This window comes from Ruegeria sp. BE9 (assembly GCF_056538765.1).
Window position 1 is genome coordinate 1 of the sequence record NZ_JBQFTS010000002.1, and the last position, 53,795, is coordinate 53,795.

Annotated in this window: 69 protein-coding genes and 1 tRNA gene (1 of these 70 running past the window's edge); 56 read left to right on the forward strand and 14 right to left on the reverse strand. The window is 56.4% G+C overall.

All coding sequences use genetic code 11. The features are described from left to right. The 48 genes from ACR0EO_RS06645 to ACR0EO_RS06880 all read left to right on the forward strand — a co-directional run. Positions 1–113: EF-Tu C-terminal domain-related protein (locus ACR0EO_RS06645; protein WP_480428719.1), on the forward strand; the 113-nt coding region annotated here is incomplete at its 5' end. Positions 114–394: 281 nt separating this feature from the next. After that, the gene (locus ACR0EO_RS06650; RefSeq protein WP_480688260.1) at positions 395–574 is read left to right on the forward strand and encodes a hypothetical protein; all 180 of its coding nucleotides are present in this window, start codon (positions 395–397) and stop codon (positions 572–574) included. A gap of 359 nt (positions 575–933) precedes the next feature. Next, on the forward strand, positions 934–1,248 hold the full coding sequence (rpsJ, locus tag ACR0EO_RS06655; RefSeq protein WP_008756422.1) for a 30S ribosomal protein S10: 315 nt from the start codon (positions 934–936) through the stop codon (positions 1,246–1,248). A gap of 18 nt (positions 1,249–1,266) precedes the next feature. Then, the gene (gene rplC, locus ACR0EO_RS06660) at positions 1,267–1,992 is read left to right on the forward strand and encodes a 50S ribosomal protein L3 (RefSeq protein ID WP_170334115.1); all 726 of its coding nucleotides are present in this window, start codon (positions 1,267–1,269) and stop codon (positions 1,990–1,992) included. Then, on the forward strand, positions 1,989–2,606 hold the full coding sequence (rplD, locus tag ACR0EO_RS06665; RefSeq protein WP_480688262.1) for a 50S ribosomal protein L4: 618 nt from the start codon (positions 1,989–1,991) through the stop codon (positions 2,604–2,606). Before rplC ends, rplD begins: the two co-directional genes overlap by 4 nt. Then, positions 2,603–2,899: a 50S ribosomal protein L23 gene (locus ACR0EO_RS06670; RefSeq protein WP_008757532.1), complete on the forward strand. Its 297-nt coding sequence runs from the start codon at positions 2,603–2,605 to the stop codon at positions 2,897–2,899. The genes rplD and ACR0EO_RS06670 overlap by 4 nt, the downstream gene beginning before the upstream one ends. Beyond that, on the forward strand, positions 2,896–3,528 hold the full coding sequence (locus ACR0EO_RS06675) for a hypothetical protein (protein WP_480688264.1): 633 nt from the start codon (positions 2,896–2,898) through the stop codon (positions 3,526–3,528). The genes ACR0EO_RS06670 and ACR0EO_RS06675 overlap by 4 nt, the downstream gene beginning before the upstream one ends. A 253-nt stretch (positions 3,529–3,781) precedes the next feature. Continuing rightward, the gene (locus ACR0EO_RS06680) at positions 3,782–4,816 is read left to right on the forward strand and encodes a fatty acid desaturase (RefSeq protein WP_480688266.1); all 1,035 of its coding nucleotides are present in this window, start codon (positions 3,782–3,784) and stop codon (positions 4,814–4,816) included. Between the two features lie 309 nt (positions 4,817–5,125). After that, positions 5,126–5,968: a 50S ribosomal protein L2 gene (rplB, locus tag ACR0EO_RS06685; protein ID WP_008757664.1), complete on the forward strand. Its 843-nt coding sequence runs from the start codon at positions 5,126–5,128 to the stop codon at positions 5,966–5,968. A gap of 3 nt (positions 5,969–5,971) precedes the next feature. After that, positions 5,972–6,250: a 30S ribosomal protein S19 gene (rpsS, locus tag ACR0EO_RS06690; RefSeq protein ID WP_005980699.1), complete on the forward strand. Its 279-nt coding sequence runs from the start codon at positions 5,972–5,974 to the stop codon at positions 6,248–6,250. Between the two features lie 3 nt (positions 6,251–6,253). After that, on the forward strand, positions 6,254–6,634 hold the full coding sequence (gene rplV / locus ACR0EO_RS06695; protein ID WP_039538267.1) for a 50S ribosomal protein L22: 381 nt from the start codon (positions 6,254–6,256) through the stop codon (positions 6,632–6,634). After that, complete coding sequence (rpsC, locus tag ACR0EO_RS06700; protein WP_008758042.1) at positions 6,634–7,344, forward strand: 30S ribosomal protein S3; 711 nt, start codon at positions 6,634–6,636, stop codon at positions 7,342–7,344. Before rplV ends, rpsC begins: the two co-directional genes overlap by 1 nt. A gap of 12 nt (positions 7,345–7,356) precedes the next feature. Further along, complete coding sequence (gene rplP, locus ACR0EO_RS06705) at positions 7,357–7,770, forward strand: 50S ribosomal protein L16 (RefSeq protein WP_058283513.1); 414 nt, start codon at positions 7,357–7,359, stop codon at positions 7,768–7,770. Positions 7,771–7,929: 159 nt separating this feature from the next. Continuing rightward, positions 7,930–8,478 carry an amino acid synthesis family protein gene (locus ACR0EO_RS06710; protein WP_480688268.1) on the forward strand — a complete coding sequence of 183 codons (549 nt, stop codon included), beginning with the start codon at positions 7,930–7,932 and terminating at the stop codon, positions 8,476–8,478. Between the two features lie 40 nt (positions 8,479–8,518). Continuing rightward, positions 8,519–9,139: a 2OG-Fe(II) oxygenase family protein gene (locus ACR0EO_RS06715; RefSeq protein ID WP_480688270.1), complete on the forward strand. Its 621-nt coding sequence runs from the start codon at positions 8,519–8,521 to the stop codon at positions 9,137–9,139. 203 nt (positions 9,140–9,342) lie between these two features. Continuing rightward, the gene (locus ACR0EO_RS06720) at positions 9,343–9,549 is read left to right on the forward strand and encodes a cold-shock protein (protein ID WP_480688272.1); all 207 of its coding nucleotides are present in this window, start codon (positions 9,343–9,345) and stop codon (positions 9,547–9,549) included. A 291-nt stretch (positions 9,550–9,840) separates the two neighbouring features. Beyond that, complete coding sequence (gene rpmC, locus ACR0EO_RS06725) at positions 9,841–10,047, forward strand: 50S ribosomal protein L29 (protein WP_010437082.1); 207 nt, start codon at positions 9,841–9,843, stop codon at positions 10,045–10,047. A gap of 4 nt (positions 10,048–10,051) precedes the next feature. Beyond that, entirely contained in the window at positions 10,052–10,282 is a 231-nt protein-coding gene (rpsQ, locus tag ACR0EO_RS06730; protein ID WP_039538279.1) for a 30S ribosomal protein S17, read from the forward strand. Between the two features lie 76 nt (positions 10,283–10,358). Next, complete coding sequence (rplN, locus tag ACR0EO_RS06735; protein ID WP_008757934.1) at positions 10,359–10,727, forward strand: 50S ribosomal protein L14; 369 nt, start codon at positions 10,359–10,361, stop codon at positions 10,725–10,727. 2 nt (positions 10,728–10,729) lie between these two features. Further along, positions 10,730–11,041: a 50S ribosomal protein L24 gene (rplX, locus tag ACR0EO_RS06740; RefSeq protein WP_010437096.1), complete on the forward strand. Its 312-nt coding sequence runs from the start codon at positions 10,730–10,732 to the stop codon at positions 11,039–11,041. Next, positions 11,034–11,594 carry a 50S ribosomal protein L5 gene (rplE, locus tag ACR0EO_RS06745; protein WP_480688274.1) on the forward strand — a complete coding sequence of 187 codons (561 nt, stop codon included), beginning with the start codon at positions 11,034–11,036 and terminating at the stop codon, positions 11,592–11,594. Before rplX ends, rplE begins: the two co-directional genes overlap by 8 nt. A gap of 19 nt (positions 11,595–11,613) precedes the next feature. Beyond that, a complete protein-coding gene (gene rpsN, locus ACR0EO_RS06750) occupies positions 11,614–11,919 on the forward strand; it encodes a 30S ribosomal protein S14 (protein ID WP_068340744.1) in 306 nt (101 codons plus the stop codon). Positions 11,920–11,932: 13 nt separating this feature from the next. Next, positions 11,933–12,325 carry a 30S ribosomal protein S8 gene (gene rpsH / locus ACR0EO_RS06755; protein WP_155148687.1) on the forward strand — a complete coding sequence of 131 codons (393 nt, stop codon included), beginning with the start codon at positions 11,933–11,935 and terminating at the stop codon, positions 12,323–12,325. Positions 12,326–12,336: 11 nt separating this feature from the next. After that, complete coding sequence (gene rplF, locus ACR0EO_RS06760; RefSeq protein WP_170334096.1) at positions 12,337–12,870, forward strand: 50S ribosomal protein L6; 534 nt, start codon at positions 12,337–12,339, stop codon at positions 12,868–12,870. Between the two features lie 11 nt (positions 12,871–12,881). Continuing rightward, complete coding sequence (gene rplR, locus ACR0EO_RS06765) at positions 12,882–13,241, forward strand: 50S ribosomal protein L18 (RefSeq protein WP_058283506.1); 360 nt, start codon at positions 12,882–12,884, stop codon at positions 13,239–13,241. Positions 13,242–13,358: 117 nt separating this feature from the next. Continuing rightward, positions 13,359–13,925, forward strand: a complete 567-nt coding sequence (gene rpsE / locus ACR0EO_RS06770) for a 30S ribosomal protein S5 (protein ID WP_170328768.1) — start codon at positions 13,359–13,361, stop codon at positions 13,923–13,925. Between the two features lie 12 nt (positions 13,926–13,937). Beyond that, a complete protein-coding gene (gene rpmD / locus ACR0EO_RS06775; protein WP_005621828.1) occupies positions 13,938–14,126 on the forward strand; it encodes a 50S ribosomal protein L30 in 189 nt (62 codons plus the stop codon). Between the two features lie 236 nt (positions 14,127–14,362). Next, on the forward strand, positions 14,363–14,794 hold the full coding sequence (locus ACR0EO_RS06780) for a GFA family protein (RefSeq protein WP_480688277.1): 432 nt from the start codon (positions 14,363–14,365) through the stop codon (positions 14,792–14,794). A 185-nt stretch (positions 14,795–14,979) separates the two neighbouring features. Then, positions 14,980–15,195, forward strand: coding sequence for a DUF1127 domain-containing protein (locus ACR0EO_RS06785; protein WP_480688279.1), 216 nt, complete (start codon positions 14,980–14,982; stop codon positions 15,193–15,195). Positions 15,196–15,376: 181 nt separating this feature from the next. Continuing rightward, positions 15,377–16,201: a hypothetical protein gene (locus ACR0EO_RS06790; protein ID WP_480688281.1), complete on the forward strand. Its 825-nt coding sequence runs from the start codon at positions 15,377–15,379 to the stop codon at positions 16,199–16,201. A gap of 158 nt (positions 16,202–16,359) precedes the next feature. Beyond that, the gene (rplO, locus tag ACR0EO_RS06795; RefSeq protein WP_480532622.1) at positions 16,360–16,833 is read left to right on the forward strand and encodes a 50S ribosomal protein L15; all 474 of its coding nucleotides are present in this window, start codon (positions 16,360–16,362) and stop codon (positions 16,831–16,833) included. Positions 16,834–16,942: 109 nt separating this feature from the next. Continuing rightward, positions 16,943–18,307: a preprotein translocase subunit SecY gene (gene secY / locus ACR0EO_RS06800; RefSeq protein ID WP_480688283.1), complete on the forward strand. Its 1,365-nt coding sequence runs from the start codon at positions 16,943–16,945 to the stop codon at positions 18,305–18,307. Beyond that, complete coding sequence (locus ACR0EO_RS06805; RefSeq protein ID WP_170351670.1) at positions 18,304–18,948, forward strand: adenylate kinase; 645 nt, start codon at positions 18,304–18,306, stop codon at positions 18,946–18,948. Before secY ends, ACR0EO_RS06805 begins: the two co-directional genes overlap by 4 nt. 201 nt (positions 18,949–19,149) lie before the next feature. Next, on the forward strand, positions 19,150–19,518 hold the full coding sequence (gene rpsM / locus ACR0EO_RS06810; protein WP_170334082.1) for a 30S ribosomal protein S13: 369 nt from the start codon (positions 19,150–19,152) through the stop codon (positions 19,516–19,518). A 15-nt stretch (positions 19,519–19,533) separates the two neighbouring features. Then, complete coding sequence (rpsK, locus tag ACR0EO_RS06815; protein ID WP_008757289.1) at positions 19,534–19,923, forward strand: 30S ribosomal protein S11; 390 nt, start codon at positions 19,534–19,536, stop codon at positions 19,921–19,923. Positions 19,924–20,038: 115 nt separating this feature from the next. After that, positions 20,039–21,055 (forward strand): DNA-directed RNA polymerase subunit alpha, encoded by a 1,017-nt coding sequence (locus ACR0EO_RS06820; RefSeq protein WP_058276312.1) that lies wholly within the window; start codon positions 20,039–20,041, stop codon positions 21,053–21,055. Between the two features lie 117 nt (positions 21,056–21,172). Next, entirely contained in the window at positions 21,173–21,595 is a 423-nt protein-coding gene (gene rplQ / locus ACR0EO_RS06825) for a 50S ribosomal protein L17 (protein WP_039538314.1), read from the forward strand. Between the two features lie 307 nt (positions 21,596–21,902). After that, positions 21,903–23,222 (forward strand): DUF3300 domain-containing protein, encoded by a 1,320-nt coding sequence (locus ACR0EO_RS06830; protein WP_480688285.1) that lies wholly within the window; start codon positions 21,903–21,905, stop codon positions 23,220–23,222. Between the two features lies 1 nt (position 23,223). Beyond that, positions 23,224–24,114 carry a DUF2950 family protein gene (locus ACR0EO_RS06835; protein WP_480688287.1) on the forward strand — a complete coding sequence of 297 codons (891 nt, stop codon included), beginning with the start codon at positions 23,224–23,226 and terminating at the stop codon, positions 24,112–24,114. Positions 24,115–24,226: 112 nt separating this feature from the next. Beyond that, positions 24,227–25,612 carry a trypsin-like peptidase domain-containing protein gene (locus ACR0EO_RS06840; RefSeq protein ID WP_480688289.1) on the forward strand — a complete coding sequence of 462 codons (1,386 nt, stop codon included), beginning with the start codon at positions 24,227–24,229 and terminating at the stop codon, positions 25,610–25,612. A gap of 1 nt (position 25,613) precedes the next feature. After that, positions 25,614–26,927, forward strand: a complete 1,314-nt coding sequence (locus ACR0EO_RS06845; RefSeq protein WP_480688291.1) for a replication-associated recombination protein A — start codon at positions 25,614–25,616, stop codon at positions 26,925–26,927. A gap of 106 nt (positions 26,928–27,033) precedes the next feature. Further along, positions 27,034–28,077, forward strand: coding sequence for an RluA family pseudouridine synthase (locus tag ACR0EO_RS06850; RefSeq protein ID WP_480688293.1), 1,044 nt, complete (start codon positions 27,034–27,036; stop codon positions 28,075–28,077). Next, positions 28,074–28,745, forward strand: a complete 672-nt coding sequence (locus ACR0EO_RS06855; protein ID WP_480688294.1) for an HAD-IA family hydrolase — start codon at positions 28,074–28,076, stop codon at positions 28,743–28,745. The genes ACR0EO_RS06850 and ACR0EO_RS06855 overlap by 4 nt, the downstream gene beginning before the upstream one ends. A 4-nt stretch (positions 28,746–28,749) precedes the next feature. Further along, positions 28,750–29,457: an ATP12 family chaperone protein gene (locus tag ACR0EO_RS06860; RefSeq protein ID WP_480688296.1), complete on the forward strand. Its 708-nt coding sequence runs from the start codon at positions 28,750–28,752 to the stop codon at positions 29,455–29,457. Between the two features lie 208 nt (positions 29,458–29,665). Further along, the gene (locus ACR0EO_RS06865) at positions 29,666–30,682 is read left to right on the forward strand and encodes an amino acid ABC transporter substrate-binding protein (RefSeq protein ID WP_480688298.1); all 1,017 of its coding nucleotides are present in this window, start codon (positions 29,666–29,668) and stop codon (positions 30,680–30,682) included. Positions 30,683–30,811: 129 nt separating this feature from the next. Then, positions 30,812–32,080 (forward strand): amino acid ABC transporter permease, encoded by a 1,269-nt coding sequence (locus ACR0EO_RS06870; RefSeq protein ID WP_480688300.1) that lies wholly within the window; start codon positions 30,812–30,814, stop codon positions 32,078–32,080. 1 nt (position 32,081) lies between these two features. After that, entirely contained in the window at positions 32,082–33,437 is a 1,356-nt protein-coding gene (locus tag ACR0EO_RS06875) for an amino acid ABC transporter permease (RefSeq protein ID WP_480688302.1), read from the forward strand. 12 nt (positions 33,438–33,449) lie between these two features. Next, positions 33,450–34,241 (forward strand): amino acid ABC transporter ATP-binding protein, encoded by a 792-nt coding sequence (locus ACR0EO_RS06880; protein WP_480688304.1) that lies wholly within the window; start codon positions 33,450–33,452, stop codon positions 34,239–34,241. A 46-nt stretch (positions 34,242–34,287) separates the two neighbouring features. Here ACR0EO_RS06880 and ACR0EO_RS06885 read toward each other — a convergent pair whose 3' ends face one another. The 10 genes from ACR0EO_RS06885 to ttcA form a co-directional block, all read right to left on the reverse strand. Next, the gene (locus tag ACR0EO_RS06885; RefSeq protein WP_480688306.1) at positions 34,288–34,785 is read right to left on the reverse strand and encodes a SixA phosphatase family protein; all 498 of its coding nucleotides are present in this window, start codon (positions 34,783–34,785) and stop codon (positions 34,288–34,290) included. Then, complete coding sequence (locus ACR0EO_RS06890; RefSeq protein WP_480688308.1) at positions 34,782–35,468, reverse strand: ferredoxin; 687 nt, start codon at positions 35,466–35,468, stop codon at positions 34,782–34,784. Before ACR0EO_RS06890 ends, ACR0EO_RS06885 begins: the two co-directional genes overlap by 4 nt. Before the next feature lie 19 nt (positions 35,469–35,487). Then, positions 35,488–36,351: an acetylglutamate kinase gene (gene argB, locus ACR0EO_RS06895; protein WP_480688310.1), complete on the reverse strand. Its 864-nt coding sequence runs from the start codon at positions 36,349–36,351 to the stop codon at positions 35,488–35,490. Between the two features lie 103 nt (positions 36,352–36,454). Next, positions 36,455–37,858 carry a PepSY-associated TM helix domain-containing protein gene (locus ACR0EO_RS06900; protein WP_480688312.1) on the reverse strand — a complete coding sequence of 468 codons (1,404 nt, stop codon included), beginning with the start codon at positions 37,856–37,858 and terminating at the stop codon, positions 36,455–36,457. 67 nt (positions 37,859–37,925) lie between these two features. Continuing rightward, positions 37,926–38,294 carry a DUF2946 domain-containing protein gene (locus ACR0EO_RS06905; RefSeq protein WP_480688314.1) on the reverse strand — a complete coding sequence of 123 codons (369 nt, stop codon included), beginning with the start codon at positions 38,292–38,294 and terminating at the stop codon, positions 37,926–37,928. Further along, entirely contained in the window at positions 38,291–38,944 is a 654-nt protein-coding gene (yihA, locus tag ACR0EO_RS06910; protein ID WP_480688316.1) for a ribosome biogenesis GTP-binding protein YihA/YsxC, read from the reverse strand. The genes ACR0EO_RS06905 and yihA overlap by 4 nt, the downstream gene beginning before the upstream one ends. Next, positions 38,941–39,678: an MOSC domain-containing protein gene (locus ACR0EO_RS06915; protein ID WP_480688318.1), complete on the reverse strand. Its 738-nt coding sequence runs from the start codon at positions 39,676–39,678 to the stop codon at positions 38,941–38,943. Before ACR0EO_RS06915 ends, yihA begins: the two co-directional genes overlap by 4 nt. After that, positions 39,675–41,504, reverse strand: coding sequence for a membrane protein insertase YidC (yidC, locus tag ACR0EO_RS06920; RefSeq protein ID WP_480688320.1), 1,830 nt, complete (start codon positions 41,502–41,504; stop codon positions 39,675–39,677). Before yidC ends, ACR0EO_RS06915 begins: the two co-directional genes overlap by 4 nt. A 123-nt stretch (positions 41,505–41,627) precedes the next feature. Next, the gene (locus ACR0EO_RS06925) at positions 41,628–43,163 is read right to left on the reverse strand and encodes a putative bifunctional diguanylate cyclase/phosphodiesterase (RefSeq protein WP_480688322.1); all 1,536 of its coding nucleotides are present in this window, start codon (positions 43,161–43,163) and stop codon (positions 41,628–41,630) included. Between the two features lie 71 nt (positions 43,164–43,234). Beyond that, positions 43,235–44,128 (reverse strand): tRNA 2-thiocytidine(32) synthetase TtcA, encoded by an 894-nt coding sequence (gene ttcA, locus ACR0EO_RS06930; RefSeq protein ID WP_480688324.1) that lies wholly within the window; start codon positions 44,126–44,128, stop codon positions 43,235–43,237. Positions 44,129–44,241: 113 nt separating this feature from the next. Between ttcA and ACR0EO_RS06935 the strand changes: the two genes are divergently transcribed. Further along, positions 44,242–45,189 carry an alpha/beta hydrolase gene (locus ACR0EO_RS06935; RefSeq protein ID WP_480688326.1) on the forward strand — a complete coding sequence of 316 codons (948 nt, stop codon included), beginning with the start codon at positions 44,242–44,244 and terminating at the stop codon, positions 45,187–45,189. 57 nt (positions 45,190–45,246) lie between these two features. Here the strand turns inward: ACR0EO_RS06935 and yidD are convergent, their stop codons facing one another. Genes yidD through rpmH form a run of 3 tightly spaced genes read right to left on the reverse strand, consistent with a single transcriptional unit; the run spans position 45,247 to position 46,071 of the window. Then, positions 45,247–45,489 carry a membrane protein insertion efficiency factor YidD gene (gene yidD / locus ACR0EO_RS06940; protein WP_480688328.1) on the reverse strand — a complete coding sequence of 81 codons (243 nt, stop codon included), beginning with the start codon at positions 45,487–45,489 and terminating at the stop codon, positions 45,247–45,249. Further along, positions 45,486–45,911: a ribonuclease P protein component gene (rnpA, locus tag ACR0EO_RS06945; protein WP_480688330.1), complete on the reverse strand. Its 426-nt coding sequence runs from the start codon at positions 45,909–45,911 to the stop codon at positions 45,486–45,488. Before rnpA ends, yidD begins: the two co-directional genes overlap by 4 nt. A 25-nt stretch (positions 45,912–45,936) precedes the next feature. Continuing rightward, positions 45,937–46,071, reverse strand: a complete 135-nt coding sequence (gene rpmH / locus ACR0EO_RS06950) for a 50S ribosomal protein L34 (protein ID WP_005980833.1) — start codon at positions 46,069–46,071, stop codon at positions 45,937–45,939. Positions 46,072–46,366: 295 nt separating this feature from the next. Here rpmH and ACR0EO_RS06955 point away from each other — a divergent pair, with 295 nt between their 5' ends. The 4 genes from ACR0EO_RS06955 to ACR0EO_RS06970 all read left to right on the forward strand — a co-directional run bounded on the left by ACR0EO_RS06955 (position 46,367) and on the right by ACR0EO_RS06970 (position 50,063). After that, a complete protein-coding gene (locus tag ACR0EO_RS06955; protein ID WP_480688332.1) occupies positions 46,367–47,098 on the forward strand; it encodes a TVP38/TMEM64 family protein in 732 nt (243 codons plus the stop codon). 4 nt (positions 47,099–47,102) lie between these two features. Continuing rightward, the gene (locus ACR0EO_RS06960) at positions 47,103–48,521 is read left to right on the forward strand and encodes a dihydrolipoyl dehydrogenase family protein (protein ID WP_480688334.1); all 1,419 of its coding nucleotides are present in this window, start codon (positions 47,103–47,105) and stop codon (positions 48,519–48,521) included. Between the two features lie 18 nt (positions 48,522–48,539). After that, entirely contained in the window at positions 48,540–49,922 is a 1,383-nt protein-coding gene (locus ACR0EO_RS06965; protein ID WP_480688336.1) for an ATP-binding protein, read from the forward strand. Between the two features lie 64 nt (positions 49,923–49,986). After that, a tRNA-Arg gene (locus ACR0EO_RS06970) sits at positions 49,987–50,063 on the forward strand. 413 nt (positions 50,064–50,476) lie between these two features. Here the strand turns inward: ACR0EO_RS06970 and ACR0EO_RS06975 are convergent. Beyond that, positions 50,477–51,118, reverse strand: coding sequence for a TetR family transcriptional regulator C-terminal domain-containing protein (locus tag ACR0EO_RS06975; protein WP_480688338.1), 642 nt, complete (start codon positions 51,116–51,118; stop codon positions 50,477–50,479). Positions 51,119–51,308: 190 nt separating this feature from the next. On the opposite strand from ACR0EO_RS06975, the gene ACR0EO_RS06980 reads away from it, so the two are divergent. The 3 genes in view from ACR0EO_RS06980 to ACR0EO_RS06990 are tightly spaced (at most 20 nt apart) and all read left to right on the forward strand, a layout consistent with a single transcriptional unit that may run on beyond the window. Further along, a complete protein-coding gene (locus tag ACR0EO_RS06980) occupies positions 51,309–52,172 on the forward strand; it encodes an ABC transporter permease (protein ID WP_480468892.1) in 864 nt (287 codons plus the stop codon). Then, positions 52,169–52,963 (forward strand): ABC transporter permease, encoded by a 795-nt coding sequence (locus tag ACR0EO_RS06985; protein WP_480688340.1) that lies wholly within the window; start codon positions 52,169–52,171, stop codon positions 52,961–52,963. The genes ACR0EO_RS06980 and ACR0EO_RS06985 overlap by 4 nt, the downstream gene beginning before the upstream one ends. A 20-nt stretch (positions 52,964–52,983) precedes the next feature. Beyond that, positions 52,984–53,795, forward strand: the 5' portion of a protein-coding gene (locus tag ACR0EO_RS06990) for an ABC transporter ATP-binding protein (protein ID WP_480688342.1). It continues 304 nt past the right edge of the window; 812 of the gene's 1,116 nt are visible here — the first part of the coding sequence; its start codon is at positions 52,984–52,986; its stop codon lies beyond the right edge, outside the window.

A 53,795-nucleotide genomic window follows, 5' to 3' on the forward strand; every position in this document is an offset into this window, starting at 1 on the left:
CGTTCGGCGTTGAGCTGATCGCGCCTATCGCGATGGAAAACGGTCTGCGCTTCGCGATCCGCGAAGGTGGCCGCACCGTCGGCGCCGGCGTTGTGTCGAAAATCATCGAGTAATAACGGTAGGTCGAGCGTCTGCCCGACAAATCGTTGGAACTAAAGAAGGCCGTCCCAAAAGGGGCGGCCTTTATTCTTTGAGTAACACCTTTCCGAGGCGGGCCCAAAGGTCTTCGAACCGAAGTAACTCTTAGAAAGCTCGTCGCCGCTCAGGGGCAAAGACAGATTGAACTTTCTTAACCTCACGTCCACCTCACCCAAACACAGGAAGCCCAGATGTAATCTGAAACAAAAAGCGGGGCGTCTGCCGGGCAAACCGCTGACGTAAGCGGGAGGAAATTATGTTTGGTTTCGAATTCTTGAACTATGGAGCGCAAATCCTTCACAGCAAGGATCTGGATGACATGCGTGCCGCCATACTTAGTGATGACGATCAGGAAATCGACTGTGATATCAGTGACTTTTGCCGCGAGCGTAGACGCTTCGACGTCAGGCTTTCTGGGAAGCCTAACAGAGCCTGAGGCGTTAACGCGCGCCCAAAACTACTGTCTTCAACTAGCGTTGTCTTGGTCGCGTGGGGTGAAAACCTGCAAGCGCCATTCCGACTTTCTCTGACTGCCTAATTGATGTGCGCAGGCTGTCAGCGTTTTCTCGCTGCGAAGTTAGTTTTCCAGATCGGTTCTTAGTGTTGAGTTGAGTGACTCCTTGAGGTCGAGCAAATCCAACAAACCCCTTGCCAAACCTCACCAACCCCACTAATACGCGCGAGTTCTCAATAAGAACGTCAAGGCGGGGTGATTCCCGCCTTTTGGGTTCGAAGAGGGTTGGCGATGCGCGTCTGTCCTCCTCTCAACCTCAACGCCTAAAAAAGGCTGTTAATATGCAAAGCCAAAACATCCGTATTCGGCTGAAGGCATTTGACTATCGCGTTCTGGATGCCAGCACGCAAGAGATCGTCAACACTGCCAAGCGGACCGGCGCGAACGTGCGCGGCCCGATCCCACTGCCGAACAAGATTGAGAAGTTCACGGTTCTCCGTGGCCCTCACGTTGACAAGAAATCCCGCGACCAGTTCGAGATCCGCACGCACAAGCGTCTGCTCGACATCGTTGATCCGACCCCCCAGACCGTTGACGCGCTGATGAAGCTCGACCTCGCTGCTGGTGTGGACGTCGAGATCAAGCTGCAGTCGTAAGATCGGAGGGTATAGATTATGCGCTCTGGTATTATCGCAAAAAAAGTTGGCATGACCCGCCTGTTCATGGAAGACGGCAAACAGATTCCTGTGACCGTTCTTCACCTGGACAACCTGCAGGTTGTTGCGCAGCGTACCGCTGACAAAGACGGTTACACCGCCGTTCAGCTGGGCGCTGGTGCTGCCAAAGCAAAACGCACCTCGAAAGCCATGCGCGGTCACTACGCCGCTGCAAAGGTTGAGCCCAAGCGTAAGCTGGCCGAGTTCCGCGTCTCCGAAGATGGCCTGATCGATGTGGGCGCCGAGATTTCGGCAGAACACTTCCTGGAAGGTCAGAAAGTAGACGTTTCGGGTACCTCGATCGGTAAAGGCTTTGCTGGTGCGATGAAGCGCCACAACTTCGGTGGTCTGCGCGCTTCGCACGGTGTTTCGATCAGCCACCGTTCGCACGGTTCGACCGGTCAGTGTCAGGACCCGGGCAAGGTTTTCAAAGGCAAGAAGATGGCCGGTCACATGGGTGCTGCCCGTGTAACCACCCAGAACCTGGAAGTCGTCAAAACCGACGCCGACCGTGGTCTGGTCTTCATCAAAGGCGCCGTTCCCGGACCGAAATCGGGTTGGGTTACTGTTAAGGACGCCGTGAAGAAGAAAGCACCGGAAGGCCTGCCTTTCCCGGCTGCTGTGAAATCGGCTGCAACCGAAGCACCTGCGGAAGAAGCTCCCGCGGAAGGTGGTGAAGCATGAAACTTGATGTAATCAAACTGGACGGCGGCAAAGCCGGCGACATCGAGCTGAACGCCGATCTGTTCGGTCTCGAGCCTCGCGCGGACATCCTGCACCGTGTGGTCCGTTGGCAGCGCAACAACGCGCAGGCTGGCACCCACAAGGTAAAGACCCGCTCGGAAACCAGCTACTCGACCAAGAAGATCTATCGCCAAAAGGGCACCGGTGGCGCACGCCATGGTGACCGTAACGCGCCGATCTTCCGTGGTGGTGGGATCTACAAAGGTCCGGTCGTGCGTTCGCATGGTCATGACCTGCCGAAGAAGTTCCGCAAGCTTGGCCTGCGCCACGCTCTGTCGGCCAAAGCCAAGGCAGGTGAACTGGTTGTGATCGAGAACGCCGAAGCTGAAGGCAAGACCGCTGTTCTGGCCAAACAGGTTGCAAACCTGGGCTGGAAACGCGCGCTGGTCATCGACGGTGCGACCGTGAACGAAGGGTTCCTGAAAGCGTCCAAAAACATCGAAGGTCTGGATATCCTGCCGTCGATGGGCGCAAACGTCTATGACATCCTCAAGCGTGACACCTTGGTGCTCACCAAAGCGGCTGTCGAAGCACTGGAGGCTCGTCTGAAATGAGCGCGAAGGCAGAACACTACGACGTGATCCGCAAGCCGATCATCACCGAAAAGTCGACCATGGCGTCCGAAAACGGCGCGGTTGTCTTTGAAGTGGCGATCGACAGCAACAAGCCACAGATCAAAGAGGCCGTTGAGGCGCTGTTTGGTGTGAAGGTCAAAGCGGTGAACACCACCGTGACCAAAGGCAAGGTCAAGCGGTTCCGCGGCCAGCTGGGTCGTCGGAAAGACGTCAAAAAAGCATATGTTACCCTGGAAGAGGGCAACACAATCGACGTGAGCACTGGTCTTTGATCCGACGCTTACTGCGACTATTCACGGCCTCGGCGGATAAACCCGCCGGGGCCGATTTCGTTTCGGACCCTGAAACTGCGCGGGCACAGGTACTGGAGAAGATGCGCGCTTTCAGCGCCGAGCCCTATTTTCAGATCGCCGATGAAAAGTTGGGGCTGCTGTCGGTGTTCGATGATCTGAAATACGATCGGGCGGATGTAGACATGATCTCTCCGGCGATGCGCAAGCATGTGGTCAGCAAGCTTGGTCCGCTGGGGTTTCGACAGACCTCTGGCACGGTGCTAGAGCACGCCGAAGCCGATATGCGCGTACACATTCCCAAGTTCCATGCCCTTGGCGCGTCGCCTTTCGACATTGCGCGATACACCGAGAAACGCCCGCAGGATTATTGTTTGATGACCCCGACACAGGTGGCCTGCCAGTACGTGGATCACTATGAACTGGACGACGCAGTGCAACGGATTGAGGTGTTGATCGCGAAGCACCCCATCAACTTGCTCAAACTGGCGGACTATCTGGAAGGCAAACCCAGACACCGCGCGTTTCGCGCGGTGCTGGGTCATATCAAGCTCAAGCAACGGATCGCAGTGGAGTCCGAGCCGCTGTGCCGCAGGCGGTCGTTAGGGTGAGAGTTTTGTTGACCCATCAGAAACGCGTCAAAAGCAAATGTGGCCGTGAAAGAGCTAGGACACTAAGACGTGTCCAGTGATCCGTGATCAGACACGTCTTTGGGGAGAGATAAAGTTTCGTCGCACGTGAAGGTTGTACATTAGTACCGACACAGAAATTTGAGCGCTAAACACTCTTATTTTGCACAATTCGCTTGCTATGTCGGGCCGGTAGTCTATCCGGCTTCCAACAAACAAATGACGTGGCAGGCACATGACCGAAACCTCTCTCTCGACTCGGGAATACCCGGATAAAACTGCCGCGCGGGATTGGGTTTCGACGCTGGCCAAATACCGTGAACCCAATCAATGGCGCAGTTCCTTTGAGCTGGGTGTCAGTATTATCCCATTCTTTGTGCTTTGGGCGCTGTCTTGGATGGCTCTATCCATCAGCTACTGGCTGGCATTTGCGATTGCGGTCCTGAATGCGGCCTTCCTGCTGCGCCTCTTTGCGATCCAGCATGATTGCGGGCACGGAGCGTTCTTCAAGAACCGGACAGTCAGCGACTGGGTTGGACGGGTCATCGGGGTGCTGACCCTGACACCCTATGATGTCTGGCGCCGCACGCATTCTTACCATCACAATAGCTCGGGCAACTTGGACAAACGGGGAATGGGCGATATCCACACGCTGACAGTGGCCGAGTACCAATCCATGAGCCCCATGAACCGGTTCTGGTATCGCGTCTATCGAAACCCCATCACTCTGTTCGTTCTTGGCCCAGGATATTTGTTCCTGTTCCAAAACCGCCTGCCGTTGGGGTTGACGGACAGCGCGCGGTTCTGGGTCAGCGCGATGGGCACCAATGTCGCTATTCTGGCCGCACTTCTTGCCGTCTTCTATTTTGGCGGCGTAATGCCGGTCTTGCTGATCTTTTTACCCTCAACCCTGATTGCGGCAACTGCCGGAGTATGGCTGTTTTACGTGCAACACCAGTTCGAAGACACGCATTGGGATTCGGAAGAGGAATGGCAACTGCACGAGGCAGCTCTGCACGGTAGCTCGCATTATATTCTGCCGCCCGTGCTGCAGTGGTTCAGCGCCAATATCGGCATCCACCACGTGCACCATCTGTACAGCCGCATTCCATTCTACCGCCTGACCGAGGTGCTGCGAGATCACGACGAGTTGGCGAACAGCAACCGAATGACCATCCGTGAGAGCCTTGCCAACGCACGGCTGCACCTATGGGATGAGAACAACCGTCGTTTGTTGTCCTTCGCTGAGGCGCGCGCGTTGTATCTGTGAAGTGGCTGATTACTTGGGTTCTTCTGGCTGGCTACGGAAAACACACTGATCGAGCGGCTTGAGGAAATGAAACTTAGGGCAAATGTTGCGGTACCATTTTCTTTGGGCTCCAAAAGAATCTTGGGCCGCACCCTATAGACACCCACCCCCAACACTGCTAAACGCAGCCAATCTTACGGCCTCGGATTCGTTCCGGGGCCTCTGATATTTGTAACCGGGGACCTTCGGGGCCCTATACCCTTGGCACCTACGGGGGCCTATCACATAGCAGGGAAACTCCCTGCACTTGCTAAACGGAAGACAGAAAGCATGGCACTTAAGTCGTACAAGCCGACGACGCCGGGCCAGCGCGGGCTGGTGCTGATCGACCGTTCGGAGCTTTGGAAAGGACGTCCGGTCAAGTCTCTCACTGAGGGTTTGACCAAATCGGGCGGCCGGAACAACACCGGACGGATCACTTCACGCCGCCGCGGCGGTGGCGCAAAGCGTCTCTACCGGATCGTTGACTTCAAACGTAATAAATTTGATGTCGCGGCAACCGTCGAGCGGATCGAATATGACCCGAACCGGACCGCATTCATCGCACTGGTAAAATACGAAGACGGCGAGCAGGCATACATCCTGGCTCCGCAGCGTCTGGCTGTTGGTGACAAAGTCGTGGCATCCGCCAAGGCCGACATCAAGCCGGGCAACGCAATGCCGTTCTCGGGCATGCCAATCGGTACCATCGTCCACAACATCGAGATGAAGCCTGGTAAAGGCGGTCAGATCGCACGTGCGGCCGGTACATACGCTCAGTTTGTTGGTCGCGATGGCGGCTACGCTCAGATCCGTCTGAGCTCGGGCGAGCTTCGCATGGTCCGTCAGGAATGCATGGCCACCGTTGGTGCCGTGTCCAACCCCGACAACTCGAACCAGAACCTCGGTAAAGCCGGTCGTATGCGCCACAAAGGCGTTCGTCCGTCGGTTCGTGGTGTTGCAATGAACCCGATCGATCACCCGCACGGTGGTGGTGAAGGTCGTACCTCGGGTGGCCGTACGCCGGTTACTCCGTGGGGTAAGGACACCAAGGGTAAGCGTACCCGCAACAAGAACAAAGCGTCCCAGAAGCTGATCATCCGCTCGCGGCACGCCAAGAAGAAGGGACGTTAATCTATGTCTCGCTCTGTTTGGAAGGGTCCTTTCGTCGATGCTTACGTGCTGAAAAAAGCCGAAGCAGCGCGCGAGTCGGGCCGCAACGAAGTCATCAAAATCTGGTCGCGTCGTTCCACCATTCTGCCCCAGTTCGTGGGTCTGACCTTTGGTGTTTACAACGGCCAGAAGCACATTCCCGTAAACGTCTCGGAAGACATGATCGGTCAGAAGTTCGGTGAATATTCGCCAACTCGTACCTATTATGGCCACGCCGCAGACAAAAAAGCGAAGCGGAAGTAAGTCATGGGCAAGGAAAAGAACCCCCGCCGCGTGGCTGAAAACGAAGCAATGGCGAAAACTCGCATGCTTCGCACCAGCCCGCAGAAACTGAACCTGGTTGCGCAAATGATCCGCGGCAAGAAAGTTGAGAAGGCTCTGACCGACCTGACTTTCTCGAACAAGCGTGTCGCGCAGGACGTCAAGAAGTGCCTGCAGTCCGCAATCGCGAATGCCGAAAACAACCACAACCTGGACGTTGACGAACTGATCGTCGCCGAAGCATGGGTTGGCAAGAACCTGGTCATGAAGCGCGGTCGCCCGCGTGCACGTGGCCGTTTCGGCAAGATCATGAAGCCGTTCTCGGAGATCACCATCAAGGTGCGTCAAGTTGAGGAGCAAGCCTAATGGGTCATAAAGTAAATCCGATCGGCATGCGCCTGCAGGTCAACCGCACCTGGGATAGCCGCTGGTACGCCGACACCAAGGACTACGGTGATCTTCTGCTGGAAGACCTCAAGATCCGTGAGTTCATCAACAAAGAGTGCAAGCAGGCCGGTGTTGCCCGTGTGATCATCGAACGTCCGCACAAGAAGTGCCGCGTTACGATCCACACAGCACGTCCCGGTGTCATCATCGGCAAGAAAGGTGCAGACATCGAAGTTCTGCGCAAAAAGCTTGCTCGTATGACCGACAGCGAACTGCACCTGAACATCGTCGAAGTGCGCAAGCCCGAGCTTGACGCGCAGCTGGTTGCCGAGTCCATCGCTCAGCAGCTGGAACGTCGTGTTTCGTTCCGTCGCGCCATGAAGCGCTCGGTTCAGAACGCCATGCGCATGGGCGCCCTGGGTATCCGGGTGAACGTCGCGGGTCGTCTGGGCGGCGCCGAAATCGCACGGACCGAGTGGTACCGCGAAGGCCGCGTGCCTCTGCACACACTGCGTGCCGACATCGATTACGCACATGCCGAAGCGATGACTCCTTACGGGATCATCGGGATCAAGGTCTGGATCTTCAAAGGTGAGATCATGGAGCACGACCCGCAGGCACGTGACCGTAAAGCACAGGAACTCCAGGACGGCCCTGCACCTCGTGGTGCTGGTGGCGGTCGTCGCTAAGGAGGGAAAGATATGCTTCAACCAAAGCGTACTAAATTCCGCAAGATGCACAAAGGCCGGATCAAGGGTCTCGCCAAAGGCGGCTCTGATCTGAACTTTGGCACCTACGGCCTGAAAGCTCTTGAGCCTGAGCGTGTAACCGCACGCCAGATCGAAGCTGCACGTCGTGCCATGACGCGTCACATGAAGCGTCAAGGTCGTGTTTGGATCCGCATCTTCCCCGACACTCCGGTCACTGCAAAGCCGATCGAAGTTCGTATGGGTAAAGGTAAAGGTTCGGTCGACCGCTGGGCATGCAAAGTCAAGCCTGGCCGCGTGATGTTCGAGATCGACGGCGTCAATGACGACATCGCCCGCGAGGCCCTGCGCCTGGCCGCGATGAAGCTGCCGATCAAGACTCGCGTCGTGGTTCGCGAAGACTGGTAAGCGATTGGGGGAAACTCCGTTCGTGACAAGATTGACCCCCGTCGGGAAACCGGCGGGGGTTCTCTGTTGGCTCTACGGTTTGTGAAACAGCGGGTTGTGAAAAACGTCGACCTCCACCCGTGACGCTCCTAGTCTACCAGATAGGAATGGGAGGGCTTTATGGTTCAACTGCGTAAAAAGATGTTCGTCAAAGAAGTCATCGTAACTGACCAATTGGGCCATCCCTGTAATCCGATTTGCCGTGTCGCTGCGCTGGCGGTGGTGCAGAATCCTCTGGCCGGACGGTTCTCGGATGACCTCTCAGAGCTGTTTGAGATCGGTGCAATACTGGGCCCAGAGCTTGCGGCTGCAGCGATTTCGCAACTAGACGGGGCGCCAGTCTCTTACGGGAAGGCGGCGATTATCGGAGTGAACGGCGACCTGGAGCAGGGCGGGGCCTTGATCCACCCAAAGCTCGGTGCACCAATGCGCGCGGCTGTTGGCGGAGGAGAGGCGGTGATCCCATCGAATGCCAAGCTGGGCGCGCCGGGTTGTGCGATTGACCTGCCGCTGGGGCATAAGGACAACCCCTGGTCGTTCGACCATTTCGATACGATGACGTTGAACATCCCTGACGCGCCAAAGCCTGATGAGATCGTGCTGTGCCTTGCCTATGCCGATGGTGGCCGCCCGATCCCGCGCAGTGGCAAAGGGCCCGTCTCGACCTAATCGGCTGGTCTAGCCGAAAACACTGAGGTATGCCCGCCCCATGGCACAGATTGAATCACTCTTCGTTACCCGTCTCTACCGCGCGTCCCTTTCCGAGTTCGATCCCAAGATCGACGCGGAGGAATTGGAAAGCTCCTGCCTTGTCATCGCCGAGGATGACGAGGCCGGGCAAGAATGGTGTGAAGAGAACGGCTATCCCGGTTACACCAGCTATGCCTCGTTGACTGATCTGCCTTGGCGGTTTCCGATCTTCGCTGATCTGGTTTCCGTGCTGGATCAGCACGTGGCAGCTTTTGCCAAGGATCTGGAGTTCGACCTGGGAGAAGATGAGTTAAAGTTGGAAGATCTTTGGATCAACATCCTGCCAGAAGGCGGAATGCATTCCAGCCACCTGCACCCGCACAGCGTCATTTCAGGTACGACCTATGTGGCAATGCCCCAGGGGGCGAGCGCATTGAAACTGGAAGACCCCCGATCAGGACGCATGATGGCCGCGCCGACTCGGATAAAAGGCGGACGGCGCGATTTGCAACCTTTCATCTATATGAAGCCTCAGGTGGGTGACGTTCTGTTGTGGGAAAGCTGGCTGCGCCACGAAGTCCCGATGAACATGGCCGAGGAAGAGCGGATCAGTGTCAGCTTTAACTATAAGTGGGAATGATTCATGCCTGTGAACGTAGTTCCTTCCGTGTATTTTAGGCCAAAGGTCTTGTAATCTGTCTCTTCATGCACGATGTGGCAGGTGCTAACGTTTTTCTTTTTCGACCACTGTCTCCCGTTCTTCGGCGTTCAGTCTATCGATCCAGACCGACTACGCCGCGTTGTCGCAATTCCGCGGGCAACAAATTTAAGGAGACTACGGATATGGCTACTGGCACCGTAAAATGGTTCAACACAACTAAAGGTTTTGGCTTCATCGCACCCGAGACAGGTGGCAAGGATGTGTTTGTGCACATCTCTGCTGTCGAGCGTTCGGGCCTGACCGGTCTGGCCGACAACCAGAAAGTAACCTTTGACATTCAGCCCGGCCGCGATGGTCGCGAAGCAGCGGTTAACATCGCTCTGGCGTAAGTCAAACGGACTTGTAAAGTTGTAAACGCGGTTCCGTTCACTCGGGGCCGCGTTTTGCATTCTCTTCCAGCGCTCCGCAGGGTATACGTTTGAGGAGTGAAGTAGCAGAGCCTGACCGCTTTTACGGGCTGTCAAACTTTCCCTTGCCACCCCTCTTTTAAACCCTTATACGGCGGCATCCTGCAAGTCCCCCGGCCGAGTCGGGGGATTCGCATGTCTATCATTCATCCACCAGGTCCAAGGTGACCCTGTCAGGGGGCCTTCTGGTGTTTTGAGCAAAGGAAAAAGGCGATGAACGCCCAAGAACTGCGTGACAAGACCCCGGACCAGCTCCGCGAGGAACTGGCCAACCTGAAGAAAGAAAGCTTTAACCTGCGCTTTCAACAGGCAACCGGTCAGCTGGAAAACACTGCTGGCATCAAAGCGGCTCGCCGCAACGCTGCCCGCGTTAAAACCATTCTGAACGAAAAGGCCGCTGCTGCGGCATCGGAGGAGTAATCCTATGCCCAAGCGTATCCTGTCCGGAATCGTAACCAGCGACGCCAACGAGCAAACCGTGACTGTTTCGGTTGAACGCCGTTTCAAGCACCCGCTGCTGCACAAAACCGTTCGTAAGTCCAAAAAATACCGGGCTCACGACGAAAAGAACGCCTTCAAAGTCGGTGACACCGTACGCATCATCGAATGCGCGCCGAAATCGAAGACGAAACGTTGGGAAGTTCTGGAAGCGTAAGTTTCCGGGATTTTCCCATTTGTCGAAACCCTGGGGGATCTAACTAGACCAGCCCCCACAGGTCGGGAGAAACCACATGATCCAGATGCAGACCAATCTGGATGTCGCTGACAACTCCGGCGCACGCCGAGTTCAGTGCATCAAGGTCCTGGGTGGTTCCAAGCGTAAATACGCCTCCGTTGGCGACATCATTGTCGTCTCGGTGAAGGAAGCCATCCCGCGCGGCCGCGTAAAGAAAGGTGACGTCCGTAAGGCCGTCGTCGTACGCACCGCCAAGGAAGTCCGCCGCGAAGACGGTACCGCGATCCGCTTCGATCGCAACGCTGCCGTAATCCTGAACAACAACAACGAGCCCGTAGGTACCCGTATCTTTGGCCCAGTTGTTCGTGAACTGCGTGGCAAGAACTTCATGAAAATCATCTCGCTGGCTCCGGAGGTGCTGTAATCATGGCTGCTAAACTCCGCAAAGGCGACAAGGTCGTCGTGCTAGCCGGCAAGGATAAGGGCAAAGAGGGAACTATCACCTCGGTTGACCCCAAAGCCGGTAAAGCTGTTGTCGACGGCATCAACATCGCCATCCGCCACACCCGCCAGTCGCAAACCTCGCAAGGTGGTCGCCTGCCTCAGGCAAACCCGATCGAGCTGTCGAACCTGGCTCTGCTGGACAAAAACGGCAAAGCAACTCGCGTTGGCTTCCGCATGGAAGGTGACAAGAAAGTGCGCTTCGCCAAGACCACAGGGGACGTAATCGATGCTTGATAACGCAACCTACACCCCGCGTCTGAAAGCTCAGTACGCCGAAACCATCCGTGCCGCTCTGAAAGAAGAGTTTGGCTACAAGAACGACATGCAGCTGCCCAAGCTGGAAAAAATCGTTCTGAACATCGGTTGCGGCGCTGAGGCGGTCAAAGACTCGAAGAAAGCCAAAGCGGCTGTCGAGGATCTGACTGCAATTGCTGGTCAGCAGGCCATTGCAACCAAGGCGAAGAAGTCGATCGCTGGTTTCCGCGTCCGTGAAGATATGCCGTTGGGTGCGAAAGTAACCCTGCGCGGCGACCGGATGTACGAATTCCTGGATCGTCTGATCACCATCGCGCTGCCGCGCGTTCGTGACTTCCGCGGTGTTAAGCCTTCTTTCGACGGTCAGGGCAACTTTGCCATGGGCATGAAAGAGCACATCGTGTTCCCGGAAATCGACTTCGACAAAGTCGACGAAGTCTGGGGCCTGGATATCGTAATTGCCACCACAGCGAAAACCGACGCTGAAGCGAAAAGCCTGTTGAAAGCATTCAACATGCCGTTCAACGCGTAAGCGCCGGGAGGATTGAGACATGGCTAAAAAAGCAATGATCGAACGCGAAAAGAAGCGCGAACGCCTGGTGGCCAAATATGCCGCAAAGCGTGCCGAGCTGAAAGAAATCGCGAATGACGAGAGCCGCCCGATGGAAGAGCGTTTCAAAGCGCGTCTGAAACTGGCGAAACTGCCGCGCAATAGCTCGGCTACCCGTCTGCACAACCGTTGTCAGCTGACCGGTCGTCCTCACGCTTACTACCGTAAGCTGAAGGTCAGCCGTATCGCGCTGCGCGAGCTGGGTTCTGCTGGTCAGATCCCCGGCATGGTGAAATCGAGCTGGTAAGGGAGACATAGATATGAATGATCCTATCGGCGATATGCTCACCCGTATCCGCAACGCGCAAATGCGCGGCAAGTCCACCGTTTCCACCCCGGCTTCCAAGCTGCGCGGTTGGGTTCTGGACGTGCTGGCGGACGAAGGTTACATCCGTGGCTACGAAAACACGACCGGTGAAAACGGTCATCCGGCCATCGAAATCAGCCTGAAATACTACGAAGGCACCCCTGTTATTCGCGAACTGAAGCGGGTCTCGAAACCCGGTCGTCGCGTGTACATGGGCGTCAATGACATCCCGCAGGTCCGTCAGGGTCTGGGTGTGTCGATTGTCAGCACTCCGAAAGGTGTGATGTCGGACGCAAACGCTCGCTCCAACAATGTTGGCGGCGAAGTGCTCTGCACCGTCTTCTAAGGAGGTCTGCAATGTCTCGTATTGGTAAAAAACCGGTCGAGCTGCCCAGCGGCGTTTCCGCCTCTGTGTCGGGTCAGACCATCGAAGTCAAAGGTCCGAAAGGCACCCGTAGCTTCACCGCAACTGACGATGTGACTCTGTCGGTCGAAGACAACGTGGTCAAAATTGATCCGCGTGGTACGTCCAAGCGTGCGCGTCAGCAGTGGGGCATGAGCCGCACCATGGTTGCCAACCTGGTTACCGGTGTGACCCAGGGCTTCAAGAAAGAGCTGGAGATCCAAGGTGTTGGTTACCGGGCTCAGATGCAGGGCAACACCCTGAAGCTGAACTTGGGTTACAGCCACGACGTTGATTTCACCGCTCCGGAAGGTGTGACTATCACCGCACCGAAGCAGACCGAGATCGTTGTGGAAGGTATCGACCAGCAGCAGGTGGGCGAAGTTGCGGCCAAAATCCGCGAATGGCGCCGTCCCGAGCCTTACAAAGGCAAAGGCATCCGCTACAAGGGCGAGTTCATCTTCCGCAAGGAAGGCAAGAAGAAGTAAGGACGCAAACAATGGCAAACAGCAAAAGAACCCTGTTTCTGAAGCGCCGCCTGCGCGTTCGGAACAAACTTCGCAAGGTCAACGCGGGTCGTCCGCGTCTGTCCGTACACCGTTCGAACAAGAACATCTCTGTTCAGCTGATCGACGACGTACGTGGCGTGACCCTGGCCTCGGCCTCGACCCTGGAAAAAGATCTGGGTGTTGTTGGCAAGAACAACGTCGAAGCGGCCACAAAAGTGGGCGCGGCCATCGCCGAGCGTGCCAAGAAGGCAGGCGTCGAAGAGGCCTATTTCGATCGTGGCGGCTTCCTGTTCCACGGCAAAGTGAAGGCTCTGGCCGACGCTGCGCGTGAAGGTGGTCTGAAGATCTAAGACCTGCGGGCGGGTTTCGATCCGCCCCGATGATCCGGGGGCCTCGGCAATTGTCGAGGCTCACTTGGATTGAATAAAACGGCGCCGAGAGCGCCTCTAGAGAAAAGGGATGCCAAGATGGCAGAACGTGAAAACCGTCGGGGCCGTGGCCGCGACCGTGAAGAAGCACCGGAATTTGCAGATCGTCTGGTCGCAATCAACCGCGTGTCGAAAACCGTAAAAGGTGGTAAGCGCTTTGGCTTCGCCGCTCTGGTGGTTGTCGGCGATCAGAAAGGCCGCGTCGGCTTTGGTAAAGGTAAAGCGAAAGAAGTACCTGAAGCCATCCGTAAGGCGACTGAACAAGCCAAGCGTCAGATGATCCGCGTGCAACTGCGCGAAGGTCGTACCCTGCACCACGACATCGAAGGCCGTCACGGCGCCGGTAAAGTGGTTATGCGTACCGCACCTGAAGGTACTGGTATCATCGCCGGTGGTCCGATGCGTGCTGTGTTCGAAATGCTGGGCGTTAAGGACGTTGTTTCCAAGTCGCTGGGCTCGCAGAACCCGTACAACATGATCCGCGCCACCATCAACGGCCTGCAGAAAGAGCAGAGCCCGCGTTCGGTTGCCGCACGTCGTGGTAAAAAAGTTGCTGACATCCTGCCCAAGCGGGACGAAGCACCGGCTGCTGAAGCCGAAGCGTAAGGAGAGCGACCCATGGCAAAAACCATCGTCGTCAAGCAGATCGGTTCCCCGATCCGCCGCCCCGCCGAACAGCGCGCAACCCTGATCGGCCTGGGCCTGAACAAGATGCACAAAACCCGTGAGCTGGAAGATACTCCTTCGGTTCGCGGCATGATCAACAAGATCCCGCATCTGGTAGAGATCGTCGAAGAGCGCGGCTAAGCGCGAATTCTTCGAAGTCAAAGAAACGCCTCCGATTTTTCGGGGGCGTTTTGCTTTTGCGGCGCATTAACTCGGGATACGGGCTTTACGGCGTTCTTTTACGTGAGCTGTCGCGTTTAGAATGGCGCTTTGATGTAGAGTGGGCAGATTTCCTGCAGTTAGTGGCTCTCGAATAATCGGTTTCTATGAAATGCAGGGCCTCACCAAGCGCGTCGCTGTCTATGCAGGAGGAACACATGACGACTAGAGGGCATTGTCTGTGCAGTCAGACCCGGTGGGAGTACGAGGGCGAGGTCAACTGGGCCTGCTATTGTCATTGTGACGATTGTCGCCGCAACTGTGCCGCACCGGTTGTCGCCTGGCTTGGCGTTACTTTAACGAATTTCCAGTGGCAGGGGCTTGTGCCCAAGACACTGGAAAGTTCAAAAGGGGTGAAGCGTCATTTCTGTCAGGTATGCGGTTCGCCAGTTGGCTTTGAGGCGGATCATTACCCTGGAGGAATGCACCTATATGCGGCCTCAATGGAGAACCCGGCTGATTTTGAGCCTACTTTCCATGTCAATTACGAGAGCAAGCTTCCCTGGCTTCAAATGAATGACGACCTTCCAAAATATGAAGGCACGCTATTGAACGCCCCAAGCGACCTTAGGGATTATGAAGTGAGCTAACCGGAAAAGCTATTCGAGACCACTCACCTATTCTCTTCTTGGCGTGGCATTCCTGGCATGCATACCGGCTAGACCGAAACTTCGGTTGTTAGCGTTATCTGACGAGCCTATCTGCACTCTGTCTCCAAAAGGACCAGAACAGAAATCATCGGGGAATTCGCCCCGATCAGGAAAGGAATTCAGATATGGCTTACACAGCAACCACCACACATAGCGGCACCAACCTGTTCGCACGCATCGCAGATTTTGCCACAAAGGTGAAAGAAACCTATGCCCTACGTGCCGAGTACAACCGCACCTATTCGGAATTGCAGGGTCTGACCGACCGCGAATTGGACGATATCGGCGTGCGCCGCTGCGATATCAAAGATATTGCACACAACCACGTTTATTGCTCGTAACTTCGCAGATCCACCACTCACCAAGAGGCGCCGTTTTGGCGCCTCTTTTGATTCAGGTGGTGTGAGAGACACAGGTATCTGGAAAGTCGGCCTCAGACGTTGCGATTGAGCTAGAGTTCGGCCTAGTGCTGACGTGTGCGCGGATTACGCACAAGAAAGTCAATTTCAGGGGTGAACCTTCATGCATGACTACCAAATCGGAATGCTCTGGGTGGATGGCCCTCTGAGCTTTCTTGAACAGCTATGCATGAAATCGTTCCTGGACGCCGGTCAGCATGTCCGTCTTTATACTTATGGTGACGTGACCAATATCCCAGATGGCGTTGAGCAACGCGATGCCCGTGAAATCCTTCCGGATACAGAGTTTGTAGTTCACGGTAGGACAGGCAGCCCCGCCCCACACGCAGATAAGTTTCGCTACAGAATGCTGGCAGCAGAGCCAGATATTATCTGGGCGGATACAGATGCTTACTGCGTGAAACCATTTACGACGCAGAGCGGACACCTCTACGGGTATTTGGAGAGCGAAGTAGCAAACGGTGTGCTTTGCCTACCGCAAGATAGTGAAACTCTGCGATTGCTGAACGAATTCACTCAGGATCCCTATCGCATTCCGCCTTGGATGCCGAAGCGAATAAAGCTGCCGCTGCTCGAGGCGCTGGAATCCGGTGAAAAGGTCAATGTGCCAGAGGTCTACTGGGGTGCCTGGGGGCCCAAAGCGCTGACTTGGGCGCTCAAAAAAACTAAAGAAATCCGGTTCGCTCTGGATGAGCGCATACTCTATCCTGTTAATTTTACCCGCAGAAGGGCACTGGCGCGCCCGGGTGTCAGCCTGTCTCGGTTCTTGAAAGAAGATACAGTCTCTGTCCACTTTTACGGTCGGAGGATGCGATCGATCCTGCAATATAAGTTTGACGGAACGCCCCATCCCGACAGCGTGGTCGGCCAACTGATCGCAAAACATGGAATTGACGTCGAAGCTGCGCCCATCAAAGCCCACAAATAATAGGTTCTGGTGCCAGAGTCGGACATCAAAACTTGCATCCTGATGCGCAACGCTGTATCGGGCTGCGGTGGCGTCTTGCGTCATGAGAATCAAAACCAAGAAATGCCGTGTTTGGCCCATCACGCTTCGGGGGTCATATCCGGCTTAGGAGAAGCGAAATGAAACTGAATGAATTGCGCGACAACCCTGGCGCAGCACCGAAACGCACTCGCGTTGGCCGTGGCCCCGGTTCCGGTAAAGGTAAAATGGGTGGCCGTGGTATCAAAGGCCAGAAATCCCGTTCGGGTGTGGCCATCAATGGCTACGAAGGCGGCCAGATGCCGTTGTACCAGCGTCTGCCTAAGCGTGGCTTCAACAAGCCGAACCGCAAGGCATTTGCTGTTATCAACCTGGGCCTGATCCAGAAATTCGTCGACGCCGGCAAGCTGGACGCCAAAGCGGCGATCACCGAGGACGCACTGGTTGCCTCCGGTCTGGTCCGTCGCAAGCTGGACGGTGTTCGCGTTCTTGCCAAAGGCGAAATCAGCGCCAAAGTGAACCTGGAAGTAACTGGTGCTTCGAAAGCTGCCGTTGAGGCAGTTGAAAAAGCGGGCGGTTCACTGACGGTCACAAAAGCCGCTGCGGCAGAGTAAGCGCTTGTGAGCGGGCGAAGACCCGCTTACATAGACCACAGAGTTTTCCCAGACGCCGCCCGAGCCGGAAAACGGTTCCGGGCGGTGTTTTCATAAGAGAGACCGATTTATGGTATCAGCAGCAGAACAAATGGCAGCCAACACAAGCTGGTCTGCCCTTGGCAAAGCCACCGATCTGCGCAACCGCATCCTGTTCACACTGGGTTTGTTGATCGTTTATCGCCTGGGCACCTTCATTCCGGTGCCGGGAATCGACGGACAAGCGCTGCGTGAATTCATGGAACAAGCGGGGCAAGGCATCGGCGGCATGGTTTCGATGTTCACCGGCGGGGCGCTGGGGCGGATGGGTATCTTTGCCCTCGGCATCATGCCCTATATCTCGGCCTCGATCATCGTACAGCTGCTGACATCGATGGTCCCTGCGCTTGAACAGCTCAAGAAAGAGGGCGAACAGGGCCGCAAGAAGATCAACCAGTACACCCGTTTCGGCACCGTGGCGCTGGCCACTGTTCAGGCTTATGGTCTGGCTGTTTCGCTTGAATCCGGGGATTTGGCGACTGATCCGGGCATGTTCTTCCGTATGTCGACCATGATCACTTTGGTTGGCGGTACCATGTTCCTGATGTGGCTGGGTGAACAAATCACAGCACGCGGCATCGGCAACGGTATCTCTCTGATCATTTTCGTCGGTATCATCGCCGAAGTTCCGGCTGCCCTGGCACAGTTCTTCGCCTCGGGCCGTTCAGGCGCGATCAGCCCTGCAGTGATCGTTGGTGTCATCGTGATGGTAATTGCAGTGATTACCTTTGTGGTGTTCATGGAACGCGCGCTGCGTAAGATTCACATTCAATACCCGCGCCGTCAGGCTGGTATGAAGATCTACGAAGGTGGTTCCAGCCACCTCCCGGTCAAAGTGAACCCAGCAGGTGTTATTCCTGCGATCTTTGCAAGCTCGCTGCTGCTGTTGCCGGTCACGATCTCGACCTTCTCGTCGGGCGCGACCAGCGGGCCGATCATGTCTTGGCTGCTGGCCAACTTTGGCCCTGGGCAGCCTCTGTATCTGCTGTTCTTCGCAGCCATGATCGTGTTCTTCGCTTATTTCTACACGTTCAACGTATCGTTCAAGCCAGACGATGTTGCGGACAACCTGAAAAAGCAGAACGGTTTTGTGCCGGGTATCCGCCCGGGTAAGAAAACTGCCGAGTATCTGGAATACGTGGTGAACCGCGTTCTGGTTCTGGGTTCGGCCTATCTGGCGGCGGTCTGTCTGTTGCCTGAAATTCTGCGGAACCAATTTGCCATCCCGTTCTATTTCGGCGGCACCTCGGTTCTGATTATCGTCTCTGTGACCATGGATACGATCCAACAGGTTCAGAGCCACTTGCTGGCGCATCAATACGAAGGGCTGATCGAAAAGTCCCAGCTGCGCGGCAAAGGTAAGAAACGCGGCAGGAAGGGACCCGCTCGTCGATGAACATCATTCTTCTTGGCCCCCCGGGCGCAGGTAAAGGGACGCAGGCGCGTCACTTGGTCGAAACACGCGGCATGGTTCAGCTGAGCACTGGCGACATGCTGCGCGAAGCCAAGACCTCGGGCACCGAGATGGGCCAGAAGGTTGCGGCGATCATGGATGCGGGCAAGTTGGTCACGGATGAGATCGTGATTGGCCTGATCGAAGAGAAGCTGACCACGGAAACCGGCGCCGGCTTCATCTTTGATGGTTTCCCCCGCACGCTGGCACAGGCCGATGCGCTGGCTGCGTTGCTGACCAAGCTGGGTCAATCGCTGCATACGGTGATCGAGATGCGCGTCGACGATGATGCCCTGGTGGGTCGCATTACCGCGCGTTCGACCTGCGGTGGTTGTGGTGAAGTCTACAATGACATCACCAAGCCGATCCCGGCAGATGGCAAATGCACCAATTGCGGCAAGGAAAATGACTTCCAGCGCCGCGCGGACGACAACGAAGACAGCCTGCGCACGCGCTTGATGGAATACTACAAGAAGACCTCGCCGCTGATTGGTTACTACTATGCCAAAGGCGATTTGCGCCCGGTAAACGGCCTGGCGGACATCAAGGAAGTGACTGCTTCGATCGAGGCGATTCTCGGCTGACCTCAGGTTGGGGCTTGACGGCCCCAGCAAAACCCCATATCGACCCCCATCCCTTTAGGGAATCAAGACCGCAGGCGGGATTCGTCCCAATTGCCCCGACCACCTCGAATAATGCTGAACCCTCTGGCGGCACTGCCACGGTTAGGCGTTGTGAAAAAAGGTTCTGGAGCTACGGAACCGCAACGAAAAGGAAAGTGAAACGTGGCACGTATTGCCGGCGTAAACATCCCGACTGCAAAGCGGGTACCTATCGCCCTCACATATATCACCGGTATCGGCAACACTTCGGCTAAAGCAATCTGCGAAGCCGTTGGCATTGAAGCGACCCGTCGCGTCAATGAACTGTCCGACTCCGAAGTTCTGGCCATTCGTGAACATATCGACGCGAACTACACCGTTGAAGGTGACCTGCGTCGTGAAGTTCAGATGAACGTCAAGCGCCTGATGGACCTGGGCTGCTATCGCGGTCTGCGTCACCGCCGCAACCTGCCGGTTCGCGGTCAGCGCACCCACACCAACGCTCGTACCCGCAAAGGCCCCGCAAAGGCCATCGCTGGTAAGAAGAAATAAGGGAGGGTCTGACTGATGGCACGTGATAAGACTCGCGTTAAGCGCAAAGAGCGTAAGAACATCGCATCGGGCGTCGCCCATGTGAATTCGACCTTCAACAACACCAAGATCCTTATCTCGGACGTACAGGGCAACGCCATTTCGTGGTCGTCTGCCGGTACCATGGGCTTCAAAGGATCGCGGAAATCGACACCTTACGCCGCTCAGATGGCTGCAGAAGACGCAGGCAAGAAGGCGCAGGAACATGGCGTCAAGACGCTGGAAGTCGAAGTTCAGGGCCCCGGTTCGGGTCGTGAATCGGCTCTGCGTGCGCTGGCTGCAGTGGGCTTCAACATCACATCGATCCGCGACGTGACTCCGATCGCTCACAACGGCTGCCGTCCGCCGAAGCGTCGTCGCGTCTAAGCGATTTTGAATTGAGCTGGGGCTGTGTTTTTTGCACGGCCCCAGCACGTCATTTTGAACCTCGGGCGTCTGCACCTTGTTGGTCATGGGGCGCGGACAGGAATGGAGGGATTACATGATCCATAAGAATTGGGCAGAATTGATCAAGCCGACCCAGCTGGAAGGTAAGCCGGGCAACGATCCTGCGCGTCAGGCGACTCTGGTTGCCGAACCGCTGGAGCGTGGTTTTGGTCTGACTCTGGGCAACGCGCTGCGCCGCGTTTTGATGAGCTCGCTGCAAGGCGCGGCCATCACCAGCGTTCAAATCGACAACGTCCTGCACGAGTTCTCCTCGGTTGCGGGCGTGCGTGAAGACGTTACCGACATCATCCTGAACCTCAAGCAGGTTGCCTTGCGCATGGAAGTCGAAGGCCCTAAGCGCCTGTCGATCAATGCTAAAGGCCCCGCAGTTGTTACCGCAGGCGACATCAGCGAAAGCGCCGGCATCGAGGTTCTGAACCGCGATCACGTCATCTGTCACTTGGACGATGGCGCGGACCTGTTCATGGAACTGACCGTCAACACCGGCAAAGGCTACGTCTCGGCTGAGAAGAACAAGCCGGAAGATGCGCCTATCGGCCTGATCCCGATCGACGCGATCTATTCGCCGGTCAAGAAGGTTGCCTATGACGTTCAGCCGACCCGCGAAGGTCAGGTTCTGGACTATGACAAGCTGACCCTTAAGATCGAAACCGATGGTTCGATCACTCCGGAAGATGCGTTGGCCTTTGCTGCACGCATTCTGCAGGACCAACTGTCGATCTTCGTCAACTTCGACGAGCCGGAATCGGCTGGCCGCCAGGACGAAGACGATGGTCTGGAGTTCAACCCGCTGCTGCTGAAGAAAGTGGACGAGCTGGAACTGTCGGTCCGTTCGGCAAACTGCCTGAAGAACGACAACATCGTTTACATCGGCGACCTGATCCAAAAAACCGAAGCCGAGATGCTGCGCACCCCGAACTTCGGTCGCAAGTCGCTGAACGAGATCAAAGAAGTGCTGTCCGGCATGGGTCTGCACCTCGGCATGGATGTCGAGGACTGGCCGCCCGACAACATCGAAGATCTGGCTAAGAAATTCGAAGACGCGTTCTAAACGCGTCTTCCTCAATGCCCGGGCTACCGGGGAATGTATGGGCACTTCCGCCCCAAGGAGAGCCGGTGACACGCATCGCCGGCCAGACAAAGCAAAACGCAAGATAGGAACTGAAAAATGCGTCACGCACGTGGTTATCGCCGCCTGAACCGTACTCATGAGCACCGTAAAGCTCTGTTTGCAAACATGGCTGGCTCGCTCATCGAACATGAGCAAATCAAAACAACTCTGCCTAAGGCAAAAGAACTGCGCCCGATCATCGAAAAGCTGGTCACTCTGGGCAAGCGCGGCGACCTGCACGCCCGTCGTCAGGCCGCAGCACAGCTGAAAGAAGACAAAGACGTCGCAAAGCTGTTCGAAGTTCTGGGCCCCCGCTACGCCGAGCGTCAGGGCGGTTATGTCCGCATCCTGAAAGCTGGCTTCCGCTATGGTGACATGGCGCCGATGGCGATCATCGAGTTCGTTGATCGTGACGTCGATGCCAAAGGCGCTGCTGACAAAGCCCGCGTTGCCGCCGAAGAGGCAGCAGACGAAGAATAAGAAAGCCCAGCTTTCTGAAGTCTACCCCCGCGTCCCAGACGTGGGGGTTTTTTGTTGGCGAAACTACTCGGTCAAATTGTCAGGTTAATGGTTTCGGTAGCGTGTACACCCCGTGTTTCTGTTTGGGGAAGTTGTCAGACCGAAGGCTCGTCGGTCCCATTAAGTCGGACATAGCACCTCGTTTTTCTGTTGTGATTGCGCGAATAATCTAGGGATTGCAGGCAGGTAATAGGACCAGACGAAATTGCGGTCTTATTGCCAGAATCACAAACTTGGGTGATCCTCAAAGAAATTGAAGGATCGAAATATGTTTAGATTACTATTTATCGTGGTCGGTCTGGGCGCATCTACTGCGCTTTTTGCGCAAGAAGCTTCTGAAGAAACAGCAGCAGCGGAAGAAGCTGCGGCGGTCTCGTCCGAGCTATTGACCGATGCTGAGCTTCAAACATTGGTTGCTCCGGTTGCTCTTTACCCAGACACGCTGTTGATCCAGATTTTCGTCGCAGCAACTCAGCCCTTAGAGATTGTAAAGGCGGAGCGTTTCCTTTTGGACAATGCAGACCGGGAACCCGCTGAGCTTGAGCCGGAAATTGATGCGATGGGCTGGGATCCATCCGTGAGCGTGCTGGCGACTGCATTTCCAGAAGTCGTTGGTCAGATGGCGACCCATATTGACTGGACCGAGACAATGGGCACAGCGATGCTCGCTCAGTCGGATGATGTAATGGATGCGGTTCAGGTAATGCGGGACCAAGCGATCGACAGTGGCGCGTTGGTTTCAGGCCCTGAACAAACGGTCGAAGTATCAGACGACGATACTATCGTCGTTACGCCGACGAACACTGAAACTGTCTATGTCCCACAGTATGACCCGGCCACGGTTTACACTGGTCCGTCTACCGGTGATGTTGTTGGTACGGCACTGTTGACGTTCGGAGCGGTGGCACTGATCGACGAGATTTTTGACGACGATGACGATTGGTATGATTATTGGGGTTGCCGAAACTGCGGCGGTTGGGGCGGAGGTCCGATCTACAGGAACCCGAACATCGACATAGACGTGGATGGCAATGTCAATATTGGCAACGAAATCGACCGTGGCGATCGGACAGAAATCGGCTGGAAGCCTGACCCTGAGCGCAAGGAAAAGGCTCAGGATAGAATTGCCAACCACAAGCGGCCAGAAGGCGGCAGGGGAGACCTGCCCGTCAATCGCCCGGATGGCCGCACGGATGAACTACGGGAAAAACTGAGTCGCGAGTCGGGTGCTACGGATATCAGCCGTGATCGCGCGGCAGCTGTGGCCGCTGGGGCAGGGGCCGGTGCTCTGGCAGGAAGTGCCCTTTCCAACCGAGGAAGCGGGAACAAAAAACTACCTGAAGTCAACCGGGGTAACGTGGACAGAGACAAGGCTGCTGCTAAGCAAAAGGCCGTTGAGCGAACAAAGCAACGTCCGGATGCCGCAAAAAAAGCGGTAAAGAAAAAACCGCAGACTGCCAAGAAACCGGCGGCGCAGCGCAAACCAGCAGCCTCCAAAGGGACGGCGATGAAAAAGAAAGCCTCGGGGAACAGAACTCGCAGCGCATCGCAACGCGGGCGCGCCTCCAAAGGAAAGCGGAGACGATAAGATGCGCACATCAATTATTTCTCTTGTACTGGCAGCGGTGACCGCCGGACCGGCCTTTTCAGACGGAAAAGTGTTTGAAACACCTCAAGTGGCGCTGGAAACGTTTGTCGAGGCACTTCGGGCAGATGATCAGAGTCTCATGCTGGAGATCTTTGGACCCGAGGCAGAAGACTTGATTGGAACCGGAGACCCGGATGTCGATCGGGAGAGGCGGCAAGAAGTGCTTGGTATGTATACCGACGGTTACCGTTTCCAGCCCGGAGATGATGGTGTCACCATTTTGTTGGGTGAAGACAGTTGGCCTTTCCCAATTCCCATTTCGAAAAGTGAAGAAGGTTGGCATTTTGACCTCGAGGCGGGGATCGAAGAGCTATCCGCCCGCGAGATCGGCCTGAACGAACTGGACGTGATTGAGTTGCTTGAAGCGTATGTTGATCTTCAAGCAGCGTTCAGGCTGGTTGATCACAATGATGATGGGGTCATGGAATTTGCCCAGAACATAATCTCGGACCCGGAATCACGGAATGGCCTGTTCTGGCCGGAAGAAGAGAGCTTTGTTGGGGCAGCGCTTGCGCGAGCGTCCGCCACAGGTTGGAGTGACGGGGAAACCGATTACGAAGCCGAGCCTTTCCTTGGATACTACTTCACGATCCTTCAGGCACAGGGCCCAAATGCGCCAGGCGGCGCGTATTCGTACTACGTGGGTGATCACTTTGTGGCCGGGCATGCTCTGCTGGCTGTGCCGGCAGAATATGGTGAAACCGGCATCCATTCGTTTCTAGTGGGCGAAAACGGGGTCGTGTACGAAGCAGATTTTGGCCCGGAAACGCTGGAACGCTCAGATGAAATTATGGCGTATGACCCGGGAAGTGACTGGGTGCCAGTCGAATAACCCCAATTGCGCCGTTTGTATTGACCCTAACCCGGTGGTTCACGCCACCGGGAGCTTGCATTACGGTCCGCGCAGACGCATATCCAAGCCAACTCTGAAGGTTGAGGTCTGAATGTTCCGCGCGACCCTTATCGCACTTTCGTTTGCCTGCGCGTCAGTTGCTATGGCTGAAACCCGTGTCCCGCAATCCCAGGCCGAAATATCGGTAGGGTTTGCGCCTGTGGTCAAAGAGGCATCTCCGGCGGTCGTCAATATCTACGCTAAAATCGTGCGGCAGGGGCGGGCTAATCCGTTTTTCTCGGACCCGTTCTTTCGTGACTTTTTCGGCCGCGGTTTTGACGAGCCCCGTCCCCGTGTTCAGAACTCTTTGGGGTCAGGCGTGATCCTGTCCGAAGACGGCTATGTGGTCTCCAATTACCACGTTGTGGGCACGGCGACTGAAATCCGAGTTGTCACTACAGACCGTCGCGAGTTTTCGGCGCAAGTGGTGTTGGGCGATAAAGAGAGTGACATCGCCATTCTGCGGTTAGAAGAGGCCGAAGACCTGCCACATTTGCGACTACGCGACTCTGACCATGTCGAAGTTGGGGAGTTGGCGCTAGCGATTGGCAACCCATTTGGTGTGGGCCAAACCGTTTCATCAGGCATTATTTCAGGGCTCGCACGGACTGGAGCGGCCACTGGGAATGCACGTGGATACTTTATTCAGACAGACGCGGCTATCAATCCCGGTAACTCGGGCGGGGCGTTGATCGACGTGAACGGAGACCTGATCGGAATTAACACTGCGATTCTGACCCGTTCCGGAGGATCCAACGGGATCGGTTTTGCCATCCCGGCCAATTTGGTGGCGGAATTCTTGCGGCAGGCGCAAGAAGGCAACGATAGCTTTGTCAGCCCCTGGGCAGGGATGGCTGGTCAGCACATGAGCGCCGACATCGCCGAGTCTTTGGGCCTGGTTATCCCGCAAGGTGTGGTGATTTCCGACCTGCATCCCCTTAGCCCACTGGCCGAGGCTGGCTTGCGCGTAGGTGATGTTGTGACCCACGTGGACGGTGACGAAGTGAACTCACCCGCCGAGATGAAATTCCGCATGTCCGTTGCAGGTGTCGGCGGCACCTCTATGGTGACCCGATTAAGAGGAGACGAGCGGTCCGAGGTGAAAATAGCGCTGATCAAAGCGCCAGAAACTCCTCCGGCCGAGGAAACCAAGCTTGACGACGAGACCGTTATGCCTGGCCTCGTGGTGTCGCGGGTCAATCCGGCCATCATAACCAAGTTTGAGTTGGTCTTGTCTCAGACAGGCGTCGTCGTTTTGGATGCGGGGCGTTATGGTGGAAGGTCCGGTTTGCGTGTTGGGGATGTGATCAACACCGTAAATGGCACGCTGATCGAGCGCCCTGCAGATGTGGTGGATGCGCTGACAGATCCCGGCCGTCGGATTAATTTCGATGTTCTCAGAGGGGGGCGCTCAGTCTCTCTTCGATTCCGGTTGTAACGTGAGCGACTTGTTCGATACCGGGGCCGCCGCGCCCGCGCCACCCGCGCACCGTCCGTTGGCTGATCGGTTGCGTCCGCAGTCGTTGGCCGAAGTAATCGGGCAAGAGCAGGTTCTGGGACCAGATGCGCCACTGGGCGTTATGCTGGCCTCGGGTAGCTTATCCAGTTTGGTGTTCTGGGGGCCTCCGGGTGTTGGTAAGACGACCATTGCGCGGCTCTTGGCGCAGAAAACCGATCTACATTTCGTTCAGATCAGTGCGATCTTCACCGGCGTTCCGGATCTTAAAAAAGTGTTCGAGGCCGCAAAAATCCGTCGCCAGAACGGGCAGGGCACGCTGTTGTTCGTGGATGAAATCCACCGCTTCAACAAAGCTCAGCAGGATGGTTTCCTGCCCCACATGGAAGATGGCACCATTCTTCTGGTGGGGGCAACGACCGAGAACCCTTCTTTTGAGCTGAACGCTGCTGTTCTCAGTCGGGCACAGGTGCTTGTGCTGGAGCGCCTCAGCCTTGCTGATCTGGAGCGCCTCACCCAAAGGGCCGAGAAGGAACTAAATCGCGCGTTGCCTCTGACCGGGCCTGCTCGCGAAGCGCTGCAAGAGATGGCGGATGGCGACGGGCGGGCGTTGTTGAACCTGATTGAGCAGGTTGCAGCGTGGAAAGTCGATGCGCCGCTTGATCCCGATGCGCTGGCGACGCGACTAATGCGCCGTGCAGCGAAGTACGACAAGTCGGGCGATGAGCATTACAACCTGATTTCAGCCTTGCATAAGTCGGTGCGTGGGTCTGACCCGGACGCGGCGCTTTACTGGTTTGCGCGGATGCTGACGGGCGGAGAGGACCCGCGCTATTTGGCCCGTCGCATTACCCGTATGGCGGTCGAAGATATCGGACTTGCCGATCCGCAGGCGCAGGCGATTTGTCTTCAATCGTGGCAGACCTTCGAGCGGTTGGGCAGCCCCGAGGGTGAGTTGGCTCTGGCACAGGCGCTGGTGTATTTGGCACTGGCTCCCAAATCGAACGGTGCTTACGTCGGCTACAAGGCAGCGATGCGTTTGGCTAAGCAGTCAGGTAGTGAGCCGCCGCCCAAACACATCCTGAACGCGCCGACCTCTTTGATGAAGGATCAGGGCTATGGTGCTGGCTATGCCTATGACCACGACGCCGAAGATGGTTTTTCGGGTCAGAACTACTTTCCCGACGGGATGGATCGGCCCGAGCTGTATCAGCCGGTTGAGCGCGGATTCGAACGGGAACTCAAAAAGCGGCTGGATTACTTCGCGAAACTGCGGGCGCAGCGGAACAGGCCCTAGCGCTGGCTTGACTCTTGCGGTGCGGCGCGCCACAGACGCGCATGTTTTCTAAGGCACCTATGGATACACAATCCGCGCGGAACCGCCGCGTGAAGGGGATATCGGCATGAGCGGCGTACAAATGATCATCGTGGCAGAGGGTGATGGCGACCAGCGGATCGACCGTTGGCTGCGCCGTCTGTTCCCGCATGTCAGCCAGGGGCGCATCGAAAAGATGTGCCGCAAGGGCGAGCTGCGTGTCGAAGGTGGCCGTGTTAAGGCCTCGACTCGGCTTGAAGTCGGGCAGGTCGTTCGCGTGCCTCCTCTGCCTGACGCCGATCACAAGCCTGCTGAGGTCAAGCGGCGCATCTCTGATTCTGACGCCAAGATGATTCAGTCCTGCGTGATCTATCGGGACGACCACGTACTGGCGCTGAACAAGCCTCATGGATTGCCGGTTCAAGGCGGCAGTGGTCAGACGCGCCACGTAGATAGCCTGTCCGAGGCGCTGCGGTTCGGCTACGACGAGAACCCTCGCCTTGTACACCGGCTGGACAAGGACACTTCGGGCGTGCTGTTGCTGGCGCGTACGCGAGAGGCTGCGAAGGGGCTAACCGCCGCGTTCCGTCATCGCGACACCCGCAAGATCTATTGGGCCTTGGTGGCCGGGGTGCCGACCCCGTATCTGGGCGAGATCAAGACCGGCCTCGTTAAGGCCGCAGGTCACGGCAAGCATGGTGAGGGCGAAAAGATGATCCCCATCCACCTGAACGAGATCGACGACAATCCGGGCGCGAAAAGGGCGCATACGCTTTATTCGACGCTGTACAGGGTTGCGGGGCGTGCTTCGTGGGTTGCTATGGAGCCGATCACCGGCCGTACTCACCAGCTGCGGGCGCATATGGCTGCGATCGGGCACCCAATCATTGGTGACGGCAAATATGGCGGTTCCGGGCAAGAAAACCTTGGCGACGGCTGGGGTGCGCAACTGGGCGGGATCATCAGCAAAAAGCTGCACCTGCACGCCCGGCAGGCGACGTTCCAGCATCCGATGACCCGCAAGACCATTACAGTCACCGCACCGCTGCCGGAACACATGAAACACAGCTGGGATACCTTCGGCTGGTCTGAGGATCTGGCCGCCGACGACCCGTTTGAGGCTTTGCAATGAGCGCACCACTGCGTTTGGTGCTGTTCGACGTGGACGGTACTCTGGTGGACAGTCAGGGCAGTATCGTCGCGGCGATGACCGCGAGCTTCGATGCTCAGTCACTTCCGGTGCCTGATCGCGAGGCGATCCTGTCCATTGTGGGTCTATCGCTGCCGAATGCGATGGCCCAGCTAGCATCAGACCACCCTGACTCTGTTCAGCATCGGTTGGTCGAGGGGTACAAAGAAGCCTATCACGCGCACCGTTTGGAACAGGGGGCGGCAAGCTCACCCCTTTATCCAGGTGCACGCGATGTTATCGAGAAGCTGCATGCAGTGCCTGAGGTGCTATTGGGTGTAGCGACCGGGAAATCCCAGCGTGGCCTGGATGCGCTGATTGAAGCCCATGGGCTGGAGCGCTTTTTTGTGACCCGCCAAGTCGCGGATCATCACCCGTCGAAACCGCACCCGTCCATGATCGACACGGCCCGCAGTGAAACCGGGGTAGACGCTGCCAACACGGTGATGATCGGCGATACAAGGTTCGATATGGACATGGCAAACGCTGCAAAGGTGGCAAGCATTGGTGTGACCTGGGGCTATCACGATCGATCTGTGTTAGACGGCGCAACCCGCGTAATTGAAACCTTTGAGCAGCTGCCCCGTGCGCTGGTCGAAATTTGGACGTGAGAACATGAGCGAGTGGAAACCCAAGCGATTTTGGACTGAGAGCGCGGTTGTCGCAACCGACGGCGGGTTCACCGTTGAACTTGATGGCCGCCGTGTAAAAACTCCGGCTAAAGCCGCTTTAACCCTACCGACGCGTGCCATGGCCGAAGAGGTCGCTGCAGAGTGGGACGCTCAGGAAAAAGTGATCGACCCGACTGTCATGCCGTTTACCCGGTCGGCAAACGCCGCAATCGACAAGGTCTGTCACCAACACGCCGAAGTTGCGGACATGTTGGCTGACTACGGCGATTCGGACCTTTTGTGCTATCGCGCGGTTCACCCGCAAGAGTTGCAGCAACGCCAGGCGGAACAATGGGACCCGGTTTTGGATTGGGCGGCCGAAGCGCTCTCGGCTCGGTTGGAGCCTGTTGCTGGTGTGCTACACCAACCACAGCCCGAAACGGCGTTGACGACTCTCCGACAACGGGTTCACGGGCTTAGCGACTTTCAGCTTGCGGCGTTTCACGATCTGGTCAGCTTGTCGGGCTCTCTCATCCTAGGGTTTGCCGCAGCTCAGAACTGGGGCACTGCGGAAGAAATTTGGCAGATTTCCCGGTTGGATGAGCTTTGGCAAATCGAGCAATGGGGCCACGACGATGAGGCCCACGCTGTTGCCGAAACCAAAAAGGCGGCCTTCCTGCACGCAAAACGGTTTTTCGACCTCTCGGTTTGATCCTTCACAGCCTGATTTTCGAACGTTGAACGAGTCATCTCTGGATTGACTCATCGTTTTCCCTGATCCGGGCCTTGACGTTTGTTTATGAATGCGCCCAAACTCGTGGCCACTAAAGGGGAGACACCTTTGGGGAAACCTTTCTGGTACCAGAGGTGCCGGACAGAACCGTCCTGTGACTGGGGCGGACAATCAGGAAGAGGTAAAAATGAAAAAATCCGTAATCTTGGGCGTGGCAACCGTTGCCGGCCTGGCTGCTGCTGCAGCTACGGCGGGGACCGTCGATGATGTCAAAGCACGCGGTAAACTGAACTGCGGCGTGGCGACCGGCGTTCCTGGCTTCGCCAGCCCGGATGCCAACGGCGAGTGGCAGGGCTTTGACGTGGCCGTGTGCCGTGCAGTTGCAGCCGCCGTTCTGGACGATCCGACCGCCGTAGAGTTCATTCCGACTACCGGTAAAACACGCTTTACCGCGCTGGCTTCGGGTGAAATCGACATGCTGGCCCGTAACACCACCTGGACCTTCAGCCGCGACGTCGACCTTAAGTTCGAATTCGTTGGCATCAACTACTACGATGGTCAGGGCTTCATGGTTCCGAAGGCTCTGGGCGTAAGCTCGGCCAAGGAACTGGACGGTGCGACTGTCTGCATTCAGACCGGTACTACTACCGAACTGAACCTGGCAGACTTTTTCCGCATCAACAACATGAGCTACGAGCCGGTTCCGATCGAAACCAACGCCGAAGCGCAACAGCAGTATCTGGCTGGTGCCTGTGACGTCTACACCACCGACGCATCGGGCCTGGCCGCAACTCGCGCCACCTTCGAGAACGCGGCGGACCACGTGATCCTGCCCGAAATCATCTCGAAAGAGCCTCTGGGCCCGCTGGTTCGCCACGGTGACCACGAGTGGGGCGACGTAGTTCGCTGGACTCTGAACGCACTGATCGCAGCTGAAGAGCTGGGCGTGACCTCGGCAAATATCGATGAGATGGCTGCTGGCACCGACAACCCCGAAGTGAACCGTCTGCTGGGCAGCGAAGGCACTCTGGGTGAAATGCTGGGTCTGGACGCGACCTGGGCGCAGCGCGCGATCAAAGTCGGCGGCAACTATGGCGAAGTGTTTGCCAAGAACATCGGCGAGGAAACTCCGATTGGTCTGGCACGCGGCCTGAACGCACAGTGGACCGACGGTGGCCTGATGTACGCTCCGCCGTTCCGGTAAAACCTAAGGAGAAGGGCGCAGGGTAACCTGCGCCCTTTTTCCATCCATAAGAAACACGCCCGGAAAACTCTGAGCAGAGAAAAACTCTGCCAACAAAACAACCGGGATGCACGGGGATTTACATAGGTCATGACGACACTCACTGACCCGCCGAAGGAGCACTTCCGGCTGTCCATGCTCCTTTACGATACGCGGTATCGATCTGCGACCATTCAGGTCATCGCTTTGATCGGTTTCATGCTTTTGGCAGCCTGGATTATTAGCAACACAATTCAGAACCTCGAAACACTGGGCAGAACAGTCGGATTCGGCTTTTTCAGCGAGCCTTCGAGTTATGACATCAACCAACGCCTGCTGGAATACGACTCGCGCGACACCCATCTGCGTGCGGCGTTAATAGGCCTGCTTAATACGCTGGTTGTCGCAGTTCTGGGCTGTATCACAGCAACGATCATTGGCGTTATGGTTGGTGTTCTGCGTTTGTCGAACAACTGGCTGATCGCACGGATCATGACGGTTTACGTCGAAATGTTCCGCAACGTTCCGGTCCTGCTTTGGATCGTGTTCGCCATGGCGATCCTGATCGAAAGCTTGCCATCGCCACGCGCTTTCCGGGGCGAAGACCCAGAAGCGACGATGAAACTGTTCGATTCGGTCGCAGTGACTAACCGCGGGGTTTATATCCCCGAGTTTCTTTTCTCGCGCGGTTTGGGCGATATCCACCTGTTCGGAACGTCGAGCCTGCGCTTTGATGTTTCGCTGGACCTGATCGCTTTCCTGATCGTGCTCGGCGGTAGTATCTTTGCCATGCGCAAAGTCTCAGCCTGGGCCAATGCCACGCAGGAAAAAACCGGCGACCGTCCGACCATTTGGCACATCCAATTGGGCCTGCTGTTCGTGCCATCGGCCATCCTGCTGGGCGCGCTGGGCTTCCACCTGGGTTATCCCGAGCTGAAGGGCTTCAACTTCTCCGGCGGTACCCACCTTCGGAACTCACTAATCGCCCTTTGGCTTGCCTTGTCGCTTTATACTGCAGCCTTCATTGCCGAGATCGTACGTGCCGGTATTCTGGCCATCTCCAAAGGTCAGACCGAAGCCGCATCCGCACTGGGTCTGCGCCCGGGTCGGACCATGCGTCTGGTTATCCTGCCGCAAGCGCTGCGCGTCATCATCCCTCCGATGATCTCGAACTATCTGAACCTGACCAAGAACTCGTCTCTGGCGATTGCGGTCGGATACATGGATATCACGGGTACGCTGGGCGGCATCACAATGAACCAGACCGGCCGCGAGCTGGAATGTGTTCTGCTGCTGATGCTGGTCTATCTTACCATCTCGCTGAGCATTTCGGCTGTGATGAACTGGTACAACAACCGTGTCAAACTGGTGGAGCGGTAATATGAGTGATGTTTCATTTGTCCGCACGGAAATGTTGCCGGAAAAGGCCCCACCCGCATCCGAGGTTGGGGTACTAGGCTGGATCAGGCACAACCTGTTCTCAAGCTGGCTGAACGCCATTCTGACGATCATCTCGCTGTACTTCATCTACTACGTGCTTTCGAACATCCTGAGTTGGACGTTCGAATCCGTTTGGAATGCGAACTCCCTGTCAGAATGTCGTGAGATCATGATGGCGACCTGGGGAGATACCCATGGTCATGCCTGCTGGGGTGTGATCAAGGACCGGTGGCTGCAATTGCTGTACGGCTTTTATCCGCCCTATCCTGCGCATCCGGACGCAACTTGGTCCAATCCGCCCGAATCTGGCGGCTGGCCGGCCTATTTCCGTCCGAACCTGACCTTCATCCTGTTGCTGGTTGCAATTGCGCCTGTGTTGTTCACCAACGTACCGCGCAAGCTGTTGATCGTGACAGCGGCCTATCCGTTCTTGCTGCCCTGGTTGATGTGGGGCGGGTCGATCTGGGGGCCCCTTATGGTCGCCGCCGGGTTTGCCATTGGATACTTCGCCTACAAGATTGTGCTGCCGATGGCTGGGTCTCTGACGGCCCTCATCCTTGCTGCCGTGCTGCCCATTCTCTGGTGGTTGTTTGCAGCTGGCGCAGTTGCCGGAGCAATCAACTCGGTGATCCCGATAGGCATCGCTACGGTTGAAAGCCGCGACTTTGGTGGCTTCATGCTGGCGATCCTGCTGGGCGTTGTGGCTATCGGTGTTTCGCTGCCCATCGGCATCGTGCTGGCGCTGGGTCGTCAGTCCGATCTGATGATCGTCAAATACCTTTGCGTGGGCTTTATCGAGTTCATTCGTGGCGTGCCGCTGATCACTCTGCTGTTCGTGGCTTCGCTACTGTTGAACCTGTTTCTGCCGCCAGGCACCAACTTTGACATTATCCTGAGGGTGATGATCATGATGACCCTGTTCTCGGCCGCTTATATGGCCGAGGTGATCCGGGGTGGTCTGGCTGCTCTGCCGCGCGGTCAGTACGAAGGCGCAGACAGTCTGGGCCTGAACTACTGGCAGGCGCAGCGGTTGATCATTATGCCGCAGGCGCTGAAAATCTCGATCCCGGGCATCGTGAGCACGTTCATCGGTATCTTCAAGGATACGACTCTGGTCTCGATCATCGGTCTGTTCGATGTGATCGGCCTGACCAACGGCATCCGCGCTGATACCGCCTGGAACGGCGTCTACTGGGAACTGTTTGCCTTTATTGGCGTTCTGTTCTTCGTCGTCTGCTTCTCCATGTCTCGTTATTCCATGTATCTGGAGCGCAAGCTTCAGACTGGCCACCGTTAAGGAGTTCAACCCATGTCTGAACTTGCAATTGAACGCGAAATCGACCGCTCGAAGATGCAGGTGAGCGACGAGGTCGCCATCGAAATCACCAACATGAACAAGTGGTACGGGTCCTTCCACGTGCTGCGCGACATCAATCTGACCGTCAACCAAGGCGAGCGGATCGTTATCGCGGGGCCGTCGGGATCGGGCAAATCCACCCTGATCCGCTGCCTGAACGCGCTGGAGGAACACCAGCAGGGCAAGATCGTCGTGGACGGGACCGAGCTGTCGAATGACCTGAAAAACATCGACAAGATCCGGTCCGAGGTTGGCATGGTGTTCCAGCACTTCAACCTGTTCCCGCACCTGACGATCCTGGAAAACTGCACGCTGGCCCCGATCTGGGTGCGCAAGACGCCCAAGAAAGAGGCCGAAGAGCGTGCGATGCATTTCCTGGAAAAGGTGAAAATCCCTGAGCAGGCCGACAAATACCCCGGTCAGCTTTCGGGCGGTCAGCAGCAGCGCGTGGCGATTGCCCGCTCGCTCTGCATGATGCCGCGGATCATGTTGTTCGATGAACCGACATCGGCCTTGGACCCAGAGATGATCAAAGAGGTGCTCGACACCATGATAGAACTGGCCGAGGAGGGCATGACCATGCTGTGTGTGACGCATGAGATGGGCTTTGCTCGTCAGGTCGCCAACCGTGTGATCTTTATGGATGCCGGTCAGATTGTGGAACAGAACGAACCAGAAGAGTTCTTCAACAATCCGCAGAGCGAACGGACCAAGCTGTTCCTCAGCCAGATTCTGGGCCACTGATCCCATAGAAACGAAGGAAAAGGCGGGGTTTTTGCCCCGCCTTTTTTCATTCCAGCAACTCGCGTGGAATGGTGAAGCCCAGCACCGTGCCGCTGTGCCATTGGATCTGTGCCCAGTCGTCGATGTCAAACCGGATGACGGTTGTTGCACAGGTTGGGTAGTCGTGAAACCGGGCGTGGTCGGGGGCATGTCGGACGATACGGCTGGCAAACGCGGCGATCCCGGGGTTGTGACCCAGCATCAGCACCGTGGACTCCGTGGCGCCTGACAGTTCGCGCAACATGTCCCCGGAATCCGCATGGTAGAGCGTTCGGTGAAAACAAACCTTGTCCGCCTGCAAGCCCATCCGATCCCAAGTCTCGCGGGTGCGGGTTGAGGTCGAGCTTAGGACTTCATCCGGTAGCCAGCCGTTTTGACGCAACCATTCGGCAATCGCCGGGGCCGATTTACGGCCGCGCTTGTTCAGAGGACGGTCGTGATCACTTAGCGCCGGGCTGTCCCAACTGGATTTCGCGTGGCGGGTCAGGATCAGCGTGCGGGTCATGACGGGTGAAACGCTCTCATGTGATGGGCGGATTGTTCCGGGTTGCGCCCCGCACCCGCACTGAGAGGGCAGGATAGTCGCGCAAGGCACCCGCCGGTCATACAGGTTTGTCCTTCGTCCGTGGACAGATGACCGTGACAGGCATCGACGTCATAGAAGCTTTGGCTGTTCAGCGCACCGACCGGGCAGGTTTGGGTGCAAGGGGCAGGGCAGTCTGTGCACGGTGACGTGCTGCTGCCTTCGGGGATGTCGAATTCCCGTTTGAAATGCAACGCCCCGCGGTATGAGATCATCATGCCCACAGTGTCATGTACCAAAGCGCCAACCGGGCTGCTGAAGGTGCGACCGGATTTCAGCGCCCAGTCGATAAAAGGTGCATAGGGTGGTCCGCCAAACGGGAAATGTGCCTGTGCACCAAGATCCTGAGCCATCTTCCCAATGACGCGGCTGGACCAGCGGTCCACTGGATCGGGCCCCAACCATTCTGCGGATGCCTTTAAGACGGGCCAGAAGGCTGAACCTGCGCCCAAAAGAACCAGAGTTCCCCCGTCCAAGCTTTTGGCACCACTTTGCCGTGGATGCGTCGCACCCATGACGATTAGGCCCGCTTGATGCGCCGCGCGTGTTACCCAGCCATAGCTGATTGCTGCCGCGTAAGAGGAGGGTGGGGGCTGTCCGGTCATCTCTCCTCCGCGCGTCACGTCAATCGGGGCGGATCAGTGACCCGGCACCGTGCTCGGTAAACAGTTCTAGCAAGACGGCATTAGGCGCGCGACCATCCAGAATGACCACTGCGCGAACCCCGCTGTGCAGCGCGTCCAGCGCGGTTTCGGTCTTGGGGATCATGCCGCCTGCAATCGTACCGTCCATCGTCATTTCGCGGATCTGACCAGCTTTGAGCTCTGTCACGACCTCACCTCCTGCGTTCTTGACGCCTGAAACGTCAGTCAGCAGCAGCAATCGGTCTGCCTTTAGCGCGGCGGCGATGGCGCCGGCGGCAGTATCGCCATTGATGTTAAAGGTCTCACCGTTTTTACCTGCGCCCAAAGGCGCGATAACGGGGATCACGTCGTGCGAGAACAGATTGTGCAGGATGGCCGGGTTCATCTCGGACGGAGAGCCTACAAACCCAAGCGAAGGATCCGCCTGATCGCAGACGATAAGATTGGCGTCCTTGCCCGAAAGGCCTACGGCAGAGCCGCCCTGACCATTGATCGCCTGCACGATGCGTTTGTTTACGAGGCCGGAAAGGACCATTTCGACCACTTCAACGGTCGCCTTGTCGGTTACGCGCTTGCCATTCACGAACTCGGACTGAATGTCCAGTTGGTCCAGCATCGCGTTGATCATCGGACCACCGCCATGCACGACCACCGGGTTCACACCGACCTGACGCATCAGAACCACGTCTCGAGCGAAACTCTCCATCGCGTCGTCGCTGCCCATGGCATGGCCGCCCAACTTGATAACGACGATTGCCCCGTCATAACGCTGCAGGTACGGCAAAGCGCTGTTCAACGTGGCGGCGGTGGCGATCCAATCCCGGTTCATGTCTCTTGTCTTCATGGCTGCTGTCCCTTTGGCGTAACGTGTTAGGGCCTTTGAAAGGCTCTGCCAAGACCGGATCGCGGAAATGACCGCACCGAATATACCAGTGCGGTCGTTTGCCTTAGTTCATGACGCGCTTCATTGCCGGGATGTTGCTGACCAAAAGCAGGTCGAAAATCAACACGGCAAGCAGCGTCAGCCCGACCAGTGGGAACGCCATTGCGGTGAATAGACCAATCAGAACGGCTCCTTTCCACAGAGGGAGTTCTGCAGGCATTGGCGGTGCAGCCAAGCGGCCCGCGCGCTGCGGACGCCGCTTGATCCACATAACCACGCCTGAGACGCAGACAAATATGACGGACAAGCAGAACACCAGATTCAGGATAAAGTTCCACGTCCCCATCAAACCCATATGGAAGGGAATACCAAGAGCCATGGATTTACCCATCACTGAGTAATCCTCGTAACGGACATCGGCCAAAATCTTACCAGTATACTGATCCACGTGGACCGTACGGTCATTCACTGGATCGGTTGAGTCGCTGCTCATGCTGTCTCGGTTCAACGTCCACACCCCGGATTCACCACCCGGATAAGCCACGCGAAATCGACCGGTCATGTCCAGTGCTGTACCCAGCGCAACAAGCGAGTCGATATCAACTGGTGTGCCATTTGGAACGCCCTCTATTCCGGCTTCCGAACCCGAGGCAGGCATTGGTGTCTGTTCAAGAGCCCAAGGGACGTCGTTCTGGTGTCCATGATTCATACTGGCGTGGGTTTCGTCGGATAGGGGCACGTTATCCCATTTCTCGGCAGGGAAACTGCTCCACGGTTGGACAATCATTCCGCCCCAGACACCGGCCCAGGACAAGCCCGAGATCAGAAAGTACACCAGCAGCAGTGACATCCAGAAACCGGTCACAGCATGCAGCGATTTCCACAGCGCTCGCCCCCGGGCGCGCAGATTGGGGACAAGTGCAGCCCGAGCGTTGCCACGCGGCCACCACAAGTACAGACCGGTGAAAACCAACAGCAGGCTTAGTCCCGCTGCGATTTCAAGAATGCGGTCTCCGGTCGTACCAATCAGTAAGGTCGAATGGATGTTGTCTGCCAGATCGTACCATCCGTCACGACGGTTCCAGACTTGTAAGACTCCACCAGCATAGGGATCGACGGCCACAAGCCGTTGACCTGCTTCGGTCTTGATACGAAAGACCGTGGCCAGATCGGCCGCCTTGGGACCGATCCACTCAACGACGGTTCCCGGTACCTCTGCCAAAGCAATCTCGGCCTGCTGCGAGACGGGCAGGGCGGTACCTTGTACTTCGACTGCGATCTTCTCGCCGTCACGACCGTCGAATTGAGTGATGAACATCATCATCAACCCGGTCACGGCCAAAATGATCAGAAATGGGATGACGAATATCCCCGCGTAGAAATGCCACCTCCAAGCGGCGAAATAGAATTTCTGCGCAGCAGTGTTTTTTGCTTGGGTATCCCCCAGGGTTTGGCTATCCAATGCCATTGTATTCTCCGGATTCAATAATTGCCCCGCGCGGTAAACCGCGCGAGTTTGCTAAGTTTGTGCTGAATCAGGAGAAGATAGGCGGGCCTCGCGCATCGTACTGCGGATGGAATCCGGCACTGCGATGGGTGAAATCACGATGGGCCCAGCGAGGTTGGATCGAGGCGCCAAACGGCACGATCGTACCGACTGTAGGCAGGTCGATATCGGCGGTCAGCCCCGCAAAGGGACACATAATACGTTCATCTGTATTGTCGTGAATTGGGTCGTTCGTACCCAGATCAACCCACTGTTCGACCGTTCCTTCGCCGGTACAAAGCACCAAAAGTACTTTGCCGTCTTTGCCCATTGCTGGCATCCACCCCTGCGGGATTGCTCCGGTCAGCAAGAGCGCCAACGTCGTCAACAAAGCGAAAAGGCGGAGCGGCAAGCTCATTCCAGATGCGCGATGATCGAACGCAGGGTGGGAATTCCGTCGCCCTTTTCAGACGAGGTCAGTACGATTTCCGGGAAGGCCGCGGGGTGTTTCGACAGTGCGCCCCGTACCTGATCCAAAACCTTCTGGCGTTCATTGGCTTTGACCTTGTCTGCCTTGGTCATCACGCACTGAAATGTCACGGCACTGGTATCCAGTAGCTTCATGATCTCGGCATCCACCGGCTTTATGCCGTGTCGAGAGTCAATCAGGACAAAGGCGCGGCGCAGGGTTTGACGGCCGCTCAGGTATTGTTTTAGCAGCCGTTGCCACTTTTCCACCACCTTCACCGGCGCGTTGGCATAGCCATAGCCGGGCAGGTCGACTAGGTACAGCTCGGGACCTTGGGTGAAAAAGTTGATCTCTTGCGTCCGGCCCGGCGTGTTCGAAGCGCGGGCAAGACCTTTGGTCCCTGTCAGCGCGTTGATCAGGCTGGACTTACCAACGTTCGAGCGGCCCGCAAAGCAGACCTCTAACCGATCTGGAGCAGGCAGGCCGTTCATGGCGACCACGCCTTTGACGAACTCAGACTCGCCGGCAAACAGCTTGCGGCCCCGCTCTAGCGCGAATTCATCCGGGTCTTCGGCCAAAGGGAAGGGGAGGGTGCTCATAGCAGTTCTACCTTATCGCCAACCGAGATTGCGCCGCCTTTTAGGACTTCGGCATAGACGCCAAAGTCTTTATGGCCCCAAGTTTCCAGCGCACCAAGAGTATCGGCATCACGTTCGCCAGAGTCAGGGTTGGCTGTTGTTGCCAGGCAGCGGGTGATGCGCTCGCGCACGCGGAACACAGCTTCACCAATTTGAACTTCGCGGCCTAGCCAGTCGAATTCTTCCCACAGAGGCATGCCGTCGAACCAGATGTTGCCGCGCCAGCGGTTAATCGACAAATCTTGGCCCAGCCTTTGCCCAACGGCGCGATGAGACGCCATGTTACACAAGCTGATCGATGGGAAGTCGCTGTCGGTCATACCGCGCCCCTCAACCCGGATGATCCGCGCTGAGGCGGCCCTTTCCTTTGGCATGAGAGGTTTGACCCAATCCAGAAACGCCTGTTCGTCGTTATCAGGGGAAAATGTCAAATCTGGCCGGGTCGGGTGAGACAGGGTCAAACTATCCCCATTCGACCGGGCCGAAATGGCCATCAGTTGCGGTGCCTTCGCGCCACGACTGAAATTTGCACAAGGAACCCACTCAGAACCGTCCGCTTTGGATGCTTCATGAGCAACCGCCCAAACGCGATCCCCGGGCATGGTCTGCCCGGGGTTCACGATTACGGTTTCGACGGCTTCTCGACCATGGCTTTTGATCGGATGCCGCCAAAGCTGGGTTACTTCAGCTGTCATTTATCATCCGTTTTCGCAGTGCGTTTGAAGCTGGACTTGATATTGCCAAACACGTCCGGCTTATAGCCCTGACTACGCATGATCAGGTACTGCTGAGTAAAGGTGATCGTGTTGTTCGCGATCCAGTACACAACCAGCCCGCTTGCAAATCCACCCAGCATGAACATGAACACCCATGGCATCCAGGCAAAAATCATCGCCTGCGTTGCATCGGTTGGTGCCGGGTTCAGCTTTTGCTGCAGCCACATCGAAATACCCAGCAACAGCGGCAGAATGCCGATGAAGATCAGCGCCATGAAGCTTTCCGGCGCGGGAGCCGCCCAAGGCAACAAACCAAAGAGGTTGAAGATCGAGGTCGGGTCAGGCGCGCTGAGGTCTTGGAACGGGCCAAACCACGGGGCCTGACGCAGTTCGATGGTGACAAAGATCACTTTGTACAGCGAGAAGAAGATCGGAATCTGCATCAGGATTGGCAGGCAGCCCGCAGCGGGGTTCACCTTTTCCTTTTTGTACAGCTCCATCATCCCTTGCTGCATCTTCTGACGATCGTCGCCAGCTGCCTCTTTCAGGGCTTCCATCTGCGGCTGCAGTTCCTTCATCTTTGCCATCGAGACGTAGGACTTAAACGCCAGCGGGAACAAGATTGCCTTGATGATCAGAGTCAGGCCGATGATCGACCAGCCCATGTTGCCGATCAGAACATTGATATTGTGCAGCAGCCAGAAGATCGGCTTGGTCAGGAAGAAGAACCAGCCCCAGTCGATGCTGTCGATGAACTTTTGAACACCTTCCGACTGATACTCGCGAATGGTTTCCCATTCCTTCGCGCCAGCGAACAGCTGCGTGGTGACCTCTTCTGTTGCGCCGGGGGCGACGGTCAGGGTCGGCAGAACCGTTTCGGTCTGGTAGATTTTGCGGCGTGCGTCGTATTTGGCGGCGGCCTTGAACGCTGTACCCGGCTCGGGGATCAGCGTTGTCATCCAGTAGTGGTCAGTGAAGCCGATCCATCCGTCTTCCTTGACCTGATAAACCTCGGCCTGGGCGCGTTCGTTCGGGTCGATGTCGAAATCGCGGACGTCACCATAGTCGATCTCGGTGAGTGTACCGTCGGCCATGCCGATTACGCCTTCATGAAGGATGAAGAAATTCTTCAGGCCAGGCAGGTCGCCATCTTCGCCAATGCCATGACGGGCCAGAATGCCGTAGGGGGCCATGCCTACTTCAGCCTGAGTGTTGTTTTCGACGGATTGAGTAACCGTAAACATGTAGTCTTCGTCCACCGAAATTGTGCGGCGGAAGGTCAGACCGTTGTTGTTGTCCCATTTCAGGGTAATGGGGGTGTCGACACTTAGTGTTTCACCCTGCTCGATGGTCCATAGCGTGTTCGGGCCAGGAACGTCTTCACCTGCCACACCGGCACCCGGTGCCCAGCCATACAAAGCGTAGTAAGCAGATTCCGATCCGACCGGAGCCAAAAGCTCGACGATCGGTGCGTTCTCTTCGATGGAGACCTTGTAGTCTTTCAGGAACAGTTCATCGATACGACCGCCCGACAGTGAAAGGCTACCTTTCAGGCGAGGGGTGTCGATTTCGACCCGCGGTGCCTGTGCTTCGGGCAGTGTTTCCTCGGCTGCGGCTGTTGCTTCGCCGACAGTGCTTGAGCCAGAGGCGCTGGGAGTTTGAACCTCGTTGCCTTCGACGGTGGCGATTTCGGCCTCATTTGGAACGGTTGTTTGTTCCGGCGGAGGGAACAGCACGAACCAAACAAGGATCACGAGAAAGCTGAGCGCGGTTGCAAGGATGAGATTCTTGTTCTGATCGTCCATCTGGGACAGCCACCTTAAGCAGTGAAACACACCCGGTGGGTTCAACAGAGTGCAGGGCCAAAGGTCAAGCGGAATCGCCCCACATTTCCTCACGTATAGCGTTTCTGTGGCGCAAATTTGCGATTACAAGCCCGCCTGGCCCCCGATCTTGGGGATGCCGTTGACCTTTTGCTGGTGTGCGGCAAGCCAGTCCAAGGTCTTTTCAAACGGCATTGGCTTACCGATCCCAAACCCCTGAACATGGTTGCAGCCCAGTTGCGCCATCAGAGCATGCTCGCCTTTGGTTTCGACACCCTCAGCCAGAGTTTCGATATTCAGTCGTTCAGCCATGGTCAGAATTGCGCTGACCATTTGTTGTTGGCTGGCATCGCGATCGGCCTTGGCCACGAATGTCTTGTCAATCTTGATGCGAGAGACCTCAAAACGCTTGATTGACGCGATTGAGGCGTGGCCAGTTCCAAAATCATCCAGGTCAATGCAGCAGCCCAGGTTGGCCAAGCTGGTAACGTTACGTGTGATTACGTCATCGGGCCTGCGTGAAAACACGGTTTCCAGAATCTCGATAGCCAATCGATCCGGGGTCAGGTCGTTTTGATCAAGTTCCCATTTCAAGTGGTCCACAAGGGAGGGGTTGCGCAATTCGTCTGAGGAAAAGTTCACCCCGACCTTTGGGACGATGACACCGGCCCGAGCCCATTCCTGCATTGCTGCAAACGCGTGATGCCGGATGGTCTGTCCAAGCTTTTCCATCAACTCGGCCTGCTCGGCAAATGGTAAGAAAACCTGCGGACTCAGGATCCCCTTTTTGGGGTGTTCCCATCGAGCCAGCGCCTCAAAACCCGAAACCTGTCCAGTATCCGTTGAAACCTGAGGCTGGAACCAGGGGCGAACTTCGCCTTTATCCAATGCTGCTTCGAATTCTTTGCGTAAGTTCGCGCGATTGCGGGACCGGCGGCGCGTTTCGCTGGAAAAGGCCCGAATGGTTGATGGTCCATTCCTTTGCGCCTCTCCCAACGCCGCATTGGCGGCTTCGATCCAATCAGTGAACCCGCCCCGCTCAGTATTGGACAGCAGGCTAAAACCGATCGAGCAAGAGGCGTAAACACCCGTTGCGTTCAGGGTGATTGGGTCTTCGACGACCGATTGAATTCTGCCGGACAATTGAATGCAGGCCTCAAGGTCAAGGTTCGGCGATGCGTCCAGCCCGATGGCGATTTTGTTTTGATCGAGACGGGTAACGAGGTCCTGTGTGCGCAGAACTGAGAGAACCCGTTTGCAGAACTTGTCCGTGAGATGATGCGCCGCAGCGTTTCCGTGCAGGTCGACGAGATCCGAGTAGTTATCCAGCGCTACAACCATACAGGCGGCGTTCTCAACGTTAGTGTTGGTTTGGCTGCAAATCACCTCCATCCTTTCGGCAAACGTGTCGATGGCCATAATGCCGAACGAAAGATCTTTTCGGGAGTTCGCTCGGGCGCTAAGGGCTGCAGAACCCACGAAAATCATGGGTAGCCCGATTGCCGCGCCCACCAACGCCCGCTCACCGCCCAGCCAAAACGCGGCCAGACTGATGGCCGGAATAAAAGCTAGTGCCTGCGGTCCGTGGAATGCTGATGAAAGATGCTCGAGAACGCGAGTGACTGAGAGTTCTTTCCACATTGGTTTTCTGGGCCTTTACGTTGAGCTTAGAACGCTGTCGGCAACCGTAGAAAACCAATCTGAGTTAGACGTTAACGTAACTGCGGAATTTCATCAGAATATTCGTCGTTTTTACTCGGACTCAAACCAAGGTTCTGAAAATCAAACAATTTGGGGTCCAACAGGTGTGAAGGTCGAGCATTGGTTAATGCCCGGAACATCACCTGACGCCGCCCAGGGCTGTTCTTTTCCCACTGGTCCAGAATCTGTTTCACCTGTTGGCGCTGTAGCCCATCTTGGCTACCGCAAAGATCACAGGGAATAATGGGATAGTTCATCGCGTTGGCGAACTTCTCACAATCGGCTTCCGCCACATGAGCCAGTGGGCGGAAAACGAACAGATCCCCTTCCTCGTTCACCAACTTTGGGGGCATCGTTGCAAGGCGTCCACCATGGAAGAGGTTCATAAAGAACGTCTCAAGGATGTCGTCGCGGTGATGGCCCAAAACCACTGCCGAACAACCTTCTTCCCGAGCGATGCGGTAAAGGTTGCCCCGGCGCAGGCGCGAACACAGGGCGCAGTACGTGCGGCCCTGAGGAACCTTATCCATCACTACAGAATAGGTGTCCTGGTATTCGATGCGATGGGGCACCCCCATCCGTTCTAGGAATTCTGGAAGGACAGTCGCCGGAAAGCCGGGTTGACCCTGATCCAGGTTGCAGGCCAGTAGATCCACCGGAAGAAGGCCGCGCCATTTCAGCTCGTAGAGTACGGCCAGCAAAGTATAACTGTCTTTGCCGCCTGACAGGCAAACCAGCCACCGGGGCGGTTTGCCGTCCTTGTCGTGGGCCGACGGATCCACCATCCCGAATTGCTCGATGGCCTCTCGGGTTTGGCGCACGATGCGTTTGCGCAACTTCTTGAACTCGGTGTTCGAAGGCGCGCCAGCAAACAGCGGATGGATATCGTCAGTCTCGTCAAACATGAGCCGTGGTTACAGCGCAGGGGGCATACGAGCAAGCGCCAGATCGTTTTAACCCGCAAATTTGGCGCCTGAGCGCCGTCATGTTAGCGTCTGATCATTTTAAGGAGGATGCCATGGACTACACCTTTGTTGCCCGCGGCAAAAGCGGGAACGGATTTTCGAATGAACCTTCGGCCAGCCATTTTCTGGCGATTCCGCCGGAAGATGATGACATGAAACTGTCGCACAAGATCACGAAAAGCGACTGGACGACACGGATCCTTGCGGCCGCTGAAAGCGGTGCGCCGAATGAAAATACGCAAGGCGACATCGTGTTCTATGTCCACGGGTTCAATAACTCGCAAAAGGAAGTTCTCTTGCGTCATCGCAAGATCCGACAGGGGCTGGAGGCTAACGGGTTTGACGGTGTGGTGGTCAGTTTTGACTGGCCCAGCGCAGATTCCGCGTTGAACTATCTTGAGGACCGGATGGACGCGAAGCAATCGGCGTTCCGGCTGGTCAAGGATGGGGTCGCCACTTTTGCGGCATTACAGCGGCCCGATTGCCGGATCGACCTGCATATTTTGGCACATTCAATGGGCTGTTACGTAGTGCGCGAGGCATTTGACGACGCTGATGACCGTGCAGCGATTGCCGGTAAAAGCTGGTCGGTCAGTCAGATTATGCTGGTGGCTGCTGATCTTTCAGTCGCTTCTCTTGAACCGGGCAATCCGAAATCATCCTCGTTATACCGCCACTGCGTTCGACTGACCAATTACTACAATACGCTGGACGACGTGCTGTCGATCTCGGCCGTCAAAAGAATTGGCGTTGCGCCGCGGGCTGGGCGCAATGGTATGAGCCAACCCTTTCATCAGAAGGCGGCCAATATCTATTGTGGTCAACGGTTCAAAACCGGAGGGTTCGACGGTGGGATCAATGCAGGTCACACGTTTTACTTTGACGATCCTGTGTTTCTGCAAGACGTCAGCCACACGGTGTCCGGTCGGTTGGATCGAGGCGAGATTCCAACCCGTCGTCCCACGGATCAGGGCAATCTGGCGCTGGTTAATCCGAGTTGATGTTATGCACAGCTTTTTGTGCTGCCTCGACAGGATAGCCGGCAGGTTATGAGGCGTTCACGAGGTCTTGTCGTCTCCGGGTTCAGGCACCGGGTCGTAGCCATCGCCGCCCCATGGGTGGCAGCGTCCGATCCTTCGTGCCGCCAACCAAGCGCCCTTGATCGCGCCGTGTTTCTCAAGTGCTTCCAGTGCATAGGCAGAGCAAGTCGGCTGGTAGCGACAGTTGAAGCCGACCCAAGGGCTGAACACCAAACGATAGGCTCGGACGGGAAGGGCGAAAATATGCGAAAGCAAGGTCATTTCTGAGAACCATGCACTTTGCGCAAGGCATAGCGCAGATCATCCAGAAGTGCATCGAACGGTCGTGCAGCTGTCACTTCGGCGCGACCGATAAGTACGTAATCCCATCCGTCCCGCCCATGAACAGGCAAGACTGCTCGGGCGGCCTCGCGCAGGCGCCTTTTGGCGCGGTTGCGCGCCACGGCATTGCCGACCTTTTTCGAGCAAGTGAAACCGACGCGAATCCCTGGCGCTTCGTCCGCAGTGCGCTTGCGGGCCTGCACCATCATAGAAGAGGTGCCCTGCCGACGCGCTCGGGCGGCTTTCAGGAAATCAGACCGTTTCTTGAGAACGGTCAAAGTTTCAGGCGCGCAAACGGACGCCGCCGGGGGCATATCCCCGGGGTGGTTCTTACCATCCACAGGGGCCTCCGGCGGCGTCATGTTCATAACCTGATCGGTGAGCGGTTTACGCGCTCAGCGACTTGCGGCCACGTGCGCGGCGCGCGTTCAGGATCTTGCGGCCGGCCTTGGTGGCCATGCGCGCGCGGAAACCGTGGCGGCGTTTGCGAACCAGGTTCGAAGGCTGATAGGTGCGTTTCATCGCTCCGTCTCCAATCTATGCGGTCGGGTGCGGCGCGGATTCGCCTGCCCGTGGTGTTCGAAGCCCGTCCTCTACTGGTAAGCGGGGGGTAAGTCAAACCCCTAGGTGGGGGTTTTATCGCCTTTTGCAACAATTCTGTAACCGCAGCGGGTAAAAGGTTTCAAAACGGCTGTTTTAGGGCCCTTATCCCTCACATTCCCTGCCGAAACATCAAGGCCGCGTGAGGCCTCTGTTTCGCGGCCCCTTCACAGCGCATGTTGGGTTCAGAATGAAACGCACGAAACCGGACAGCCTTATGAGCGATACAACTCAGGCCCCGCGCAGCGGGCTTGCGCGACATATTCCTTTGCTGGTGATTCTCGCCGTCGCTGCGGTGGGTTTCTTTACGCTGGGCGACTATCTGACTTTTGAAACTCTGCGTGACAATCGCGAGGCTCTGCTGGAATGGCGCGACACGCATTACTGGTCGATGGCAGTGCTGTTTGTTGCTGTCTACATCGTGATCGTAGCCTTTTCTTTGCCCGGCGCAGCCGTTGCTTCAATGACCGGAGGTTTCCTGTTCGGCCTCTTCGCAGGCACCGTATTCAACGTCTTTGCTGCAACCATCGGCGCGTCCGCTATCTTTTTGGCGGCGCGTTGGGGGTTAGGCGAATCCCTGACCGCACGGTTGGAATCTTCCGAAGGGACAATAAAGAAGCTCAAAGATGGCCTGCGTGAAAACGAAATCTCAGTCCTGTTCCTGCTGAGACTTGTGCCGGTGGTGCCGTTTTTCGTTGCCAACTTGGTACCTGCCTTAGTCGGAGTTAAATTCCGCAACTTCCTGATCACGACGGCGCTGGGCATCATCCCGGGCGGAATCGTCTACACTTGGATCGGCGTTGGATTGGGCGGAGTTTTCGACCGGGGCGAGACGCCGGATGTTTCGCTGCTGTGGGAACCGTTTGTCATCGGGCCGATCATTGGCTTGTGCGTGTTGGCTGCGTTGCCGATAGTTATCAAAGCCCTGAGAGGCAAAAAGGACGCCTGAGATCATGCAAGAACTGAAAACCGATATCCTGGTGATCGGGGCCGGGTCGGGCGGCTTGTCCGTTGCGGCTGGGGCCAGCCAGATGGGTGCCGACGTGATCCTGTTGGAAGGTCACAAAATGGGCGGCGATTGCCTGAACTTTGGCTGTGTCCCATCCAAGGCGCTGATTGCCAGTGGCAAGGCTGCTTATGGGCAGTCGCATTCCGCTGCGCTGGGCGTGGCTGATGTGGTGCCGCAGGTGGACTATGCCGCTGCAAAGGACCATGTGCACGGCGTGATTGCTCAGATAGAACCGATGGACAGCCAAGAGCGGTTCGAAGGGTTCGGCGTCAAGGTCATCCGGGAATATGGCAGCTTTGTCTCTCCGACCCAAGTACAGGCCGGAGATCACTTGATCACCGCGCGTCGTTTCGTGATCGCGACCGGCTCATCACCCTTGGTTCCTCCGATACCCGGGCTGGATCAGGTGCCCTATTACACCAACGAGACCATCTTTGACCTACGCGACAAGCCCGAGCATTTGCTGATCATCGGTGGCGGTCCGATTGGTATGGAGATGGCGCAGGCCCACATCCGTCTCGGCTGTGAGGTGACTGTGATCGAAGGCATGCGGGCCTTGGGCAAAGACGACCCCGAAGCGGCCGAAATTGTATTGGACACGCTGCGTGCAGAAGGTGTGGCAATCCACGAACAGGCTATGGTCGCGCAGATTCGCAATAACAAAGGTCTCGTAGAAATCGTGACCGAGAACGGAGACATTTATACAGGATCACACCTGCTTCTTGCTGCCGGGCGCAAGGCGAATACCGATCAGCTTAACCTTGAGGCCGCGGGGATCGAACCGACTCGTACCGGGATAAAGGTCGACGAGTCGCTGCGGACGACGAACCGTAAGGTCTATGCCATTGGTGATGTGGCCGGCGGGCTGCAATTCACGCATGTTGCAGGGTATCACGCCGGCATAATCATCCGCTCAGCCCTGTTTGGCCTGCCGTCCAAGGCCAAGACAGCACATATCCCTTGGGCTACCTATACTGATCCTGAGTTGGCGCAAGTCGGCCTGACTGAGGCGCAGGCGCGCGACCAGCATGGCGACAAGGTCGAAATCGCGAGGTTCGACTACCACCACAACGACCGCGCCATCACTGAGCGTAAGACGAAAGGCTTCATTAAGGTCATGGTCGTAAAGGGCCGTCCTGTAGGTGCTACAATCGTGGGTCATCAGGCAGGTGAACTGATCAACTTGTGGTCGCTGGCGCTGGCCAATAACCTGAAGATGGGGCAGATCGCCGCGATGGTTTCGCCCTATCCGACGATTGGAGAGCTTAACAAACGAGTGGCGGGTGCCTATTTCTCGCCAAGGCTGTTTGAGAATCAAACGGTTAAACGCGTGGCCAGGTTCGTCCAGCGCTGGATGCCCTGACCAGGAAGGGAGAGCAGATTGAACTCGCTGTCGGGCCGATTTTTGATCCTGACGACGGTCTTCGTGATGTTGGCCGAGGTTTTGATCTTTGTCCCGTCGATTGCACGCTTTCGCGAAGACTTCCTGCTGAACCGGCTTGAACGCGCACAAATCGCATCTCTGGCTTTATTGGCGGATGACATGCTGGCCGAAGACCTTGAGGCCGAACTCTTGGCCAATGCAGGGGTCTATAACGTCGTGCTGCGTCGTGACGAGGTGCGCCAGCTAATGCTCTCGTCCCCCATCCCCGAGCAGATTACCAAAACCTATGACTTGCGTGATGCGGGGCCGTGGGTCTTGATCCGTGATGCGATCACTCGCCTCTTTACCCCGGAGAACGAAATCATTCGTGTGATCGGCGAGCCCGTCAAGGATGCTGGGCTTTTGATTGAGGTAACGACCGACAGTATGCCGCTAAGAATGGCGATGACCGACTATGGGCTGCGCATTCTGGGTCTTTCCTTTGTCATCTCGATTATTACTGCGTTTTTCTTGTTTTTGGCCGTGCGCGTTGTTCTGGTGAAGCCCATCAAAGGCGTTGTGGGCTATATGCAGCGTTATGCGGGGGCCCCCGAGGACGCGCGGGGAATCATCTCTCCCAATTCCAAGGTGACCGAGCTGCGCGAGGCGGAAGAGGCCTTGCAGCAGCTGCAAACGGAACTGACGCAGGCGCTGAAACAACGCGAGCGTTTGGCGCAGCTGGGTGGCGCGGTTGCCAAGGTCAGCCACGATCTGCGCAATATCTTAACCTCTGCGCAGCTTTTCACCGATCGGATCGAATCCAGCGATGACCCTCTTGTGCGGCGCATGGCGCCTAAGTTGGTGAACTCGATCACGCGGGCGGTGTCTTTGTGCGAAAGCACTCTGGCATTTGGTCGCGCAGAAGAGCCCGCACCGACCTTAACCATGGTGCCTCTGCGGGATGTCGCCGAGGATGTTGTCGCCAGCGAGAAACTGGCCGTTGCTGATGCCTGCGTCGAAATCGTAAACAATGTTCCGCAAGATCTGATCGCGCGTGCCGACCCCGAGCAAATGTTCCGTGTGATGATGAATTTGGTGCGCAATGCGCGTCAGGCATTGGTCGCGTCCGGAAAGCCGGGCAAGGTTACCATTTCCGGTCACGAGGATGAGGGCAGTTGGTGTATCGAAATCAGGGACACAGGTCCCGGTTTGCCGCCAAAAGCCCAAGAAAACCTGTTCACGCCATTCCAAGGCGGGGTGCGCAAAGGTGGCTCGGGTCTTGGGTTGGCCATTTCGCAAGAACTTGTGCGCGGACATGGCGGAGATCTGGTTTTGGCCGAGACAGGTCCCCATGGAACATCATTTGAAATTCGGCTTCCGCGGGGCGAAGGGACTTTTTAATTTTTTTTTGCAGAATCGTCTTGCACGTTCTTAACACCGGGTCTACATAGCGCCTCACCAACGCGGACCGATAGCTCAGCTGGATAGAGTACTTGACTACGAATCAAGGGGTCGGGGGTTCGAATCCTCCTCGGTCCGCCACTTACATCTCATGTAAGGCGCTGCATAGTTCTGACACCAGCGACAGAACACTGAAGTTTTAGCGGCGCTTCCTATATCCAGCACCCAAACCGATTTCTTCGATTTCGACTGCCTATTCGGGAAGTCAGGGCTGATTTTCAGATCGGTTACTATTTCAAAAAACTCGTTACGTTTCGACGATTCCAGTTGAAGAATAATGTGCTCAAACTGCTGATTTACTTAACGGCGTGCCAGCGATTCAATGGGCGCGATTGGTTCGAGTGCTTTAGATTGCAGAATCGCATCTGGCTCCAGCGTTGGACCGGAGAGAAATCCAATCCATTCCTGCGCCCGTTCCTTGCTTCCATCGTATTGTTTGAAAGACTGAAGTTATCCACTTCTATAGTGGTTGGGCCGGAAATTTATCCCGAGTATTATTCGGATAACAGGGCTCCGCTTAGGTCAAAGTGTTTAGGGAACATTGCGCGCAGAAACCGAAAAACAATCCTCATTGCCTCGTTACGGTCAAAGGAATCCGGGTGGAGTAGATAGTCGGTCCACATGCCTTCCAGCATTGCGAGTGTACCGTGCGTAGCGTCCCGGGCGACCTGATTGGGGTGTTCAATTCCGGCTTCTTTCGCAATTCGAGCGAAGGCGTTGAATACTAGATTTCGAAGCTTTGCGTCGCGTGTATCTGAAAACGCAGCGATCGCTGCTCTGTTTCGGGCTTCGCCTCGAAACGCATACCAAATCGAAACGTTCCTCTTGTTGAGAACGGCTTCACTCAGGTCACCCCGAACAATCATCTCAATATGTTCCTGTCCGGATTGCCCCGTCGTCTCCAACATAGCGTAAATGCCATTGTAATATTGCTCGGACGAATAGCGGGCGGCTTCGTTTACAAGGTTGTCCTTGCCGCCGAAATGAAGGTGAATCATGCCGCGGGAAAGCTCGGCGCGTTGAATGATTTCGCTGACCGACGTCTCAGAAATCCCTTTTTCCGAGACCGAGTCGAGTACTGCCTCGATCAGAGACAGGCGGTTTCGTTCCCGTATTTCTTGTCGTCTTCCAGTCATTTGATCAGGCAGTTCTGTTTGTTTTCAGTCTCTTGTAGTGCCTTCTAGCGACCTCTGAAAAATTAGCCAGCTTTGGTTGTGAAAATACCAGTTGACACAGCTAGCCCGAAAATTCCAGATTTAAATGGACGATTGTCCATTTTGTGATGGGAGTCGTCACGCCACCGAAAGCAAAGATCAGCAGGGAAGCATGGCCGGAGTAATACGGAGTGAAACGGGCAAGGGCCTGGCACTGAGCGCGCCTGCGACGCTCTATGTCGGCTTGCTTGTGGCTGTGCCTCTTTGCATTCTTGTGGCCTATAGTTTTTGGACCCAGACATATGTCGAAATTGACCGGACGCTGACATGGGCGAACTACCAAGAGGCGTTCACCGACCCCTTGGTTCGGCACTTGATGATCCGATCAGTTGCGATTGCGGGGGCGGTGACACTGGCAACGGTCTGCCTAGCCTACCCGATCGCCTACTTCATCGCATTTCGGACGCAGAAAAAGACCCTCTGGCTTTTGCTGATCACCATTCCCTTTTGGAGCAGCTATCTGCTGCGGGTGTTCAGTTGGAAGCTGATCCTCGGCTTCAACGGGGTGATGAACTCGGCTTTGATTTCGCTGGGGCTGATACAGGAACCACTAACCTTCCTGCTCTACAATGAATTCGCCGTTGTCCTTACGCTTGCTCATGCCTGGGCGCCCTTTGCAATCCTGCCGATTTATGTGTCGTTGCAAAAGATCGACCGTAGCCTGTTGGAGGCCGCAACCGACCTTGGCTGCAGCAAGCTAGAAAGGTTTGTCCGCGTGACCTTGCCGTTGACGGTACCGGGGATAATTGCGGCCTGTCTGATCATTTTCATCCCTACTGTTGGCGATTACGTCACCCCGGCCTTAGTCGGCGGATCTCAGGGTAAAATGGTGGCCAATTTGATCCAGGTGCAGTTTGGCGCCGCCAATAACTGGCCTTTGGGTGCCACCTTGTCTTTGCTGGCCATGCTGTCGGTCGGCTGCGTTGCAATCCTGTTCGTGGTGGTCGTCACCGCATTGGGCCGGAGGATCAGATGACCAAGGCGTTTCGTATCCCATGGCTGCTGGTTTATGCGATCGCCTATCTGGTGTTTCTCTACTTGCCGGTTTTGTTGTTACCGCTGTTTTCGTTCAACGACGGAACTATCGTGGCCTTCCCGCTAAAAGGGTTCACGTTAAAGTGGTACGCGCAGTTGGGGCAGCAGGACACGCTGCTACAGGCTATGGTGAATTCGCTGATCGTCGGCAGCGTGACTGCCCTGATGGCAACGTCTTTGGGTCTTTTCGCTGCGCGCGCCTATGTTCGGTATCGTTTCACGGGGCGCGAGTTGTCTGAGGGATTGGTCATGCTTCCACTGGTCATTCCCGGAATCATCGTGGCCAGTTCGATGCTGGTTCTGTTCATCAGCATTGGATTGAAACCGTCGCTGACAACCGTGATCCTAGGCCATGTCTTTGTGGCCTTGCCGTTCGCGGTGTCGATCATGAAGTCGGCATTCGACGATTTCGACCAGTCGTTAGAAGAGGCCGCCTTTGACCTCGGCGAAAGCGTTGTGGGAACGTTTCGGCGCGTTACTCTGCCAATCGTCGCGCCGGGCATAATCGCGAGCCTTTTGGTCACGTTCACAGTGTCTTTTGACGAGTTCGTCCTCGCCTTTTTCCTGTCCGGAAATAGCCCAACGCTGCCGGTCTATATCTGGAGTCAGATCCGCTTCCCGGCAAAATTGCCCAACACGTTGGCGCTGGGGTCGCTGCTTTTACTGTCGTCAGTCCTGTTGCTGTTGATTGCCGAATACTTCCGCCGCCGTTCCGTGCAGTCCTCAGATTGAAGCCAAAGGAAACGAATAAGATGAGCGAACAGAACATCATCGAAATCAAAGGCGTTGAGAAGCGCTTTGGAGGTTTTGTTGCTGTGTCCGATCTGAACCTGACCTTGAAAGAGGGTGAGTTCTTTTCACTGCTCGGCCCTTCGGGCTGCGGCAAGACGACGGCTTTGCGCATCATCGCAGGTTTTCAGGATCACGAAGAGGGCGAGATCCGGATCGATGGTCGGACGATGGGCGAGGTGCCTGCCAACAAGCGGCCCACCAATATGGTTTTCCAAAGCTATGCAATTTTTCCGCACTTGAATGTCGGTGACAATGTTGGCTTCGGATTGCGCAAGACAAAGCTCTCCCGAAAGGAAATCAAAGAACGCGTTGCCGAGGCGCTTGAGATGGTTGAGCTGGGTGGCTTGCAGGACCGCAAGGCCAATGAGTTGTCGGGCGGTCAGCGGCAACGCGTGGCGCTCGCCCGGGCATTGGTCATGCGGCCCAAGGTGTTGCTGCTGGATGAGCCTCTTTCCGCGCTGGACAAAAATCTACGCGAAGCGATGCAGTTGGAAATGCGTCGTCTGCAGCAGAAGCTTGGAATTACCTTCGTCATGGTCACGCATGACCAATACGAGGCGATGACAATGTCTGACCGCATCGGCGTCATGTTCGCTGGGCAGCTCAAGCAGGTGGATAAACCAGAGGTCTTATATTCCCAACCGTGCAACCGCGAAGTGGCGTCTTTCATCGGTGGAATGAATTTTCTGGATGCCGAGGTAACGGCAGAGAATCCTGAAACGCTGGAAGTCAACGTTCAGGGCTTTGGGCAGATGACAATTGGGGTGAACCC

Bases quoted from the DNA above. Each gene is read 5' to 3' on its own strand.
- rplQ (WP_039538314.1), top strand. From the start codon at position 21,173: ATGCGTCACGCACGTGGTTATCGCCGCCTGAACCGTACTCATGAGCAC.
- rplR (WP_058283506.1), top strand. From the start codon at position 12,882: ATGGCAAACAGCAAAAGAACCCTGTTTCTGAAGCGCCGCCTGCGCGTT.
- rplV (WP_039538267.1), top strand. From the start codon at position 6,254: ATGGGCAAGGAAAAGAACCCCCGCCGCGTGGCTGAAAACGAAGCAATG.
- ACR0EO_RS06720 (WP_480688272.1), top strand. From the start codon at position 9,343: ATGGCTACTGGCACCGTAAAATGGTTCAACACAACTAAAGGTTTTGGC.
- ACR0EO_RS06935 (WP_480688326.1), top strand. From the start codon at position 44,242: ATGGACTACACCTTTGTTGCCCGCGGCAAAAGCGGGAACGGATTTTCG.
- ACR0EO_RS06780 (WP_480688277.1), top strand. From the start codon at position 14,363: ATGACGACTAGAGGGCATTGTCTGTGCAGTCAGACCCGGTGGGAGTAC.
- rpsK (WP_008757289.1), top strand. From the start codon at position 19,534: ATGGCACGTGATAAGACTCGCGTTAAGCGCAAAGAGCGTAAGAACATC.
- rplN (WP_008757934.1), top strand. From the start codon at position 10,359: ATGATCCAGATGCAGACCAATCTGGATGTCGCTGACAACTCCGGCGCA.
- rpmD (WP_005621828.1), top strand. From the start codon at position 13,938: ATGGCAAAAACCATCGTCGTCAAGCAGATCGGTTCCCCGATCCGCCGC.
- rpsH (WP_155148687.1), top strand. From the start codon at position 11,933: ATGAATGATCCTATCGGCGATATGCTCACCCGTATCCGCAACGCGCAA.
- ACR0EO_RS06835 (WP_480688287.1), top strand. From the start codon at position 23,224: ATGCGCACATCAATTATTTCTCTTGTACTGGCAGCGGTGACCGCCGGA.
- ACR0EO_RS06900 (WP_480688312.1), bottom strand. From the start codon at position 37,858: ATGGCATTGGATAGCCAAACCCTGGGGGATACCCAAGCAAAAAACACT.
- ACR0EO_RS06650 (WP_480688260.1), top strand. From the start codon at position 395: ATGTTTGGTTTCGAATTCTTGAACTATGGAGCGCAAATCCTTCACAGC.
- ACR0EO_RS06890 (WP_480688308.1), bottom strand. From the start codon at position 35,468: ATGACCGGACAGCCCCCACCCTCCTCTTACGCGGCAGCAATCAGCTAT.
- ACR0EO_RS06955 (WP_480688332.1), top strand. From the start codon at position 46,367: ATGAGCGATACAACTCAGGCCCCGCGCAGCGGGCTTGCGCGACATATT.
- ACR0EO_RS06850 (WP_480688293.1), top strand. From the start codon at position 27,034: ATGAGCGGCGTACAAATGATCATCGTGGCAGAGGGTGATGGCGACCAG.
- yihA (WP_480688316.1), bottom strand. From the start codon at position 38,944: ATGAGCACCCTCCCCTTCCCTTTGGCCGAAGACCCGGATGAATTCGCG.
- ACR0EO_RS06820 (WP_058276312.1), top strand. From the start codon at position 20,039: ATGATCCATAAGAATTGGGCAGAATTGATCAAGCCGACCCAGCTGGAA.
- rplX (WP_010437096.1), top strand. From the start codon at position 10,730: ATGGCTGCTAAACTCCGCAAAGGCGACAAGGTCGTCGTGCTAGCCGGC.
- rplP (WP_058283513.1), top strand. From the start codon at position 7,357: ATGCTTCAACCAAAGCGTACTAAATTCCGCAAGATGCACAAAGGCCGG.
- ACR0EO_RS06805 (WP_170351670.1), top strand. From the start codon at position 18,304: ATGAACATCATTCTTCTTGGCCCCCCGGGCGCAGGTAAAGGGACGCAG.
- rpsQ (WP_039538279.1), top strand. From the start codon at position 10,052: ATGCCCAAGCGTATCCTGTCCGGAATCGTAACCAGCGACGCCAACGAG.
- rpsJ (WP_008756422.1), top strand. From the start codon at position 934: ATGCAAAGCCAAAACATCCGTATTCGGCTGAAGGCATTTGACTATCGC.
- rpmH (WP_005980833.1), bottom strand. From the start codon at position 46,071: ATGAAACGCACCTATCAGCCTTCGAACCTGGTTCGCAAACGCCGCCAC.
- ACR0EO_RS06790 (WP_480688281.1), top strand. From the start codon at position 15,377: ATGCATGACTACCAAATCGGAATGCTCTGGGTGGATGGCCCTCTGAGC.
- ACR0EO_RS06985 (WP_480688340.1), top strand. From the start codon at position 52,169: ATGACCAAGGCGTTTCGTATCCCATGGCTGCTGGTTTATGCGATCGCC.
- secY (WP_480688283.1), top strand. From the start codon at position 16,943: ATGGTATCAGCAGCAGAACAAATGGCAGCCAACACAAGCTGGTCTGCC.
- ACR0EO_RS06975 (WP_480688338.1), bottom strand. From the start codon at position 51,118: ATGACTGGAAGACGACAAGAAATACGGGAACGAAACCGCCTGTCTCTG.
- rplB (WP_008757664.1), top strand. From the start codon at position 5,126: ATGGCACTTAAGTCGTACAAGCCGACGACGCCGGGCCAGCGCGGGCTG.
- ACR0EO_RS06855 (WP_480688294.1), top strand. From the start codon at position 28,074: ATGAGCGCACCACTGCGTTTGGTGCTGTTCGACGTGGACGGTACTCTG.
- rpsE (WP_170328768.1), top strand. From the start codon at position 13,359: ATGGCAGAACGTGAAAACCGTCGGGGCCGTGGCCGCGACCGTGAAGAA.
- argB (WP_480688310.1), bottom strand. From the start codon at position 36,351: ATGAAGACAAGAGACATGAACCGGGATTGGATCGCCACCGCCGCCACG.
- ACR0EO_RS06915 (WP_480688318.1), bottom strand. From the start codon at position 39,678: ATGACAGCTGAAGTAACCCAGCTTTGGCGGCATCCGATCAAAAGCCAT.
- rplD (WP_480688262.1), top strand. From the start codon at position 1,989: ATGAAACTTGATGTAATCAAACTGGACGGCGGCAAAGCCGGCGACATC.
- ACR0EO_RS06960 (WP_480688334.1), top strand. From the start codon at position 47,103: ATGCAAGAACTGAAAACCGATATCCTGGTGATCGGGGCCGGGTCGGGC.
- yidD (WP_480688328.1), bottom strand. From the start codon at position 45,489: ATGACCTTGCTTTCGCATATTTTCGCCCTTCCCGTCCGAGCCTATCGT.
- rplO (WP_480532622.1), top strand. From the start codon at position 16,360: ATGAAACTGAATGAATTGCGCGACAACCCTGGCGCAGCACCGAAACGC.
- ACR0EO_RS06880 (WP_480688304.1), top strand. From the start codon at position 33,450: ATGTCTGAACTTGCAATTGAACGCGAAATCGACCGCTCGAAGATGCAG.
- ACR0EO_RS06860 (WP_480688296.1), top strand. From the start codon at position 28,750: ATGAGCGAGTGGAAACCCAAGCGATTTTGGACTGAGAGCGCGGTTGTC.
- rplC (WP_170334115.1), top strand. From the start codon at position 1,267: ATGCGCTCTGGTATTATCGCAAAAAAAGTTGGCATGACCCGCCTGTTC.
- rplF (WP_170334096.1), top strand. From the start codon at position 12,337: ATGTCTCGTATTGGTAAAAAACCGGTCGAGCTGCCCAGCGGCGTTTCC.
- rpsN (WP_068340744.1), top strand. From the start codon at position 11,614: ATGGCTAAAAAAGCAATGATCGAACGCGAAAAGAAGCGCGAACGCCTG.
- ACR0EO_RS06885 (WP_480688306.1), bottom strand. From the start codon at position 34,785: ATGACCCGCACGCTGATCCTGACCCGCCACGCGAAATCCAGTTGGGAC.
- ACR0EO_RS06680 (WP_480688266.1), top strand. From the start codon at position 3,782: ATGACCGAAACCTCTCTCTCGACTCGGGAATACCCGGATAAAACTGCC.
- ACR0EO_RS06925 (WP_480688322.1), bottom strand. From the start codon at position 43,163: ATGTGGAAAGAACTCTCAGTCACTCGCGTTCTCGAGCATCTTTCATCA.
- ACR0EO_RS06980 (WP_480468892.1), top strand. From the start codon at position 51,309: ATGGCCGGAGTAATACGGAGTGAAACGGGCAAGGGCCTGGCACTGAGC.
- ACR0EO_RS06905 (WP_480688314.1), bottom strand. From the start codon at position 38,294: ATGAGCTTGCCGCTCCGCCTTTTCGCTTTGTTGACGACGTTGGCGCTC.
- yidC (WP_480688320.1), bottom strand. From the start codon at position 41,504: ATGGACGATCAGAACAAGAATCTCATCCTTGCAACCGCGCTCAGCTTT.
- ACR0EO_RS06875 (WP_480688302.1), top strand. From the start codon at position 32,082: ATGAGTGATGTTTCATTTGTCCGCACGGAAATGTTGCCGGAAAAGGCC.
- ACR0EO_RS06870 (WP_480688300.1), top strand. From the start codon at position 30,812: ATGACGACACTCACTGACCCGCCGAAGGAGCACTTCCGGCTGTCCATG.
- rplE (WP_480688274.1), top strand. From the start codon at position 11,034: ATGCTTGATAACGCAACCTACACCCCGCGTCTGAAAGCTCAGTACGCC.
- rpsS (WP_005980699.1), top strand. From the start codon at position 5,972: ATGTCTCGCTCTGTTTGGAAGGGTCCTTTCGTCGATGCTTACGTGCTG.
- ACR0EO_RS06840 (WP_480688289.1), top strand. From the start codon at position 24,227: ATGTTCCGCGCGACCCTTATCGCACTTTCGTTTGCCTGCGCGTCAGTT.
- ACR0EO_RS06710 (WP_480688268.1), top strand. From the start codon at position 7,930: ATGGTTCAACTGCGTAAAAAGATGTTCGTCAAAGAAGTCATCGTAACT.
- ACR0EO_RS06670 (WP_008757532.1), top strand. From the start codon at position 2,603: ATGAGCGCGAAGGCAGAACACTACGACGTGATCCGCAAGCCGATCATC.
- ACR0EO_RS06865 (WP_480688298.1), top strand. From the start codon at position 29,666: ATGAAAAAATCCGTAATCTTGGGCGTGGCAACCGTTGCCGGCCTGGCT.
- rnpA (WP_480688330.1), bottom strand. From the start codon at position 45,911: ATGACGCCGCCGGAGGCCCCTGTGGATGGTAAGAACCACCCCGGGGAT.
- ACR0EO_RS06785 (WP_480688279.1), top strand. From the start codon at position 14,980: ATGGCTTACACAGCAACCACCACACATAGCGGCACCAACCTGTTCGCA.
- ttcA (WP_480688324.1), bottom strand. From the start codon at position 44,128: ATGTTTGACGAGACTGACGATATCCATCCGCTGTTTGCTGGCGCGCCT.
- ACR0EO_RS06715 (WP_480688270.1), top strand. From the start codon at position 8,519: ATGGCACAGATTGAATCACTCTTCGTTACCCGTCTCTACCGCGCGTCC.
- ACR0EO_RS06830 (WP_480688285.1), top strand. From the start codon at position 21,903: ATGTTTAGATTACTATTTATCGTGGTCGGTCTGGGCGCATCTACTGCG.
- rpsC (WP_008758042.1), top strand. From the start codon at position 6,634: ATGGGTCATAAAGTAAATCCGATCGGCATGCGCCTGCAGGTCAACCGC.
- rpmC (WP_010437082.1), top strand. From the start codon at position 9,841: ATGAACGCCCAAGAACTGCGTGACAAGACCCCGGACCAGCTCCGCGAG.